We start from the raw sequence: 56,711 nt of genomic DNA on the forward strand, positions 1-56,711 counted from the left end.
GCAGGTCGCCCTCGTGCGCCACCGGCTCGACCAGGACGACGAACTCGTCGCCGCCCAGCCGGCACACGACGTCACCGGCGCGGACCACGTCCCGCAGCCGGGTCGCGACCACCCGCAGCACCTCGTCACCGACGGCGTGGCCGTGGTTGTCGTTGACCGCCTTGAAGCCGTCCAGGTCGAGGTACAGCAGCCCGGTCATCGAGCCCGACCGCTGCCCCCTCGACAGCGCCGCCGCGGTCAGCCGCAGCGCCTGGCCCCGGTTGGGCAGCTCGGTCAGCTGGTCGTGGGTGGCCTGGTGGGCCAGCGCCGACTGCAGCTCCTCGCGCTGGCGCACCGACCGGACGATCTGCCGGACCGAGGCGTGCACGACCTCGCCCAGCGGGCCGGGCAGCGGCTCGTCCAGCAGCGCGTTCGACAGGTCCCCGCGGGCGACCGCCCGGGCCTGGTCCTGGATCCGCCGGAGGCTGGCCACCGCCGAGCCGAGGGCGGCGGAGACGGTGCGCACCTCCCACGGGCCGTCGACCTGGACGTCGACCAAGGAGCCCCGGCTGACCTGCTCGGCCTGCCCGGCCAGCAGGCCCAGCGAGCGGGAGACGGTGCGGCCGAGCAGGAACGCCCCGGCCACCGACAGCAGCAGCAGCCCGGCCCCCACGGCCAGCGCGGTGACCCGGCTGGCGTCGGCGGCCCGGCGGTCGGCCGCGGCCAGCGCCTGGGCGTCGTGGACGGCGACGTCCAGCACGTCGGCGAGCAGCGTGCTGCGGGCGACGTGGGCGCGGACCAGCGACAGCACCTGGTCGACCGTCATGGCCGCGCTGGTGACGCCGTCGGCGTAGGCGGCCAGGACGTCGTCCACGGCGGTGAAGGTGGTGGAGTCGCGGCCGTCCGCCCAGGCCACCCGCAGGTCGCTCTGGGACAGCTCCTCCATCTGGCGGTACGCGCTGGTGTAGTCGACCCAGGCGTTCTCCCAGGACAGCGCCGCGTAGCCCTCGGGGTTGCCCCCGGAGAGCTGCTCGCTGAGGAAGAGCGGCACGACCTGCCCGGCGCGCTGGGTCAGCGCCGCGACCAGCTCGACGTCGCGGGTGGCCTGCGCCGTGGCGAGCGGGGCCTCCTCCGCGTTGGCGGCGGCCGCGGCCGCGCGCTCGGCGTTCATCAGGCCCTTGGTGACGTCGAGGTAGGCGACGTAGACGTCGACGACGTCGAGCCCGGCCGCCTCGACCTCGGCGCGCACGGCCTCGAGGTGGTCGGCTGCCCGGTCCGCGGCCGCGGCGCCGACCTGTCCCACCGGCAGGAGCGCGAGGGCGCGGTCGGTGGTCCGTTGCGCCCGGTCGAAGGTGATCTGGTCCTGCTGCCGCTCGGCGGCGGCCACGACCTCGGTGCGCCCGGTCGACGTCGTGCCGGCCGAGGCGTCCATGACCGCCAGCGACAGCGCGGGGACGACCTCCTCTTCCACGCTGCTGCGGACGGCGTCCAGCAGCGCGACGGCGTGCACGGCGGCCTCGGCGCGGGCGGCGCTGGCCGCCTCGACCGTCCGCTGGCGGGCGATGCCCCAGGTCAGGGCGCCGACGCCGAGCAGCGGGACGAGGACGAGCGCGGTCAGGTACGCCCACAGCGGCGCCCGGCGCCTGCTGCGGACGCGAGCCGCACCGGTCGACGTCATAGCAGCGGCATCGACCGCCCGGACCGGGACGTTGAGGCCGGCACCCCCTTCGGGTGAGCCCCGCCGGCTACTCCCGCACGTCGGCGGGGCCGTCGGACATGGGCATCCCGGCTGCCCGCCAGGCCTGGACGCCGCCGGCCAGGTCGGTGGCGCGGTGCAGCCCGACGGCACGCAGCGAGGCGGCGGCCAGGCTGGAGCTGTAGCCGTGCCGGCACACCACGACCACCTCGAGGTCCGGCCCGGTCGCCTCCGGGATGCGCCAGGGGCTGGTCGGGTCCAGCCGCCACTCGAGCACCGTCCGGTCGATCACCAGCGCGCCCGGGAACTCCCCCTGCACCCGCCGGTGCTGCTCGGTCCGGGTGTCGACCACCAGCGCCCCGCGGGCGGCCGCGGCCACCAGCTCGGCCAGGGTCAGCCGGTGCACGCCGACGCGGCTGGCGGCCAGCACGTCCTCGATGCCCACGGCGGCAGCGTGCCCGACGCCGGGCGCGGCGAGAGCAGCGGGTCAGCCGGCGACCGGTGCCCCGTCCAGCAGGGCGCCGGCGTCGGCGGCCGAGAGCGGCCGGTGCAGCAGGTAGCCCTGCGCCCGGTCGCACCCGTCGGCCAGCAGCCGTGCCAGCTGGGCCGGCTCCTCCACGCCCTCGGCGACCACCGTCAGGCCGAAGGTGTGCGCCACCCGGATCATGAGCGCGACGAGCTCCTCGTGCCCCGGCTCGGCGGAGCCGATGAAGCTCCGGTCGATCTTCAGCGTGTCCACCGGCATGTGCCGCAGCTGGCCGATCGAGGTGTAGCCCGTGCCGAAGTCGTCGATGGCCACGGTGGTGCCCATCCCGCGCAGCGCGGCCAGGTTGTCGATGGCCGAGGGGTCGTCGACCAGCACGGTCTCCGTCACCTCGAGCACCAGCAGCCGGGCGGGCAGGCCCGAGGCGGCGAGCGCGTCGGCGACGTCCTGCACGACCTGCCGGTCGGCCAGGTGCCGCCCGGAGATGTTCACCGCGACGGTCGGCTCGGGGGCACCCGGGTCGACCGGACGGGTCCGGCGCCACTCCGCCAGCTGCCGGGTCGCCTCCAGCAGCACCCAGCGGTCCAGCTCGCAGATCAGCCGGGAGCCCTCGGCCACCGGGATGAACGAGTCCGGTGGCACCAGGCCGTGCCCGGGGCGCTGCCACCGGATCAGCGCCTCGTACCCGGTGAGTCGGCCGGAGGAGACGTCGACGACCGGCTGGTACGCCAGCTCCATCTCCCCGTGGGTCAGCCCGTGGGCGATCGCGTCCTCCAGCTCCGCGCGGGTGGCCAGCTGGGCACGCAGCGCCTCGTCGAAGACCTCGGCGCGACCCCGCCCCTGCCGCTTGGCGCGGTAGGTCGCGGCGTCGGCCTCGGCGAAGAGGACGTCGGCGACGGTGGACGCGTCCCGGCTCACCGCGATCCCGACGCTGGCGCCGATCCGCACGACGTGGCCGCCGGCCGTGATCGGCTCCCGCGCGGCCGCGATCAGCCGCTCGGCCAGGTCCAGCAGGTCGCCCTCGGCCTCGACCGGCTCGACCAGGACGACGAACTCGTCCCCGCCCAGCCGGCAGACGACGTCCCCGGCGCGCACGGTGTCCCGCAGCCGGCCGGCGACCTCGCGCAGGACGGCGTCGCCGCACGCGTGCCCGTGGGTGTCGTTGACGCCCTTGAAGCCGTCGAGGTCGACGAACAGCAGCCCGGTCATCGACCCCGACCGCTGCCCGCGGAACAGCGCCGAGGCGGTGAGCTGCAGTGCCTGGGCCCGGTTGGGCAGCTCGGTCAGCGGGTCGTGCGCCGCCTGGTGGGCCAGTGCCGACTGGAGCTCCTCTCGCTGCCGCACGGAGCTGACGATCTGCCGCACCGAGGCGTGCACGACCTCGCCCAGCGGGCCGGGCAGCGGCTCGTCCAGCAGCGCGTTCGAGAGGTCGCCGCGGGCGACCGCCCGGGCCTGGTCCTGGATCCGCCGCAGGCTGGCCACCGCCGAGCCCAGCGCGGTGGAGACGGTCCGCACCTCCCGCGGGCCGCCGACCTCCACCTCCACCAGCTCGCCGCGGCTGACCTGGCCGGCCTGGTCGGCGAGCAGCCCGAGCGACCGGGAGACCGTGCGCCCCAGGTACAGGGCGCCCAGCGCGGCGGCCAGCAGCACACCGAGGCCGAGCAGCAGGGTCGCGGTGCGGCGCTCGGTGGCGTGCTCGCGGTCCGCGGCGGCCGAGGACTGCGCGCGACCGGCCGCGTCGTCCACCAGGCCGGTGTACAGCGCGTCCCGGGCGGCGCTCTGGAACATCAGCGGCACCATCTCGGGCACCGAGAGGACCGGCAGCTCGGCGTCGGTCGGGGTGAGCACCGCGTCCAGGCTGGCCACCACCGAGGAGTCGCGCGCCGACGCCCACTGCCGGCGCAGCGCCGGTTGGGACAGGTCGTCCATCTGGTCCAGCGCATCGGTGTAGGCCAGCCAGCCGGTCTCCCGGGCCAGCCGGGACCCGATCATCGAGTCGCCTCCGCCGTCGCCCAGCAGGGCACCGAGGAACAGCGGCATCTGCCGGCTGGCCGTGGTGGCCAGCTCGGCGACCAGGCCGACGTCCTGGATGGCGCGGAGGGTGGAGGCGGACACGCCCTCGGCGCTCGCCGCGGAGGCAGCACCGCGCTGGGCGTGCATGAGCTCGGTGGAGACCCCGAGGTACTGCAGGTAGATGGCCTCGAGCTCGAGGGTGAGGTCGTCGGCGCTGCGGCGGACCTCCGCCACCCGGTCGGCCGCCGCGACCGCCGCGTCGGCGCCGTAGCTGCTCCGCCCGGCGCTGACCAGCGCCTCGTCGGTCACCCCCCGCGCGATCGCCTGGGTCGCCTCGGCCTGCTGCCGCTGCGCGTCGAGCACGCTCGCCGGCAGGCCGAGGGCGGAGGCGACGGCGGGGTCCTCGATGACGGCGAGGGCCAGGGTCGGCAGGATCTCCTGCTCGACGCCGCTGCGGGCGGTGTCCAGCTCCGCGAGGGCGCGGACGGCCGCCTCGGCCCGTGCCGCGCTGGCCGCTTCGGCCACCCGGGACCGGGTCACCACCACGGTGAGGACCACGACACCGACCAGCGGCACCAGCACCAGAGCGGTCAGGTAGGTCCACAACGGCGTGCCCCGGCTGCGTCGCCGGCCACGCTCCCCCGTCCATCGCATGGAGCGGGCATCGGCACGGCCGCCCGCTGCACCAAGCGGATCCGGGCCGGACGGGTCTCGAAAGGGTGAGGTGCGGAGGTGGGCGCGGAGGGTCTCGAACCCCCGACCACTCGCTTGTAAGGCGAGCGCTCTACCGCTGAGCTACGCGCCCGCGGATGCGACCGGCTGACCGGCCGCCTCCTTCATCAGGCGGCCGCGGAGAGCTCCGCGACCGCGTCCTTCCAGCCCGACTGCGCCCGCGCGTCGCCCGGGCCGTTGATCTCGGCGAAGGTGATCGTGCCCTCGGCGTCGACCAGGAAGGTGCCGCGCAGCGCCATGCCGGCCTTGTCGTTGAAGACGCCGTAGGCCTGGGCGGTGGCGCCGTGCGGCCAGAAGTCCGACAGCAGCGGGAAGCCGAAGCCCTCCTTCTCGCGGAAGGCCTTCAGCGCGAACGTCGGGTCGGTGGAGATCGCCACGACCCGCACGCCGGCGTCGGTGTAGGTGGCCAGCTCGTCGCGCAGCTGGCACAGCTCACCGGTGCAGGTGCCGGAGAACGCGAAGGGGTAGAAGACGACGAGCACGGGGGCACCCCGCAGCTCGGCGAGGGAGACGACCTGCTTGTCCTGGTCGGGCAGGCTGAACTCAGGGGCGGTGTCACCGACGGAGAGGCTCATGCGCCCGATCGTGCCCCACGAGGTGACGGGCTGGAACGGCCACCCCTCAGGGGCCCGCGCCGAGCTCGCGAGGCGTGGGGGGAGGGGTGGTCCTTCTTCAGCGACGGGAGCGGGCGGCCTTCGGGGTGACCAGCCGGATGCCGGACCAGTCCTTGGCCGCGGAGATGCTCGACGTCTGCTGCAGCCCGGCGGTGGGGGCGGCCTCGGTGACGTCACCGGGCTCGACGTGGCCGGGGCGCCCGGACTTGGGCACCAGCAGCCAGACGACGCCGTCCTCGGCCAGCGAGGCGATGGAGTCGACGAGCGCGTCGATCAGGTCGCCGTCCTCCTCCCGCCACCACAGCAGGACGACGTCGGCCACCTCGTCGGAGTCCTCGTCGACCATCTCACCGCCGGACAGCTCCACGACGGAGTCGCGCAGGTCCTCGTCGGCGTCCTCGTCCCAGCCGAGCTCTTGCACGACCATGCCCGGCTTGATCCCCAGCCGGGCAGCCATGCTGGTGCTGCCCGAGTCGACGCTCATCCCTGCTCGTCCTCCATGTAGCTCAGTCAACCGAATCTGCCGCGCGAGTGCACGGCCACGTGCCGCACGTGTCCTGGTGCGGACCGACAGTGTGCTGGTTGGACCGGCTCCTGCGATACCCGGCCTCTCAGTCCGGGCACGCGGCCTCCAGCGCGTCGGACGCCGGGACCAGCCCGGCGTCGGTGCCGCGGCCCCCGGCCCGGAGGTCGGCCGACATCGCCGTGGCGGCGGCCAGCAGCGCCTCGGCGGCGTCCCGCACGGCGCCCGGCGGCGCGGCGGAGACCAGCGGCCGGCCCTCGGCGACCGCGGCGTCGTACTCCGCGGCGACCTGCTCGGCCGACTGGGCCGGCTGCTGGCCGGCCTCGGTCGCCGCCCACCAGTCCAGCCAGGCGGCGTTGGCCGTGATGAGCCCGAAGCCCAGGCCGGCGCAGACCTCCGCCTCGCTGACGACCGGCGGCGCGGGCGCCGACGAGGTGGGGGCGGCCGACGAGGTGCGGGCGGCCGACGGTGACGGTGACGGGGAGGGCGACCGCGAGGACGACGACGAGGAGGACGAGCTGGTCGGCCCGGTGTCCGCGGCGCTGGCCTCGCCGGGCACCGTGCTCGAGCACGCTCCCAGCGTCAGCACGACCGCGGCCGCCGCGAGCAGCCGAGCGGTCGCGCCCATGCCCCACCCCCGGCCCGGTGGCCCGCCCCCGGGGCCCGTCGGCGCGGAGCGTAGGGCATCCGGGAGCCCTCGCACGAGGGCCCGACGAGGTCCGCGGCGGGGTCGCCCGGGACGTCCCGCAGGACGTCGAGCGCGGGTCGCGTGACGCCGACGACCCGGACAGGAGACGATGGGGGCATGAGCGCACCGCAGCAGTCGGACGGAGACCCCGCCCGCACCACCGGCACCCCTCGCGCGGTCATCACCGACGGGCGGCCCAGCCAACTCCCGGACACCGATCCGGACGAGACCCAGGAGTGGCTCGAGTCCCTCGACGCGGTCGTCGACCACGCCGGCCGCAACCGCGCCCGCTACCTGATGCTCCGGATGCTGGAGCGCAGCCGCGAGCAGCAGGTCGGCGTCCCCGCGCTCCGCAGCACCGACTACATCAACACGATCCCGCCGGAGCAGGAGCCGTGGTTCCCCGGCGACGAGGACGCCGAGCGGAAGATCCGCCACGCGATCCGCTGGAACGCCGCGATCATGGTGCACCGCGCGCAGCGGCCGGGGATCGGCGTCGGCGGGCACATCTCCTCCTACGCCTCCTCGGCGATGCTCTACGAGGTCGGCTTCAACCACTTCTTCAAGGGCAAGGACCACCCGGGCGGCGGCGACCAGATCTACTTCCAGGGCCACGCCTCCCCCGGCATCTACGCCCGCGCCTTCCTCGAGGGCCGGCTCGACGAGCACCAGCTCGACGGGTTCCGCCAGGAGGTCAGCCACCCCGGTGGCGGGCTGTCGTCCTACCCGCACCCCCGGCTGATGCCGGACTTCTGGGAGTTCCCCACCGTCTCGATGGGCCTCGGCCCGATGAACGCGATCTACCAGGCGCGGTTCAACCGCTACCTGCACAACCGCGGCATCGCCGACACCTCCGACCAGCACGTGTGGGCCTTCCTCGGCGACGGCGAGACCGACGAGCCCGAGTCGCTCGGCCCGATCGGGCTGGCCGCCCGCGAGGAGCTGGACAACCTCACCTTCGTCATCAACTGCAACCTGCAGCGGCTCGACGGCCCGGTGCGCGGCAACGGCAAGGTCATCCAGGAGCTGGAGTCCTTCTTCCGCGGCGCCGGCTGGAACGTCGTCAAGGTGATCTGGGGCCACGGCTGGGACAAGCTGCTGGCCGCCGACCGCGACGGTGCGCTGGTCAACCTGATGAACAGCACGCCCGACGGCGACTACCAGACCTACAAGGCCGAGGACGGCGCCTTCGTGCGCGAGCACTTCTTCGGCCGCGACCCGCGCACCCGCAAGCTGGTCGAGGGCATGACCGACGACGAGGTCTGGCAGCTCGCCCGCGGCGGCCACGACTACCGGAAGGTCTACGCCGCCTACAAGGCCGCGATGGACCACAAGGGCCAGCCGACGGTCATCCTGGCCAAGACCATCAAGGGCTGGACGCTGGGCAGCCACTTCGAGGGCCGCAACTCCACGCACCAGATGAAGAAGCTCACCGCCGAGGACCTGGTGGGCTTCCGCGACCGGCTGCAGATCCCGATCCCGGACGAGCAGCTCGACAAGACCATGCCGCCGTACTACAAGCCCGCGCCGGACTCCCCCGAGATGCAGTACATGCTCGAGCGGCGTCGCGCGCTGGGTGGGTCGATCCCCCGGCGGCGGTCGGAGCACAAGCCGCTGAAGACCCCGGAGGACAAGGCGTTCGACGTCCTCCGGCGCGGCTCGGGCAAGCAGGAGGTGGCCACCACCATGGCCTTCGTCCGGCTGCTCAAGGAGCTGATCAAGGACAAGGAGCTCGGCCCGCGCTTCGTACCGGTCATCCCCGACGAGGCCCGCACGTTCGGGATGGACTCGCTCTTCCCGACGCAGAAGATCTACAACCCGCACGGCCAGAACTACACGTCGGTCGACCGCGAGCTGATGCTGGCCTACAAGGAGTCCGAGCTGGGCCAGATCCTGCACGAGGGCATCAACGAGGCCGGTTCGACGGCGTCGTTCACCGCGGCCGGCACGTCCTACGCCACCCACGGCGAGGCGATGATCCCGATCTACATCTTCTACTCGATGTTCGGGTTCCAGCGCACCGCCGACTCCATCTGGGCGGCTGCCGACCAGATGACCCGCGGCTTCCTGCTGGGCGCGACCGCCGGCCGGACGACGCTGAACGGCGAGGGGCTGCAGCACGAGGACGGGCACTCGCTGCTGATGGCCGCGACCAACCCCGCCGTCGTCACCTACGACCCCGCGTTCTCCTACGAGGTCGGGGCGATCACCAAGGACGCCCTGGCCCGGATGTACGGCGAGGACCCGGGCGCCCCGCTCGGCGAGCACCGCGACCCGAACGTCATGTACTACCTGACGATCTACAACGAGCCCTACGTGCAGCCGGCCCAGCCGGAGGACCTCGACCTCGCCGCCCTGCTCGCCGGCATGTACCGCTACGCCGAGGGCCCGCAGACCGAGGGCCCCAAGGCGCAGGTCCTCGCCTCGGGCGTGGCCGTGCCGTGGGCGCTGCGCGCCCAGGAGCTGCTGGCGAACGACTGGGGCGTCTCGGCCGACGTGTGGTCGGTGACCTCGTGGACCGAGCTGCGCCGGGAGGCGCTCGAGGCCGACGAGTGGAACATGCTCAACCCGGCCGAGGAGCCGAAGGTCCCCTTCGTCACCCGGCAGCTGGAGGGCACCCAGGGCCCGATCGTGGCGGTGTCGGACTGGATGAAGGCCGTCCCCGACCTCATCGCGCCGTTCGTCCCCGGCGGGCTGGCCAGCCTCGGCACCGACGGGTTCGGCCTCTCCGACACCCGCCCGGCGCTGCGGCGGCACTTCCACGTCGACGCCGAGGCGATCGTCGTCCGCACGCTGGCCTCGCTGGCCTCGCGCGGTGAGGTCGACCGCGACCTGGTCCGCCAGGCCCTGGAGAAGTACCAGGAGCGCGACGAGCAGGCCGCTCCCGAGGAGCGCCGGACGGACGACCACCCGGCCACCTGAGGCAGCACGGCAGCGGCCCGTCTCCCCCACCGGGGAGGCGGGCCGCTGCCGCGTTCAGCGCCCGGCGCGCGCCGCCGCGGCGGTGGCGACCGCGCCGGCGCCCAGCAGCACCCGGCGGATCTCGTGGCCGCCCTCCCACCGCGCCCGCTGGGTCTGCCAGTCCACCGCCTCCTGCTCGACCTGCCAGCTGCGCAGCTCGTGGTTGACCGGGGCGTTCACGGCCCGCGTGACCCGCACGGCGGCCACGTCGGCGACGGCCGCCGCGGCCCGGCCCGCACCGGCGACCGGCCGGCCGGCGAGCAGCGACAGCACCGCCGCGACCGCGCCGCTGCCGATGGCGCCGAGCAGCACCGGCGGGGCGAGCCGGCGCATCACCCGGTCCCGGCGCTGCTGCGCCGGCAGCCAGTGCGCCCAGTCGGCCCGCAGACGGCGGCGGCGGAGCGGGTCGGCCACCAGCAGCGCGACCAGGACGGCGGTCAGGACGTCGTGCAGCCGGCACACCCGGCGGGTCGTCGTGCCCATGCCGCACGAGCGTGGCCCGACCGCCGCCGTACCGGAACCCCCTCCGGCACGGCGCCCGCGGTCAGCCGGCCAGCGCCTGCAGGGCCATCCGCGCGTAGAGGGCGACACCGTTGGGCAGCGCGTCCTCGTCGAAGACCACCAGGTTCGAGTGGTTGCCCGGTGCGGTGGCCGGGTCGAGCTCCGGCGGGCAGGCACCGAGGAACGCCATCGCGCCCGGCACCCGCTCCAGCACGTAGGAGAAGTCCTCGGCCCCCATCAGCGGCACGGGCATCACGGCGCTGTGCTGCTCGCCCAGCAGGGCCGCCGCCGTGTCGGTGACCTGCGCGGCGACCCCGGCGTCGTTGACGGTCACCGGGTAGCCCTCGACGTGCACGAACTCCGCGGTCATGTCGTGGGCCAGGGCCACGTGCTCGCCCACCCGCTGCACCGAGGCCAGCACGTCGGCCCGCCGCTCCGGCGAGAGCGTGCGGATCGTGCCGTGCAGCAGCGCGGACGCCGGGATGATGTTGTCGGTGGTGCCCGCCTCCAGGTGGCCCACGGTGACCACGGCGGGGTCGAAGACGTCGACCCGGCGGGTGATCATCGACTGCAGCGCCAGCACGATCTCGGCGGCGACCGGCACCGGGTCGGCCGACAGGTGCGGGGTGGAGGCGTGCCCGCCGCGGCCGCGCACGGTGATCGTCCACTGGTCGGCCGAGGCCATCATCGCCCCGCCCCGGACGTTGATCGTGCCGCTGCGCCACATGGTCGAGATGTGCAGCGCGAAGGCCCCGCTGACCGGCGCCTCCGGGACGACGTCGAGCAGGCCCTCCTCCAGCATGAAGCGGGCGCCGTGGTGCCCCTCCTCCCCTGGCTGGACCATGAAGACGACCTGCCCGGCGAGGGAGTCCCGGCGCTCGGCGAGCAGCCGCGCGGCGCCGAGCAGCATCGCGACGTGCGTGTCGTGACCGCAGGCGTGCATGACGCCGGGCACCTCGGAGGCGAAGTCCAGGCCGGTGTCCTCGTGCACGGGGAGGGCGTCCATGTCGCCGCGGAGCAGGTAGGTCGGGCCGGGCCGCGCCCCGCGGAGCACGCCGACGACCGAGCTGGTGCTGCGCCCGGTGGTCAGCTCGACGGGGAGGTCGGCGAAGGCCTCCAGCACGGTCGCCTGGGTCTTCGGCAGGTGGTTGCCGATCTCCGGCTGCCGGTGCAGCCGCCGGCGCAGGTCGACGGTGCGGTCGGCGTCGGCACGGGCGGCGGCGAGGAGGTCAGCGGCACTCATGCGCACAGTCTGTAGCAGTGCTCAGGATCGCGGGAGGTCAGTCGGCCCAGGCCGGCCGGGCGACGTCGAACTGCCAGACGCAGACGGTGGCCGGACCCTCGACCCGGCCGTCCCCCACGCCGGCGGTCACCGTGCCGTCCCGGACGACCACCCGCAGCCCGGCCGGGACGTCGTCGTCGGCCGCCCCCAGCCACAGCCGGGCGTCGGGGCGGCCGAGGTCGACCCAGCCGGTGGGCCGCAGCAGGACGTCGTGCGCCGGGGTGCCGCCCGGTTCCGCCGCCCGCAGGTAGGCCTGGACGACGTGGGCGCCCCCGCTGCCGGCGACCTCGTCGTGCTCGAGCCCGCGGCCGGCGCGGAGCACCGCCACGTCGCCGGCACCCAGCACGGCCTCCCGCCCCCACGTGTGCCGCAGCGAGCCGTCGAGCAGCACCGCCACCACGTCGACGTCGGCGTGCGCGTGCCGCCCGTACCCGGTGCCCGGCGGCAGCCGGTCGTCGGCCAGCCGCAGCAGCGGTCCCAGGGAGCCGTCGTCGGGCGCGAGCAGCACCCGCTGCTCCAGCCCGCTCACGTGGCCGGGCCCGGTCGCAGCGCCGCCCGGCCGCCGGGCAGCGCACCGAAGGCCAGCGCCACCAGCAGCGTCCAGCCCAGCCCCAGCGCCCAGCCGCCGAGCACGTCGGAGAGGAAGTGCACGCCCAGCCACATCCGGGTGAGGCCGACCAGCAGCACCAGGGCGGCACCCGCGGCCAGCCACCAGCGCCGGGCAGCCGGCGCCAGCAGCGGCCAGGCCAGCACCAGCGCGACCGTCACCAGCGCCGCGACCCCCGAGGAGTGCCCGCTGGGGAAGCTCAGCGAGTCGTAGCGCGCCCCGCCGTCGGCGAACTGCGGGCGCTGTCGGCCGACGAGCTCCTTGAGCGCCCCGGTGAGCGGGGACACCAGCCCGGCCGCGCCGAGCACCCAGGTCGCCGTCCACCACGACCGGCGCAGCACCAGCCAGACCAGCACGGGCAGCAGCACGACCCCGCGGGACACCGACAGCCCGGGCGCGGTGGCCACCTGCAGCACGCTCTCGACCAGCCCGGAGCGGTCGTCGCCGGCGTAGAGGGCGTCGCGCACAGCGCCGTCGACGCGCAGCAGCGGCGCCCAGCCGGCGGCGACCGCCCCGCCCAGCACGACGAGCAGCAGCGCCGCCCCGGCGACCGCCGTCAGCACCCGGGCCGTCGACCGCGCGGCCGGGACGGCGAGGGTGTCCGGCTGACCCGGATGGGCGGTGTGCACGCCACCAGGGTCCCCGACGCGGCCCGCCGTGACACGCTGGAGCCGTGCAGCGAGCGAGGAAGCCCAGGTGAGCGTCGCGCCGTCGGAGGCGACGCTGCGCCGGCTCGAGCGCAGCTCCGGGGCCCTCGCCACCCAGGCCGTCGCGCGGATGGACGAGGAGCTGCCCTGGTTCCGCGCCATGCCCGCGGCCCAGCGCTCCTGGGTCACCCTCGTCGCGCAGGCCGGCATCGCCTCGCTCGTCGAGTGGTGCCGCAACCCCGGCCGCCCGCCGCGGCTCACCGGCGAGGTGTTCGGCGCCGCCCCCCGCGAGCTGATGAACGCCGTCCCGCTCAAGCGCTCGGTCGACCTGATCAAGGTCACCGTCGAGGTGGTCGAGGACCGGGTGGAGCAGGTCGCCGAGCCCGGCGACGCCGACCGGCTGCGGCTGACCGTGCTGCAGTTCAGCCGGGAGATCGCCTTCGCCGCCGCGCACGTCTACGCCAGCTTCGCCGAGAACCGCGGCGCCTGGGACGCCCGGCTGGAGGCCCTCGTCGTCGACGCGCTGGTCCGCGGCGACCGCTCCGAGGAGCTGCCCGGCCGCGCGGCGGCGCTCGGCTGGGCCGAGACCGCGCCGGTGGTGGTGCTGGTCGGCTCCGCGCCACCCGACGACTCCGACTCCCGCGCCGCCGTCCGCCGGGCCGCTCGGTCGATGGGCTGCGAGGTGCTGGTCGGGGTGCACGCCGACGAGCTGGTCGTCGTCCTCGGCGGCGCGCAGGACCTCACCCAGGTGACCGCGCGGGTCTGCCGCGAGTTCGGCCCGGGCCCGGTCGTGCTGGGCCCGCAGGTCGACTCCCTCGCCCACGCCGGGGAGTCCGCCACCGCCGCGCTCGCCGGGCTGCACGCCGCCGCGGCCTGGCCGGACGCCCCGCGCCCGGTGGACGCCGAGGACCTGCTGCCCGAGCGCGCGCTGGACGGCGACCCGCTCGCCCGCGCCGCGCTGGCCGAGCGGGTGGCGGTGCCGCTGCAGGACGCCGGCGGCGAGGTGCTGGAGACCGTGCGCACCGTGCTGGGCAACGGCGGCAACCTCGAGGCCACCGCGCGGGCCATGTTCGTGCACACCAACACCGTCCGGTACCGGCTCAAGCGGGCCGCCGAGCTCACCGGCTACTCGGCCACCGACCCCCGCGGGGCCTGGACGCTCCAGCTCGCGCTGGCCCTCGCCCAGCTGGACGGCGCCCGCTCCCTCTGGCACTGAGCCGACGCCCCGGGATTGTGGCCTTGTCCACCGACACGCGGCCTCCGCCGCGGTTGACGAGCCGCCGGTTGTAGGGATCCTCCAAAGATCCGCCCATGTTGTTCGTGGGCGCTGGCCGCACGGGAAACGCCCGGGCCTGGCACGGTGAACACGTGCTGGCCGTCCTCGCTCCCGGACAGGGTGCCCAGAAGCCCGGGATGCTCACCGAGTGGCTCGACCTCCCCGGAGCCGAGTCCTTCTTCCGCTGGGCCGGTGCCATCGCCGACGCCGACCTGCTGACCCTGGGCACGACCGGTGACGCCGAGGCCATCAAGGACACCGCGGTCACCCAGCCGCTGGTGGTCGCGATGAGCCTGTTCATCGCCCGCGAGCTGGGTGGGATGCCCGGCCCGGTGCTGCACACGCCGCACGCCGGCCGCGACGTCGTCATCACCGGCCACAGCGTCGGTGAGCTGACCGCCGCCGCCCTCGCCGGGGTGCTGACGGTCGAGGCCGCGATCGCGCTGACCGCCGTCCGCGGCCGGGCGATGGCCCGCTCCTGCGCGCAGACCCCGACCGGGATGTCCGCCGTCCTCGGCGGCGACCCCGACGAGGTGCTCGCCGCGATCGAGCGGCACGGGCTGGTGCCGGCCAACCGCAACGGCGGCGGCCAGGTCGTCGCCGCCGGCTCGCTGGACGGGCTGGCCGCGCTCAAGGCCGACCCGCCGGCCAAGGCCCGGATCATGCCGCTGTCGGTCGCCGGCGCCTTCCACACCCACTACATGGCCTCGGCCCGCGAGGAGCTCAAGGCGCTGGTCGGTGGCCTGCAGCCGGCCGACCCCAGCCGCCTGCTGCTGTCCAACGCCGACGGCGCGGCGGTCGACTCCGGCGCCGAGGTCGTCTCCCGGCTGGTCAGCCAGGTCACCAGCCCGGTCCGGTTCGACGCCTGCCTGGCCACCCTGCGCGACCTCGGGGTCAGCGCGGTCATCGAGCTGCCGCCGGCCGGCGCGCTGGCCGGCCTGGCCAAGCGCGAGTGGAAGGGCTCGGAGATCGAGGTGCTGGCGCTGACCGGCCCCGCCGACCTGGACCGCGCCCGCGAGCTGATCGCCGCCGAGCGGGGCCGCGCCGAGGCCGAGCACTCGCCGGACTGGCGGGTCGTCGTCTCCCCGGTGCGCGGCACCGTCAGCCCCGCCGCCGTCCCCGAGGGCACCCACCTCCCGGCCGGCAGCCCGCTCGGCTGCATCCGCAGCCGGCGCGAGGAGGTCAACGTCTCGGCCGGCTACGACGGCGTGCTCGCCGAGTGGCTGGTGCAGGACGGCGACCTCGTCGACGCCGGCGACCCGATCGCCCGTCTCTACCCGGAGGTCTCTGCATGAGCTCGATCCGACTGCGACAGGGCGCCCCCGGGGCGCAGCTGCTCGGCCTGGGCAGCTACCGGCCGCGCCGCCGGGTGACCAACGACGAGCTCGCGCAGGTGATGGACACCAACGACGAGTGGATCCAGAGCCGGGTCGGCATCGCCGAGCGCCGGTGGGCCTCCGAGGACGAGACGCTCGTGGAGATGGCGGTCGCCGCCGGCGGCAAGGCGCTGGCCGCCAGCGGGCTGGCCCCCGACCAGGTCGACATGGTCATCCTCGCCAGCGCCAGCCTCCAGGCCCCGATCCCGGGCATCGGCCCGCAGGTCGCGCACCGGCTGGGCATCCCCCGGCCCGGGGCCTTCGACCTCAACGCCGGCTGCGCCGGGTTCTGCTACGCCCTCGGGGTGGCCAACGACGCCATCCGCAGCGGCGACGCGACCAACGTGCTGGTCGTCGGGGTCGAGCGGCTGACCGACGTCACCGACCAGACCGACCGCACCACCGCGGTGATCTTCGCCGACGGCGCGGGCGCCGCCGTGATCGGCGCCTCCGACGAGCCGGGCATCGGCCCGGTCGCCTGGGGCAGCGACGGCGACCAGTACAACGCCATCGAGATCGCCGCCGGTCGCTCGACGATGACCATGGCCGGCCAGGCGGTCTACCGCTGGGCCACCACCAAGCTCACCGAGACGCTCGTCGAGGCGATGGAGAAGGCCGGCGTCACCGCCGCCGACATCGACGTCTTCGCCCCGCACCAGGCCAACCTGCGGATCGTCGAGTCGATGGCCAAGAAGCTCGGCTTCGGCGAGAACACGGTCATCGCGCGCGACATCGTCCAGTCCGGCAACACCTCCGCCGCCTCCATCCCGCTGGCGCTGACCGCGCTCATGGAGTCGGGCGAGGCGAAGTCCGGCGACCTCGCGCTGGTGCTCGGCTACGGCGCCGGGCTCACCTTCGCCGGTCAGGTGCTCCGACTGCCCTGACCCCACCCACTGCCGGGACACCCGTCCCGGACGACGGCGGCGGACCGTCCCCCGGCCCGCCGTCACCATCCGAGAGAGAGGACCCAGCGTGCCCAGCACCGCAGACATCCAGGCCGGTCTCGCCGAGATCCTGGAGGAGGTGGCCGGCGTGACCCCCGCCGACGCCACCCCGGAGAAGTCCTTCACCGACGACCTGGACGTCGACTCCCTGTCGATGGTCGAGATCGCCACCGCCGTCGAGGACAAGTTCGGCGTGGCCATCCCCGACGACGAGCTCGCCAACATCAAGACCGTCGGCGACGCCATGTCCTACATCGAGAAGAACCAGGGCTGACGAAGGACCCCGCTGCCCCCCACCGCTCGCACGCTCGCGGCGGGCCCCTGCAGCGGGGCTCGCACGCTCGCGGCGGGCCCCTGCAGCGGGGCCGTTCCAGCACCTCATCCCCGGCCGTCCGGCCAGTCAGTCAGGAAGGAACGTCCATGAGCACGCCCACCGCCGACATCGTCGTCACCGGGCTCGGTGCCACCACCCCCCTCGGTGGTGACGTCGCCTCCACCTGGGAGGCACTGCTGGCCGGTCGGTCCGGGGTCAGCCGGATCACCGACGACTGGGTCAAGGACTTCCCGGCCCAGCTGGTGGCCCGGCTGGCGACCGACCCGGCCGACCAGCTCGACCGGGTGCGGTCCCGCCGGCTCGACCGCAGCCAGCAGGTCGCCGTCATCGCCGCCGAGGAGGCCTGGCGCGACGCCGCCGGCGCCGACTCCGGCATCGACCCCGAGCGCCTCGCCGTCGTCTTCGGCACCGGCATCGGCGGCGCGCTCACCCTGCTCGGCCAGGACGACGTCCTGGAGGAGAAGGGCCCCAAGCGCGTCTCCCCCTTCACCATCCCGATGCTCATGCCCAACGGCCCCGCCGCCGCCGTCGGCCTGGCCGTCGGCGCCCGGGCCGGTGTGCACGCCCCGGTCAGCGCCTGCGCCTCCGGCGCCGAGGCGATCCGCTGGGGCCTGGACCTGCTCCGCCTCGGCCGGGCCGACATGGTCGTCGTCGGCGGGACCGAGGCCTGCGTCCACCCGCTGCCGATGGCCGGGTTCGCCGCGATGCGCGCGATGAGCACTCGCAACGACGAGCCCGAGCGCGCCTCCCGGCCCTTCGACAAGGGCCGCGACGGCTTCGTGCTCGGCGAGGGCGCCGCGGCGCTCGTGCTGGAGCGCGCCGACGCGGCCGCCGCCCGCGGCGCCACGGTCTACGCCCGGCTTGCCGGCGCCGGTGGCACCTCCGACGGCTACGACCTCGTGGCCCCGCACCCCGAGGGCGAGGGGGCCGCCCGGGCGATCGGCGCGGCCATCCGCGACGCCGGCCTGACCCCGGCCGACATCGGCCACGTCAACGCGCACGCCACCTCGACCCCGCTGGGCGACACCGCGGAGGCCACCGCGATCCACGACGCGATCGGCGACCACGTGCTGGTCACCGCCACCAAGAGCCAGACCGGCCACCTGCTCGGTGCCGCCGGCGCCCTGGAGTCGGTGTTCGCGATCCTGGCGCTGCGCGACCAGGTGGTGCCGGCGACCGCCAACCTCGAGGACGTCGACGACTCCCCCGCCGTCCAGGCCCTCGACATCGTCCGCCGCGAGCCGCGGAAGGCGAGCTTCACCGCCGCGCTGAACGACTCGTTCGGCTTCGGCGGCCACAACATGGCCCTGGTGTTCACGACGGCGTGACGGACCCGACCCGCTCCTCGAGGAGTCGCTCATGACCACCATCTCCGCCGCACCGCCGACCACGCCGACCGTCGACCCGCGGGACCCCGAGGACCGGCTCGCCCGGTTCTTCGACCCCGGGTCGATGCAGACGCTGGCCCCCCGGGACACCTCCGGGGTGCTCGCCGCCCGCGGCACGGTGTCCGGTTCGCCGGCGATCGCCTACTGCACCGACGCCACGATCATGGGCGGCGCGATGGGCGTCGACGGGTGCCGGCACATCGTCGACGCCATCGACGCCGCGCTCCGCGAGCGGGTGCCGGTCGTCGGCATCTGGCACTCCGGCGGTGCCCGGCTGGCCGAGGGCGTCACCGCCCTGCACGCCGTCGGTGAGGTCTTCGCCGCGATGGTGCGGGCCTCCGGGCGGGTGCCCCAGATCTCGGTCGTCCTGGGGGCCGCCGCCGGTGGCGCCGCCTACGGTCCGGCGCTCACCGACCTGGTGATCATGGGGCCGGCCGGCCGGGTCTTCGTGACCGGTCCGGACGTCGTCCGCTCGGTCACCGGCGAGGTCGTCGACCAGGAGCAGCTCGGCGGGCCGGACACCCACGGCCGGCGGTCCGGCGTCGTCCACGTGGTCACCGACACCGAGGCCGAGGCGCTGGAGACGGCGCGGACGGCGGTCGACCTGCTCGCCGCGCAGGGCACCTTCGCCCCCGCCGACGACTCCCCCGCCGTCGACCTGATGGCGCTGCTCCCCGAGCAGCGCAACCGGGCCTACGACGTGAAGCCGGTCGTCGCCGCGCTGCTGGACGGGCCCGGCCTGGAGCTGCACCCGCGGTTCGCGCCGAACATCATCACCACCCTGGGCCGGCTGTCCGGGCGCACGGTCGGCGTCATCGCCAACAACCCGCTGCGGCTGGGTGGCTGCCTGGACTCCGCCTCGGCGGAGAAGGCCGCCCGGTTCGTGCGGATGTGCGACGCCTTCGGGGTGCCGCTGGTCGTGCTGGTCGACGTCCCGGGCTACCTGCCCGGTGTCGGGCAGGAGTGGGACGGCGTCGTGCGCCGCGGCGCGAAGCTGCTGCACGCCTTCGCCGAGGCCGTGGTGCCTCGGGTGACGCTGGTGACCCGCAAGTCCTACGGCGGCGCCTACATCGCGATGAACGCCCGCTCGCTGGGCGCGACCGCGGTGTTCGCCTGGCCGGGCGCCGAGGTCGCCGTGATGGGCGCCAAGGCAGCGGTCGGGATCCTGCACCGCAAGAAGCTCGCCGCGGCCCAGCCCGGTGAGCGGGAGGCGCTGCACGCGCAGCTGGCCGCCGAGCACGAGCGGATCGCCGGTGGGGTCGCCCGGGCCCGGGAGATCGGGGTCGTGGACGACGTCGTCGACCCGGCGCAGACCAAGCGCCGGCTGGTGGCCGCGCTGGCCGAGGCGCCCTCGGGCCGCGGGGCGCACGGCAACATCCCGCTGTAGGGCAGACGCACGAACGGCCCGGCACCCCATGGGGTGCCGGGCCGTTCGTGCGTCGTCAGGCCGTGTCTTCGAGGACGGCGGCGGGCAGCGCACCGGCATCCTCGGCCCCGCTGCAGGGGCCCGCGCCGAGCCTGCGAGGCGTGGGGGGCAGCGGGGTCCTTCGTCAGACGACCTGGTGCAGCCAGGTGACCTGGGTGCCGTCGCCGGCGTGCCGGTAGGCCTCGAGGTCGGCGTCCCACGCGGCGCCGAGCAGGTCGTCCACGCCGTGCCGGAAGGCCTCGATCGAGGTGGCGGTGGCGGCGAGGTGGCGGAGCTGGTTCTCGTTGACGACCAGGTCGCCGCTCGCGCTGACCGCGGAGCGGTGGACGCCGTAGCCGGGCACGTAGGACATGCGCTCGCCGTCGTTGCCGTGGCTGGCTTCCTCGGTGACCTCGAAGCGCAGCATCGGCCACTGCTTCAGGGCAGCGACGAGGCGGGCCCCGGTGCCGGGCGCGCCCGTCCAGGCGACCTCGGCACGGTAGGACCCGTGCGTCACGGGCTGCTCACCCCATGACAGGGAGACCGGCGTGCCGACCACGCGCTCGAGCGCCCATTCGACATGCTGGCAGAGCGCCTTCGGGCACGCGTGCACGAAGACGACACCCTGGGTTGACCGTCGCTGCACGGCGCACCTCCATCGACTCGACTGGTTCGTCTTCCCCAACGGACCTGTCGCGCGATGACTGCGTTGCGTACCTCGGCGGCTCTCAGAGCAACCGGTGCAGAGTTTGCCGGATCGTGACCTGCTCGCGCCAGCCCGAGTTGGGTCGGATGAGACATCTGGGGCCCGAGTGGTCCAGTGTGGCGATCATCTTCGCAGGTCACGCCCGCTCCAGCGGCGACACGTGGACAGATCTGACGAGAACTGTCCAGATGTCGCGGGCGGCGGTCCCGGAGGCAGCGCGGGACCTCGGGAGCGGTGCGTGCACGGTAGCTCAGGCGGCGTCCCACCAGCGGGCTGCGGCCTGCTCGGGTGTCAGCCCCTCGCTCTCCACCGCGCGGTTGAGCCTGATCAGGTCGGCGGTGGTCAGCCGGGCACTGGCCGCGTTCAGCGCGTCCGCGAGCGGCGCACCCCAGCGGTCGAGCACCGCCGCACCGACCAGGGGCACGACGTTCTCCCGGGGCTGCAGCCCGCGGTCGTCGACCAGCAGGACGACGGAGGCCTGCGACAGCCGCGGGTCGGTCGTCTCCAGCAGGCCGACGTGGACGTGCCCGGTGAGCAGTGCCTCCACGGTCGCCGACCGCGACGGCATGTTGCGCACGTCGGCGAAGTCCAGGCCGTAGACCGCCTGCAGGCCGGGCAGGCAGAGCGGGCGCTGCCGGCACTCGGGCGGGCCGCCGAAGGTGAGCCCACGGGCGAGCGGAACGAGGTCGGACAGCGTCGTGACGCCGTGCCGGGCGGCGAAGGCGGTGCTGACGGCGAACCCGTTCTGGTCCTCGGCCTCCGCGGCGTCGAGCACCACGACACCGCGGCCGCGCAGGGCCTCGCGCAGCGCCGCGTGCAGGTCCGCCGGCGTCCCCGGCCCGGCGCCGGCACCGCGGTCGGCGAACTGCAGCGCCGTCCCGAGGTAGTCGATGACGACGTCCACCACGCCCTGCTCCAGGGCCGGCTGCACCACCTCGCGGGTGCCCACCCCGGACTGCAGCGAGACCGGCAGGCCCGCCCGGCGGACCGCCTCGGCGTACACCGCGGCCAGGATCTCGTTCTCGCTGAAGTCGTAGGAGGCGAACCGGATCGTCGCGGTGGGCTGCTCGCCCTCCGGCTCGTCGGCCGAGCAACCGGCGAGCACCCCGAGCAGCGCGACCAGGAGGGCGGCCCAGCTCCGGTGAGGTGACATGCTGCCCGCCTCCCCTGCCGCAGCGTCACCGCCGAGCGCGAGGCGCGCCCCGACGGTGCGGGAACGGCCCACGTTAGCGGCGCCGGGGCGCGCAGAGGGATGTCCTGGGCGGCCCGCGAGGAGCACGATCACGGGCCATGACCACGCTGCCGCGGGCGGTGTCCGTCGTGGGTCCCGCCGCCGGGCCCGGACCTCCGGCGATCCGTCGCGTGGGTCGCCGTCGGCGGCCGTCGGGCGAGCCGCCACCCCTCCCCCGGCACCTGAACGCGTCGGGAAAGTGGTGGCTCGCGCTCAGCGGCGGCGTCGTCGTCGTGTGGGTGGTGGTGTGGGCGACCGACAACGTCGGGTGGTTCGACGCCGCCGACACCGCGGTGCTGCAGGCGTTCGAACGGCTGCGCTCACCCGCCCTCACCGAGGTCGCCGAGGTCGCCGGTGTGCTCGCCACCCGGGAGGCCATCTACGTGCTGTGGCTGGCCAACCTGCTGCCGCTCATCGTGTTCCGCCGGTGGCGGCACCTGTTCGTGTCGATCGCGGTCGGACTGGTCGTGGTCAACACCGGGGCCGGCGTGGCCGCCACCCTGCAGCGGCCGCGCCCCTACGAGGTCGAGATCATCGGCCCGTGGGCCGGCTTCTCCATGCCCCCCCTGCCGGTCACCGTGCTCGCGGCCTTCCTGCTCGCCATCGTCTACTCGCTGGTGCCGGCCGGCCGGAAGCGGACCGTCTGCAAGTGGGTGGTCTGCGGGCTGCTGCTGGTCACCGCGCTGTCCCGGCTGTACCTGGGCCAGGACCACCCGACCGACGTGGCCGCCGGCGTCATCCTCGGCGTGGCCGTGCCCCTGGCGGCCTTCCGGCTGCTCACCCCCAACGACGTCTACCCGGTGCGCTACCACCGGGGCCGCCCGGCCCACCTGGACGTCACCGGCAGCCGGGGGGCGGCGATCGTGCGGGCGCTGGAGGACCAGCTGGGGTTGCTGGCCACCCAGGTGGAGCCCTTCGGCCTGGCCGGCTCGGGTGGCTCGACCCCGCTGCGGATCACCGTGAAGGCCGCCGGCGAGGGCGAGAGCTGCGTGTTCGGCAAGCTCTACGCGGCCACCCACGTGCACTCCGACCGCTGGTACAAGCTCGGCCGCACGCTGCTGTACGGGCGGCTGGAGGACGAGCAGCCGTTCCACAGCGTGCGCCGGCTGGTGCAGTACGAGGACTACGTGCTGCACCTGTTCACCTCCGCCGGCCTGCCCGCGCCGCGACCGCTCGGCATCGTCGAGATCACCCCCGAGCGCGAGTACCTGCTGGTCACCGAGTTCATCGCCGGCGCACGGGAGATCGGGGACGCCGAGGTCGACGACGACGTCATCGACCAGGGGCTGGCGGTGGTCCGCCGGATGTGGGAGATCGGCGTGGCCCACCGGGACATCAAGCCCGCGAACCTGCTGGTCCGCGACGGTCGGCTGGTGGTCATCGACACCGCGTTCGCCGAGGTGCGGCCCAGCCCGTGGCGGCAGGCGGTCGACCTGGCCAACATGATGCTGGTGCTGGGGCTCCGCACGGACGCCGAACGGGTGTACCGGCGCGCGCGGCGCCAGTTCTCCGACGAGGAGATCGCCGAGGCCCTCGCCGCGACCCGCGGGCTGACCATGCCCTCGCAGCTGCGCCGGCTGCTCCGCCAGCAGGGCCGCGACCTGCATGCGGACTTCGTCCGGCTGCTCCCCTACCAGCTGCCGCCGGTGCGGATCCAGCGCTGGAGCTGGCGGCGGACCGGGCTGACCATCGCCACGCTGGTCATGCTGCTGCTCTGCGCCGCGGTCACCGCCGACCTGCTCCGGTCGCCGCTGTGACCCGCCGCGGCGTCGTCCTGGCCGCCGTCCTGCTGGTGACCGGTGGCCTGGCCGGCTGCGGCAACGACTCCCCCGCCGCGATCACCTCACCGCCGACGTGCCCGGTCGGCGACGACGGAGCGGGCAACGGTGTGATCCTGATGGCCCAGTCGGTGCCGACGGCGGCCTGGGTGCCGTGCGTGCAGAGCTCCCTGCCGCTGGGCTGGGGCTTCTCCCACCTCGACGCCCGCGACGGCGAGGCCCGCTTCTGGCTGGACTCCGACCGCGACGGCGTGCACGCGGTGGAGGTCCGGCTCGAGGGGTCCTGCGACACCGAGGGCACCACCGAGATCGCCAGCGACCGGGACGACATGCGGCGCTACGAGCGGGTCCGGCAGGTGAGCCCCACCTACTCCGGCGAGCGGCACTACGTGTTCCCGGGCGGGTGCCTCACCGTCGCCTTCCGGCTGGACGGCGACAGCCCCGGCGAGGCGCTGGCCCTCGCCTCGCAGGCGGTGGACGCGGTCAGCCGGGCCGAGCTCCGCACCCAGGTGCACGTCGACAGCGGGGGCCGGGTCGACCTGGACCCCGGCAGAGGGGACGGCTGAGCCATGGCCACCGTCGAGCGCAGCCGACCCGCGGCGCAGCGGCCGCGACCGGCGTGGCGCCGGGTGCTCCCCCCGCTGCTGTCGTTGGTGCTGGTCGCGGCGGTCTTCGCCTGGTTCCTGCCGCAGTTCACCAGCCTCGGCGACGTGTGGGCGACGGTGCGCGCCATGTCGGGGCTGCAGATCGCCGTGCTCGCGCTGGCCACCGTGTGGAACCTGGCGACCTACCAGTTCGTGATGGTCACGACCACGCCCGGCATGACGCTGCGGCAGGCGACGGTGTCGACCCAGACGACGACGGCGGTGTCGAACACCGTGCTGGGTGGAGCCGCCATCGCACTCGGGCTGACGTACGCGATGAACAGCTCGTGGGGGTTCTCCCGCTCCCGGACGTCGGTCTCGCTGCTGACCTCGGGGCTGTGGAACAACTTCGCCAAGCTCGGCCTGCCGGTGGTCGCGCTGGCGCTGCTCGCCTTCTCCGCGCCACCGTCGGCGGCCCGGCTGACGGCCGGTGCGCTGGGCGTGATCGGGCTGGCGGCGTCGCTCGTCGGGCTGTGGCTGGTGCTGCGCAGCCGGAGCAGCGCGGCCCGGGTGGGGCTGGCGCTGGCGCGGGGGGCCTCCGGCGTGCTGCGGCTGGTGCACCGCCCGCCGGTGAGCGGCTGGGACCGGGCGTTCGTGACGTTCCGGGACCGCACGGTGCTGCTGCTGCGCGCCCGCTGGCACTGGCTGACCCTGGCGACGCTGGTCAGCCACCTGTCGCTGTTCCTGGTGCTGCTGCTGGCGCTGCGGTTCTCCGGGGTCACCGCCGAGCAGGTCGGGTGGGTCGAGGTGCTGGCGGTTTTCGCCTTCGCCCGGCTGCTGACCGCCGTGCCGTTCACCCCTGGGGGCCTCGGGGTGATCGAGGTGGCGATGATCAGCGGGCTGGCGGCCGCCGGTGGCGAGCGTGCCGAGGTCGCGGCGGGGGTGCTGGTGTTCCGGCTGCTGACGTACCTCCTGCCGATCCCGATCGGCGTCCTGACCCACCTCTTCTGGCGGCGCAACACGTCGTGGCGGCGGGCGCCCAACTCCGCGCCGCGCACCGACCTGGTGCCCGAGGCAGCATGAGCACCGCAGCGCGGCGGGCACCGGTGCCCGGGTACGCCGGCTGATGCTGGTCGACAGCGGGCGGGGGCTCCGGGTCAGCGGTGCGCTGCTGGCCGGGGCGGTCGTGGTGAGCGCGCTGGTGGTGTGGCCGGTCACCGAGCCCGCGGTCCAGGCGGTCGACGACTGGGTGTGGCGGCTGGCCGGGTCGGCGGAGAACGAGCCCACGACCGCCGTCGCGGTGGCGATGTCGTGGCTGGGCGGGGTGTGGGTGAACTGGCCGCTGCGGGTGGCCGCGCTGGCACTGCTGGCGTGGCGGCGGCACTGGCTGCGGCTGGCCGCGTTCAGCCTGTCGGTGCTGACGAGCGAGGCGCTGATCGGCCCGGTGAAGGCGGCGGTCGACCGGCCGCGGCCGTCGCTGGCGCTGATCGAGACCAGCGCGGCGTCGTTCCCGTCCGGGCACGCGATCGCCGGTGCGATCACCGCGGTCGGGCTGGTGCTGGCGGTGGTCGAACCCGGGCCGGCGCGCTGGCGGTGGGAGGTGCGGGCGGTGGTGTTCGCGGTGGTGATGGCGCTGTCGCGGGTGTACCTGCGGGCGCACTGGCTGTCCGACACGGTGGCCGGTGGGCTGCTCGGCGCGGGGCTGGCGCTGGGCTGGCCGGCGCTGCTGACGGCGCTGCGCGAGCGGGCCCAGGACTCCTCGCCGCCACCCGGCCGGCGCCGTCGCTGAGCGACCGGGGCGTGCCCGGCTCCGCAGCCGCCGCATGGCAGAGTTGCCGCCGGGGCGGTAGCTCAGCCGGTCAGAGCATGGGACTCATAATCCCTGGGTCGTGGGTTCGAGCCCCACCCGCCCCACCGGTCCTGATCTGCGGTTTCGCCCTCACGGTCGGACCACGGGCGCCCACACGGCCCGGGGGTGGGCACGAGGTGGGCACATCGGCGTCGGTGTGCGCCCGGTGGGCACGCGGGACAGCGCGGCAGCCGACTCCGCGGCCTCACGCTCCACGTCCTCGAACACCGACGTGTAGACCTGCTCGGTGATCGCCGTCGACGAATGCCCGAGCATCTGGCGGGTGAGCTTCAAGTCCTTCGTCGCTCGGTAGGCCAGGCTCGCGGCCAGGTGCCGCAGGTCGTGCAGCCGCACCGGCGGCAGTCCGGCCCGCACAACGAGGCGGTCGAACCGCTGCGAGACGCTGTCCGGGCACCAGCGCGGACCCGTCAGCTTTCGCGAACACCAGGCCGGTGTCGACGCACGCGGACCCCAGCAGCAGCCGGAGCTCGGCCAAGCGGCGCCGGTGGGCACGCAGCACCTCGACGGTGCCGGCGTCCCGGCTGACTGGGCGGGCGCTGGTGTCGATCTTGGTGTCACCGGCCACGACATCGCGGCCGACCTGGACTCGGGCCGCACGGATCGTGACGGTGCGCCGGTCGAGGTCGACATCGGACCAGGGCAGGCCCAGCGCCTCGGAGCGACAGAGGCCGCGGAAGGCGATGAGGTGCCACAGGCCGCACCCAGCCGACGGGTGCGTCAGAAGGGCTCCCTCCTGCACGCAACTGGACACGGGCGCCCGACAGCGGCAGTGGATCCCCAGCGCAACGCCCTTCGGCTCTGCGAGCAGCGGCGTGCCCGACGAGCAGGCTCAGAAACCGGTCGAGCGTCGAGTGGCATCCGGCGCAGCCCTGCCACCGTGTCTCCGACACCTGACGCCCGGAACCAAGAGCCGTTACCCCGCGGAGAGGGCAGCACCGGACACCTCGCGTCAGTGGTGAGGAGCCCGGTGCAGCGCCCACGTAGTAGCCGAGCGCTGAGAACTACGTGACGCCCCCTGCGGCCTGCTCAGCGGGCGTCCGGTCGCCGACGCCGTCATCTTCTTCGTCCTTGACACTGTCGCCACCGGCGGGTGCCTCGATCGACACGTGCGGAAGGACTCTGTCCAGCCAGGAAGGCAGGTACCAGTTCGCCTGTCCGAACCGGTGCATCAGCGCAGGCACGAGAACGGTGCGCACGACGAACGCGTCGAGGAGGACCGCTGACCCCAGGCCGATGCCGAACAGCTTGATGATTCGGTCGTCGCCGAGCACGAATCCGCCGAAGACAGCGATCATGATCAGCCCGGCCGCAGTGATGATGCCGCCGGTCTCGCCCTGGCCGACGGTGACGGCGCGGGCGGTGTCGCCGGTCCGCCGCCACTCCTCGTGGATGCGGCTCACCAGGAACACCTGGTAGTCCATGGACAGTCCGAAGAGGATCGCGAAGAACATCACCGGCAGAAAGGCCCCGATTGGTCCGCCGCCGCCGATCCCCAGCGGCTCGGCCAGCCAGCCCCACTGGAAGATCGCGACCACCACGCCGAACGACGCCCCGGCGGCGAGCAGGTTCATGGCCGCGGCGGTGACCGGGATGAGCAGACTCCGGAACGCCACGAGCAGCAGCAGGCAGGACAAGCCGATGACCGCGGTGAAGAACAGCGCCATCCTGGCTGACAGGATCTCCGCGAAGTCCACGAAGACCGCGGTGCTACCGGAGACGTAGATGCGGCTGTCCGTGCTCTCGTACAACGGCGGCAGTACGTCGGCGCGCAACCGCTCGATCAGCTCGGTGGTCGCCGCGTCCTGGGGAGAGGTCACGGACTTGAACGTGATCAGCGAGACACCTTGTCCGGCGGGCACGGTCTGGATGCTGTCGGGGGCGACGTCGGGGACGGTGCCGAGGCGGTCGGCGATTCGCCCCAGGAACGCCTCGTCTGCGGACCCCGGTCCGCTGACGACGAGCTGGAGTCCGGAGTTGTAGCCAGGCCCGAACCCCTCGGCGATCAAGTCGTATCCACGGCGGGTGGTCTGGTCCAGCGGGTCGGTGCCCTGGTCGGGGGCGCCGAGGCGCATCGAGAAGAACGGCACCGACAGCGCAGCCAACAGGACGGCGGCAAGCATCCCGAGCGCGATCGGGCGTCGTTGGACGAGGTCCGCCCAGCGGAACCACGGTCCATGGTGGTCACCGACCTCGACGGTTCCGGCTCGCACCGCTGCCCGCTGGCGACGGGGCAGCACTCGCAGGCCGAGAAGGCGCAGCAGTGCAGGCAGCAGGGTCAGGGAGGCGACCATCGTGATCGCGACGCCGATCGCGGTGCCCAGCGACACCCCGTAGAGAAAGCTCACTCCCAGGGCCCACATGCCCATCAAGGCGATGCAGACGGTGATGCCCGCGAAGAGCACGGCTCGACCTGCTGTGTCGACCGCGAGGATGATCGACTCCTCCACTCCCAGCCCACGCAGGAGGTTGCGGCGGTGCCGGGTCACGATGAACAGGGCGTAGTCCACCCCGACCCCGAGGATCATCAGCAGCGCCAGCTGATCGGCGAACGATGCCACCGACATGGTGTGCGACAGCAGGCCGATGAGCGGGAGCCCGGTCAGGATCGCAGCGACGGCGCTGATGAGCGGCAGCACCGTGGCGCTGAGGCTGCGGAAGACCAGCAGCAAGATGACGAAGGCTGCGAGGAAGCCGATGAGCTCAGGTGAGAGCGCGCTCTCTGTGGGCGTGAGGCCACGGAAGACCTCCCCGGTGAACTCGACCTGCAGCGGACCGCCTTGAAGCTGCTCGAGCGCGGCAGTGGGGTCGTCTGCCACAGGGCGGCCGGAGAAGGCCGAGCCGAACCGCTCGACGGTGCCGTCGAGGTGCTCGGTCGTCGGCTGCGCGGCCGAGTAGTTCACGATGATGAGTCCGATCGATCCGTCGGGGCTCACGAGCGCGTCTTGTGCCGTGGCGTCGGTCGAGCCCGCACCCGTCGCACAGTCGGTGCTGCCGTACGGCGACTGAACCGAGGACAGGCCCACGTCAGCTGCGCACAGGGACTCCAGCGCGGGCTGCACCCGGTCGGCGAACTCTGAGATGTCCGCCTCGCCGGCGTTGAGCACGATCTGGCCCGACGCGCCGTTGCGCTCAGCCAACCCGGCTTCGGTCAAGAGCTCGGAGACAGCTTCGGACTCCGTGCCGGGCAGCGAGAAGTCGTCCTCGTACTGCGCCCCGCCCATCGCCGAGAGCACTGCTTGCAACGCAAGGATGGCGATGACCCAAGCGGTGACGACGACCCAACGTCGTCGGATGGCGAACCGAGCGAGCGCTCTCACGCCGACCCCTCGAGCGCTCGTTCGTCGCCGGTCGTGCCACGCCTGGAGGGTGAGGCGGGCACCAGATCAGACGACGGCGTCAGCGTCGATGCGGGCGCCAATGCGGGCGCCGGGTCGGGGGCTTGTGTGTTCAGGCGCCCGGCCGAAGCGAAGACCGCCCCGATGCCCGAGCTGGCCCCGGTCATCACGGTGGTCTGGGGACGATGGTCAAGGGCTGTCATGGGGGGTCCCTTCCTCGGAGGATGGAACCGTAACCCATCTTGGTACTTGGTACCAGGAAGGACCGAAGTCTCACCTGCGATAGGGTCGTCTCATGACCTCGCACGGGACGCCAACCCCCGGCTTGTGGAGCCGCACCCGGCGCGCGGTGCACGACGAGGTCGTGGGGACCGCACTGGACCTGTTCACGAACCAGGGGTTCGAAGCAACCACGGTCGACCAGATCGTTGCTGCCACCGGACTGTCACGGACCTCGTTCTTCCGCTACTTCGGGTCCAAGGAGGACCTGGTCCTGGGCGACACCACGCAGACCAGGCTCGACTTCAGTGCTGCCCTCCGAGCCCGCCCGCAGGAGGAGGGTCCCTGGGAAGCGCTACGCGCCGCAGCCCTCACGCTCCCAGGGGCCGACCTCGCACCGGATCGGGCACTGACCGTCGCGAAACTGATCCGCACCTCCCCCGCCCTTCGCGCCCGCAGCCTGGAGAAGCACCAGCAGTGGCAGGACTCGCTCGTGCCGGTGCTACAGGAGCGCCTCGCCGGGGAGCCCAACGCTGCCGCCAGCAGCGATCTGGCCGCACGCGCCGTCGTCGCAGCGGCACTGTCCTGCCTGCAGACCGCCACCGAGGTGTGGGCCGAGCGCGACGGCAGAGGGACGCTCGGCGAGCTCTATGACCAGGCGATCGCAGCAGTCCGCCGCTGAGGCGAGGACGCTCGCGCATGGGGCCACCTCAACGACGCCCGAGCGGCGTCCAGGCGTGTCGAGGATCCTTGCCCTTGTGGGGAAACGCTGTCCGAGCAGGTCGAACGTTGGAGAGCTGCTTCATGAGCTTGGCTGAGAAGCTCTTCGAGGGCAGCGGTTTCACGTACTCACACAAGACCCGGTACATCGCGACCTGGGCTGCGATGGCACCTTCCTCGTTCGTGGTGGTAGCCGCGTGGTTCGTCCCCGTGGAATCGCCACCGGCTGGCAATTGGGCCATCTCCCTCATCGGTGTGGCTGTCTTGGCCTTCTGCATCTACGCCAACCGCTACTTCAGATGGCGCCTGGATCATGAGCGGTCGCAGACCGCCCCGCACTGAGACCGCGCCGACTCAAGCCCTGCCCATCACCTGATGGTTCGAAGGGCTTCTGAGGCGATCGCCGTGAGGCGGTAGATGGGTGGGACCGCCGTTCCGTCCGACCCACTGGTCGCCGGTGCGTGACGACGGTGACCAGCGCCCCGTGCTCAGGACTCCGGGTCGTACATGATCTCCCGGACCTCCTGCGCGCACCGGCAGCCGCGGGCGATGCGGGCAGCCCACTCCAGCGCCTCCGCCCGCGACGGCACCTCGATGATCGCGAAGCCCCCGATGACCGCCTTCGTCTCCGGGACCGGGCCGTCGGTCACCTGCCCGTCGGTGCCCACGATCGCCGCCTGCTGGCGCTGGACGCCGCCGCCGAAGATCCAGACACCGGCGTCCTTCGCCTTCTGCACCACGGCGTGCGAGGCCTCGCCCACCTCGGGCCAGTCCTCGGCCGGGATGTGGTCCATCGAGCCGTCGTCGAACGAGATGAGGTAGCGCGGCATCAGCGAACTCCCTGCGTCGGAGGCCTGCGGGTGGGGCCGAACGTAGGTGCCGCGTCGAGCCCCGTGCCAGGGTGACGCCGTGGCTCGCGTGCTGAAGGTGTCCGTCCCGCTCGACTTCGCCGCGATCCGGGCGGAGGCCGGGGTCCCCGACGAGTTCCCCGCTGACGTGCTGGCCGAGGCCGACCGGGTGGTCGCCGACCCACCGCTCCCCGAGCACGACGCGACCGACCTGCCGCTGGTGACCATCGACCCGCCCGGTGCCCGTGACCTGGACCAGGCCGTGCACCTCACCCGCACCGCCGGCGGCTACCGGGTGTCCTACGCGATCGCCGACGTCGGTGCCTTCGTGCCACTCGGCAGCGCCATCGACGCCGAGGCCCGCCGCCGCGGCCAGACCGTCTACTGCCCCGACGGCCGGACTCCGCTGCACCCGCCGCAGCTGTCCGAGGGGGCGGCCAGCCTGTTGCCCGGCGAGCTCCGGCCGGCCGCGCTGTGGACCATCGACCTGGACGCCGACGGCGAGGTCACCGCCGTCGACCTGCGCCGGGCCCGGGTCCGCAGCCGCGCCCAGCTGGACTACGAGTCCGTGGGCGCGCAGGTGCCCCCGGAGCTCGAGCTGCTGCCCGAGATCGGCCGGCTGCTGCAGGCCCGGGCCCGCGACCGCGGCGCCATCGAGCTGGGCACGCCATCCCAGGAGGTGGAGCCCGGACCGGACGGCGGCTGGACGATCGCCTTCCGCGGGCAGTCGGACGTCGAGGGCTGGAACGCGCAGATCTCGCTGCTCACCGGCCGGTGCGCCGCCCGGCTGATGCTGGACGGCGGGGTCGGGGTGCTGCGCACGCTGCCGCCGGCCGACCCGAGGGCGGTCGCCACGCTCCGCCGGCTCGCCCCCGGGCTTGGCGTCGACTGGCCCGACGGCGCGGGGCCCGGCGACGTCATCGCCGACCTGGACCCCGCCCGGCCGCGCGACGCCGCGTTCCTGGACGCCGCCGCCGCGCTGCTCCGCGGCGCGGCCTACACCGCGTTCGACGGCCCGCCGCCGGCCCAGCCCGGGCACGGCGGCGTCGGCGCGCCCTACGCGCACGTCACCGCACCGCTGCGCCGGCTGGTCGACCGGTTCGGCACCGAGGTCTGCCTGGCGCTGGCCGCCGGCGAGCAGCCCTCCGCCGAGCTGCGCGCCGCACTGCCGGAGCTGCCCGCGCTGATGGCCACCTCCGACCGGCGCACGCACGAGGTGGAACGCGCCGTCATCGACCTGGTCGAGGCAACGGTCCTGGCCGGCCGGGTCGGCGAGGTGTTCGACGCCGTGGTGCTCGATGCGGAGGAAAAGCGGTCGACCGTGGTGCTCAGCGAGCTGGCGGTCCAGGCCCGCTGCGACGGCCGGCTCACCCCGGGCGAGCAGGTCGAGGTCCGGCTGACGACGGCGGACCCGGCCACCCGCACGGTGCGGTTCGCGCCCGCCGCGGACTGAACTGCAGAGCCCCTTGCAGGAGGGGGGAGCGCCGTCAGACGTCGCCAGCGGCGGCAGGACCGCACCTGATCGAACCAGCTCGTTGTGGCGGCATCGTCCACGAGCCGCAATGACACGCTGCGCGCCGAGCGCCTCCCATGCCCGGGACACACCTGAGTGATCACCAGCGGCTCCCCGCCATTCACCACGGTGGGCTCGTGGCCGGCGAAGGGTTGCTCGTCAGAACTGGCTTTCGTACTCCGGGCAGTAAGCACCTACAGCGGATACAGCGAGAACGACTAGTTCGTCCGACGTCAACCCGCTGCCGCCAGCGGCTGCGCCGACGGCGGCGATGTCGGCGCCAGTGTCGAGGAGATCGCATATGGCGTGACCGGCTTCGATCAGCTGAGCGTCAGGGACGCTCGAGAAATTAGGGTGTACTGAGATCGTCGAGAGGAACGAGTCGTCGGCGTTCGTTGCATCCGACGGAGTCCCTGGAGCAAGGGGTTTCGTCGGCACCGGGGCATAGGAGCCGGTTGCTGGCGGCGGGGTGTAGGCCGACGGCCGCGCATGGCCAGCGGACGGCGTAGGACGTTCGAGGAATGGATTGGACGTAGGGGCGGCGTCCATTGAAACGCCATCCTTTTCCTCGCCATTGGTCGCCACGATCACAGCCATGCCGACGCAGGTGAAGATCAAGAGTGCCGCGATGCCGACGACTGCTCGCCACCTGCTAGCAGTGCGCGCTTGCCGCGCGATCAGGTTGGCGTTGTCGCCATCAACACCGCCTGGTCGAGCGGGCTCCACGCCCTCATCGTCCGACGGTTCAGTCTCCGATATCGACACGGCGTGGACCGTATCCATCAATGACGACGACCACAGGCCTGTGACACGCCAATCACACCTTGGAGGCATCCGCGGAACTCGCCCGTTTGACGTGGCGTGCAGGACCGACGCACCTGCCGCATGGACCACTGCCCCGCGTCTATGTGAGCCCCTGCCTCAGGACCGCGTGGACGTCAGGTCCACCAACGCGTGAGCCGCCGCCTGCCAGCCGCGACGATGATGGCCCCGTGGCCATCGACTCCTCGCACACCTACCCCGCCGCGCCCGACGCCGTCCTCGCCCTGCTCACCGACGAGGCCTTCCTCCGCGAGCGGGCCACCGCGCTCGGCGCGCAGGCGCAGGAGGTGACCGTCGACGGCCGCAGCACCTCCGTCCGGTTCGCCGCCCCCACCGCCGGCATCCCGCCGGTCTTCGCGCGGTTCGTCGGCTCGTCGGTGTCGGTCGTCGAGCGCACGTCGTGGACTCCGGACGGCGACGGGTACCGCACCGCCCTGGACATCCGCGCCGAGGTGTTCGGGCGCACCGTCGAGGTCACCGGCGAGCGGCGGCTGACCGCAGCCGGCGCAGGCACCACCTCCACCGTCACCGGCGACGCGCGGGTCGACGCACCGCTGATCGGCCGCCAGGCCGAGGGCGCCGTCCGGGAGCTGGTCGGCGTGGTGCTGAAGCGGGAGGACGAGCTGCTCCGCCGGAAGCTGTCGTAGCCACCAGGCAGGATCGGCCCGTGGTCGCCTTCTTCCTGCCCCGAGCCAGCGACGACGAGCAGGCGGAGCGGCTCTACGACGCCCTGGCCGAGTTCGCCGGCTGCGAGCCCGCTCCCCCGGGGCAGCGGGTCCGGTCGATCGTCTTCACCCAGGACGGCGCACGGTGGACGGCTGCTGTCGGCGAGGCGCTCGCCGGTGTCCGCACGACGCAGCAGCTGCGCCGCGGCGAGCTGATCGAGCGCACCGAGCACCTGTCGTCGCCGTCCCGGGTGCTCGCGGTCTACCCGGGCTCGCCCTACGTCGTGGTCACCGACGCCCAGCCGATCACCGGCACCCCGTCGGAGTGGGCCAACCCGTTCACCGCCCAGCCGGACGAGGTCACGCTCTTCGACAAGGTCTAGCGGCCCTGGCGCTCCCGGTAGCGGGCTGCCCGCTTGGCCGCCGCCGCCTGCAGCTTCGCCGTCCGCTCGGCGCTGCGCGAGCGCTGCGCCTCCTCGCGCACCGCCTGGGCGGTGCCGGCCGGGTACCCGGCCTTCTTCACCCGGTTCTCGGTGGTCTCGCTCATGTAGGCGATGGAGAAGATCAGCCCGAGCAGCAGGCCGCCGAGCGCCGTCATGCCGCGGATCCAGAACGGGCCGGGGACGAACAGCAGCACCAGCGCGACCGGCACGGCCATCTGCACCACGGCCCGCAGCACGTGCCGGGCACCCCAGTTGTCGGCTGTCGTGTCGCGCAGCACCCAGGTGCGGTGCCGCTCGGGCAGGCCGCCGCCCATCGCGTACCAGAGCCACCGGAGGACACCGGGACGCTGCAGCAGCTCGGCCGGCGGCTGGTCGGCGGACGACATGTCTCCTTGTCTACCCCATCTCCCAGCGACTCAGCGTGAAAGCTCGATCACCCAGGGGGTGGATCGCGGCAGTACCGGATCTGACGCGTACGGAGCGGTTGACGGCCGAACCACACCGACGTAAGCAGTGTCATGGCCGCGCTCGTCGTGGACGACGTCGTCCCCTTCGCCGACTGGCCCGCTGCTGCCCGTGCCGCGCTGGCGTTCCTGCACCGCACCGTCGGGCTCGACGTCTGGCTGGTCACGCGGCTGGAGCAGCCTCGCCAGGTGGTGCTCTACGCCCATCCTGAGGAGGTGCTGCCGCCGGGCACCTGGATCTCCTGGGACCGTAGTTTCTGCCACTCCATGGTCAGCGGCGTCGGGCCCCGGGTCGCCACCGTCGCCGCCGCGACCCCGGCCTACCGCGACCTGGAGACCGGGCTCCCCCAACGGGTCGCCGCCTACATGGGTGTCCCGCTCGTGACTGCGGACGGGGTGCTCTTCGGCACCCTCTGCGGCCTGTCCGTCCGCGCCCAGCCGCGCGCGTTGTCCCGGCACCTGCCGCTGGTCGAGATGACGGCCAGGATGCTCAGCACCCTGCTGTCCGAGGAGGAGGCGGCTCAGCGGGCGGCGAGCAGCTCCGCCGAGCCGATGCGCGACCGGCCGACGTAGTACAGCGTCGTCCCCTCCGGGACCGGGGTGTCCCACGGCGGGTTGACGCGCAGCCCGTCGGGACCGCGGAGCGCGAGCACCGTCGCGCAGAAGGTGCGCCCGAGGTGCACCTGGCAGTCGCCGAAGGTGGTGAAGCCGTGTCCGGCCGGCAGCTGGAGGGAGTAGGTGTTCCCGTGCCCACCCGCGCTCATCAGGTCGGTGTAGACCTCGGTCAGACCGGGGTCGGCGGCCTCCTCGGTGATCAACGAGGGCATGTGCCACTGCACGCAGGCGATCCGCGGGTTGACGTAGCGCAGGTTCTCCCGGCGGCCGAGGTCGCGCAGCGCCGCGACCATGTGCACGCCGGGGTTGGCGTGGTCGACCGCCACGGCCATCGCCAGCGTCTCGTTGTCGTCGCGCCCGTCGAGGACGACCGTACGGGCGCGGCCCACCGAAGCCCGGGTCATCACGTCGACGTTGGTCAGGTCGCCCCGGACGAAGGAGACCGCCGGGTTCTCCGGCACCGGGTTCTGCGGCACCTCGTCCCAGGCGCACAGGGCGATCCGGGTGCCCGGCTCGACGGCCAGCTCGGCCAGCAGCCGCTCGGTCCGGCCGGGCGCGTACCCCAGCACGACGACGTGATCGGCCAGCTCCAGTGCGACCACTCCTCTCAGGCGCTTCCCGCGGACCGACTGCAGGTAGTCGGCCAGCCGCGAGAACAGCAGGGTCAGCGTGACGATCCCGCCGACGATGACGTAGGTGCCGACCACGTGCCCGGCGGTCGAGACAGGGAAGAAGTCGCCGTAGCCGACCGTCGCGGCGGTGACGACGAAGTACCACCAGTAGTTGCCCGGCGCGGCGATCTCGCTGCCGGCCGGCTCGACCAGCGCCATCGCCAGCCAGCTGGTCAGGAAGACCAGCACGATGACGGCGAGCGGCAGCCGCCAGCCGTGCAGCCGGGTGCCCAGCAGGCGGGTGAGCCGGGACAAGAAGAAGAACACGGGTCTCCTGCCGGGACGGACGGGTGGCGAACCTACCGCCCGCCCGGCCACCGGGTCACCACGCCTGTGGACGGTCGCTCCACGGCGTGTGCCGCACGCACCCGACGCCTACGCTCCCGATCATGACCTCCGTGCCCACCGAGGGTGAACGGCTCGTCGGCGGTCGCTACGAGCTCGCCGGCGAGCTGGGCCGCGGCGGCATGGGCGTCGTCTGGCTCGCCAACGACCGGGTGCTGCACCGCGAGGTGGCGCTCAAGGAGATCACCTACCCGGTCCACCTGACCGACGACGAGCGCGCCGTCCTCCGCGAGCGGACGCTGCGCGAGGCGCGGGCCGCCGCCCGGCTGGAGGACCCGCACGTCGTGGCGATCCACGACGTCGTCGAGGAGGACGGGCGCCCCTGGCTGGTGATGGAGCACGTCCGGTCGCGCAGCCTGCAGCGCATCCTCGAGGAGGACGGGCCCCTCACCCCCGTCCAGACCGCGCGGATCGGCCTGGACGTGCTGTCGGCCATCGAGGTCGCGCACGCCGCGGGCATCGTGCACCGCGACGTCAAGCCGGCCAACGTGCTGGTCGCCGACGACGGCCACGCCTGCCTCACCGACTTCGGCATCGCCACCACCACGAACGGTGACGCCACGCTCAGCGCCCCCGGCGCGGTGCTCGGCTCGCCGTCCTACATGGCGCCCGAGCGCGCGCAGGGCGAGCCACCCACGCCCGCCGTCGACCTGTGGTCGCTCGGCGCGACGCTGTACACGGCCGTGGAGGGCCGCACCCCCTTCGACCGGGCCGAGTCGATGGCCATCCTGCTCGCCGTCGTCGGCGAGGACCCGGCGCCGATGCGGGCGGCCGGGCCGCTCGCCCCGGTGCTGCTCGGACTGCTCACCAAGGACCCGGCCCAGCGGCTGACGGCGGCCGAGGCCCGGCGCCAGCTGACCGCCGTGGCCGAGGGCGCCCAGCCCGCCGGCGCCGCCGAGCCCGAGCGGGCGCGGAAGACGCCCCGCGTCGTGCGGGGCGGGGACGTGCAGCGATTCGACCTGTCCGAGCTGCTGGCGCTCGCCTCGACGTCCAAGGCGGCGATCAGCACGGTGGTCCGCGAGGTCAGCGAGCGGCGGCACCAGCCGCCGATGAACCGGCGCGAACGCCGGGCGGCGGCCAAGCAGCGCCGCTTCCGGTTCAAGCGCCGGTGGGTGGTCGTGCCCACCGTGCTGCTGGTCCTGCTCGTGCTGCTGGTGCTCGGCGCGCTGGCCCTGCTCGTCACCGGGGCGATCGAGCTGTCCTGACCCGCCGGCTGGGGCAGGGTGAGCCCATGACGGCACCGACGGACGACGACCTGCCCGAGCCCCGCGACATCGCACTGGAGCAGGCCACCCCTGAGCAGGTCGAGGAGCTGGAGACCGCCAGCGACGAGGACGACGCACCACGCGGTTGACAGGCCGCGTCGCTCCGCCGGGTCGCCGATCACAGGTGCGACGATCCCGGCCGTGGTGAGCCTCCGCCCCTCGACAGACCGCGCCCGGCTCGGGACCCTGCGGACCGCCATCACCGACAGCGGTCTGGCCTGGCGACTGCTGACCGTGGCCCTGGCCGGCGCGATCGCACTGGTCCTGGCCGACGCCCACTGGCACTGGAGCCGGTCCGTGCCGGTGGTGGTGGCGGTGCTCACCGGCCTCCTGCAGCTCGCGCTCGTGGGCGCCGTCGTGGACGCCGCCATGAAGCACCGTGAACGCAAGCGGGTGGCCGAGGTCGGGCGGATCATGTTCCGTGCCCTGGCCCAGCTGGCGTTCGACGGGCAGCGGCGACTCGACGCACACCTCTGCGGCACGGCACTGCACGAGCGCGGCATCCCGGACTGGGACGACGCCCGGACCGAGGAGGTCCGTCGGCACCTGAGCCAGGCGGGCCTCCCCGTCGTCCCGTCGCTCACCCCCGCCGAGCGGGAGCACCGGTTGCGCGTACTGCTGCCCCGGCACGCGTTCACCTGCGCGCTCTACCGGGAGGTCTCGGCCCACAAGCGTCGGCTGCACGACACGGTCGGGCAGTGGGGCACGCTGCTCCTGGCCACCGATGCCTCCGCCGGGGACCTGCACCACATGCAGCGGCTCGCCGACGCCTACGGGCAGCTGCACCAGGACCTGTACCACGGTGCTGCCACGGTCCTGGCCGAGCACGAGTGGCGAGCACAGCAGCAGTGGGTGACGGAGGTGGTCGATGCGGCCGCCACCTACCTGTCCGTCGCCGAGCAGGCCCGCCGCTTCTACCACTCGCTGGCCGAGGAGCAGCGCCGACTGCGGGACGCCGACCTGGACGACGCTGTTGCCGTCACCGCGCAGCCGCCCGTCTACCTGGCGCACGCACGAGCCGCGGCGGAGCCCTCGGCCGGGGCGTTACCGCAGCGCCCGAGCCACGCGGTTGAGCCGCGGTGATCATGGGGTAGGCGGACGGCATGGAGAGCCGTGACGTGCTGCTGAGAGCGTTCGACGACATCGAGACCGCCGTCCGGGGAGCCCTCGACGGCATCGACCCAGGCCTGCTGACCGAGCGCCTCGACCCGGAGGCCAACACCATCGCCTGGCTGGTCTGGCACCTCACCCGGGTGCAGGACGACCACGTCGCCGAGGTCGCCGGCACCGAGCAGGCCTACACCGCCAACGGCTGGGCCGACCGCTTCGCCCTCCCCTTCAGCCCGGGCGCGATCGGCTACGGCTTCAGCAGCGAGGACGTCGGCAGGACGGAGATCACCGACCCGCAGCTGCTCCTCGGCTACCACTCCGACGTGCACGCGCGGACCGCAGACTTCGTCCGCACCCTGGAGCCCGCCGACCTCGACCGGGTCGTCGACGAGCGCTGGGACCCGCCGGTCACCCTCGGCGTCCGGCTGGTCAGCGTCATCGGCGACGACCTGCAGCACGCTGGGCAGGCAGCCCTGCTGCGGGGGTTCCTGGAGCGGCGCTGAGCACACGGCACCCGGTGCCACCCGGAGGTAGCTTCGGGCCGGTGAGCAACGGTGCTTCTGACTTCTACGCCCTGGACGACCTGCTGGAGCCCGACGAGGTCGAGGTCCGCGACCGCGTCCGCGACTTCTGCGCCCGCGAGGTCACCCCGGTCATCAACGACTACTGGGAGCGGGCCGAGTTCCCGTTCGAACTCGTGCCGAAGATCGCCGAGCTCGGGATCGCCGGCGGCACGGTGCAGGGCTACGGCTCGGCCGGGATGAGCGCCGTCGCCGCCGGTCTGGTCGCCGCCGAGTGGGCCCGCGCCGACGGCAGCCTCGGCACCTTCTACGGCGTGCACAGCTTCCTGGCCATGCAGTCGATCGCCCTGCTCGGCGACGAGGAGCAGCGCGAGCGCTGGCTGCCGGCGATGGCCCGGATGGAGACGATCGGCGCGTTCGGCCTCACCGAGCCCGAGCACGGCTCCGACGCCGTGGCGCTGTCGACCCAGGCCCGGCGGGACGGCGACGAGTACGTGCTCAACGGCCGGAAGAAGTGGATCGGCAACGGCACCATCGCCGACCTGGTGCTCATCTGGGCCCGCGGCGAGGACGGCAACGTCGGCGGCTACGTCGTCCCCAAGGGCTCCATCGGCTGGACGGCGACCCGGATGACCGGCAAGACGGCGCTGCGGGCGGTGTGGCAGGCCGAGATCACCCTGGCGGACGTCCGGGTGCCGGCGGAGAACAAGCTGGCCAACTGCCACAGCTTCAAAGACGTCTCGGTGGTGCTCGACCGCACCCGGTACACCGTCGCCTGGCGGGCGCTGGGCATCGCCGAGGCCGCCTACGACCTGGCGCTGCAGCACACCCTGCAGCGCGAGCAGTTCGGCCAGCCGATCGCCGGCTACCAGCTGGTGCAGGACAAGCTGGCCCGGATGCTCGCCGAGATCACCAGCATGCGGCTGCTCAGCTGGCGGCTGTCGAAGCTGGCCGACGAGGGCCGGATGACCGCGGCGATGGCCTCGATGGCGAAGATGAACAACTGCAAGAAAGCCCGCGCGATCGTGGCCGACGCCCGCGACCTGTTCGGCGGCGACGGCATCCTGCTCGAGCACCACATCGCCCGCCACCACGCCGACATCGAGGCGATCTACACCTTCGAGGGCACCGACCACGTGCAGGCGCTCATCGTCGGCCGGGACATCACCGGGCTGTCGGCGATCACCGGCCGCCGTCCCGCCCGCGCGCAGGAGAAGCCGGCGGACGCCCCGCAGTCGATCTGAGGGCGCCCGGGGCCGAGTTACGAGCGGACCGCCGGGGTGTCGCGGGCGGCGCCGGTCTGCTGGCGGCACTCAGGGCACCCGGCGCGCCCGGCGCCGACCCGCTCCCAGAGCTGCGAACCCCAGACCTGCACGATCGCACCACAGACGGCCAGCTCGACCTCGCCGTCCAACTCGTCAGCAGGGCGGTGCGCCTCGACCGCGTGCCAGGAGGCTGCCTGCTCCTCGGGCGGCCCCCACCGTCGATCGGGCCGGGCGAAACCGACGGCATAGTCGCTCACGTCCGGGATGTGCCCCGCACCACATCGTCTCAATCATCTTCCTGGCACCTGGACGACGGATCCGCTGCACCGGAGCCGGCTCGCTCACCTGGACTTGTCCACCGCATCAGCAGCCGACTGGCGCGATCTGCCAACCCCTGTCGCAGACATTGGTGACCTGAACCACAGACTTTGCCCGAGCGACTGCCGATGGTGGTCACATGGCAACCCGGCTCGCAACGGTGCGGACCTCCAGCAGGCCGCAGGTCTCCCCCGGACAGGCGCCCGCGGAGTGGTGGCGCACGGCCGTCGTCTACCAGGTCTACCTGCGCTCGTTCGCCGACGGCAACGGCGACGGCATCGGTGACCTGGCCGGCCTGCGCTCCCGGCTGCCGTACCTGTCCTGGCTCGGCGTCGACGCGCTGTGGATCAACCCGCACTACCCCTCGGGCGGGGCCGACGGCGGCTACGACATCGTCGACTACCGCTCCGTCGACCCGGACTACGGCGACGTCGCCGACATCGAGGCCCTCGTCGCCGACGCCCGCCAGCTCGGGCTGCGGGTGATCCTGGACGTCGTCCCGAACCACTCCTCGGACCAGCACCCGTGGTTCCAGGCCGCGCTCGCCGACCCCGACTCCGCCGAGGCCGGCCGGTACCACTTCGCGCCGCCGTCGGAGGAGCCGCCGAACAACTGGCAGTCGCTGTTCGGTGGCCCGGCCTGGTCGCGGACGCCGGACGGCCGCTGGTACCTGCACCTGTTCGCCCCCGAGCAGCCCGACCTGAACTGGCGCGACCCCGCCGTCGCCGAGGACTTCGACCGGACCCTGCGCTTCTGGCTGGACCGCGGCGTCAGCGGCTTCCGGGTCGATGTCGCCTACGGCCTGTTCAAGGACGCCGAGCTGCGCGACAACCCGGGCGCCTACTCCCCCACCCTGTTCGGGCACGGCCCGGAGCAGGCGATGACCTGGAACCAGCCCGAGGTGCACGACGTCTGGCGCCGCTGGCGGTCGATCTGCGACGAGTATCCCGACACGATGCTCGTCGGCGAGGTCTGCCTGGCCGACCTGCAGGAGGTCGCGCTGTACTCCCGGCCCGACGAGATGCACCAGTCGTTCTCCTTCCGGCTGCTGAAGTCGTCGTGGTCCGTGGACGCCTTCGCCGACGGCGTGCAGTCCGCGCTGGACGCGTTCAGCTCGGTCGGCGCCCCGGTCTCCTGGGTGCTGGGCAACCACGACAAGGACCGGCAGGTCAGCCGGTTCGGCGGCGGCGAACTCGGTACCGCCCGGGCGCGGGCCGCGGCCCTGCTGATGCTGGCGCTGCCCGGGTCGCCGTACCTGTACGCCGGCGAGGAGCTCGGGCTGCCGCAGGCGGTCGTGCCCGACGAGGCCAAGCTCGACCCGATCTTCCACCGCAGCGGCGGTGCCCGGGCGGGCCGTGACGGCTGCCGGGTGCCGATGCCGTGGAACGACTCCGACGGCGTCGGCTTCTCCCCCGACGGTGCGGCCGAGCCGTGGCTCCCGATCCCCGCCGAGTGGGACCGGTTCGCGGTCTCCCGGCAGACCCGGGACGGCGGCTCGATGCTCACCCTCTACCGGCGGGCGCTGGCCCTGCGGTCGGCGCACCCGGCGCTGGGCTCGGCCGCGGCCACCGTGGGCACCCGCGGGGACGTGCTCACCGTGCGCTGCGCCACCGAGGAGGAGACGGTGCGCTGCGTGGTCAACATGGGCGCCGAGACGGTTCTGGTGCGCAACCCCGGGTCGGTGCTGCTCGCCTCGAGCACCTCGGTGAAGGCATCGGCCCGCAGCGTCGCCCTGCCGCCGAACACCGCTGTCTGGCTCCTCGAGGACTGAGCGGACGGCGGCTCAGTCGCGCGGGGGCAGCACCGGCACCCGCAGGTGCGAGTCGAAGCGGCCGCCGGTGTGCACGGTCGTGCGGCCCGAGTTCACCGTCTCGGCGTGCCGGGCGTAGGTGAGCGGCTCGCGGTAGCGCATGACGTCGGTGCCCTGCACGACCAGCAGCAGCCGCTCCCCCGCGTCGAACCGGGTGCCCGAGGGCAGCACCTCGATGTCGAGCCGGGTCGGCTCACCCGGCGTCACCGGCAGCAGCCGCCGATGGGCCAGCACCGGCAGGAAGTCCGTCGACCGCTCGTCGTCCCGCTCCCGGTGCGAGGCCCGCTGCCAGCCCACCGCGACCGGGCCGTCCTCGAACTGGCCGTAGTAGGGGAAGCCGACCTGCCGGCCGTCGGCGTCCAGCTTGAACAGCGCCACGAAGACGTCGACGTCCTCGGCGCCGTCGGTGGAGACCCACAGGGTGGCGGTGGTGTGCCCGACCAGCTCCACCCGCTCCGGAAAGGTGATCGAGAAGGTGGCCCGGCGGGGCGCCAGGCCGGAGCCCAGGCTGTCGTAGCCGACCTCGGCGACCGCCTGCACCGGCGCCCAGCCCAGCGAGCCGTTGGCCGCGTCCAGGTGCAGCGGCCGGTGCTCGACGTCCTCCAGCGGCCACTGCTCGCGGTCGCGCCAGGTGCCCTGGTAGTAGGACTCCCGCACCTCCGCGCGCACCCGCGGCCACGACTCCAGGCCGGTGTCCCGGCCGAGCAGGAAGTGGTCGAAGAACGCCCGCTGGCGCTCGACGTTCTCGGGCTCGTAGTAGTAGGCCCACTTCTTGCGGCCGTGGACGTCGAGCCACTTGTGCTCCGACGACATCCGCCGGAAGCCCTCCAGCGTGCCGCGGGTGTGCAGCCCCTGGTCGGCCCAGCTGGCGACGACGAACGTCGGCACCCGGATCGCCTCCAGGTCCGCGGACTTGCTGGCCCAGAAGTCGTCGAAGAACGGGTGCGCGGCGGTCTCCGCCTCAAGGTCCTCGATCTCGGTGGTGCTCGCCCCCCACCGCTCCCAGATGTAGGGCCAGAACGAGGTCTCCGGGATCCCGCCGTGCCGGGCCACCTCGCGGTAGGTGTCGTTCCACCCCTCCCACGGGTTGATCGCGGCCAGGTGCGGCGGGTTCAGCTCGGCGACCCGCCACTGCAGGCTCGTCAGGTACGACACCCCCGACAGCCCCACCTTGCCGGCGCTCCACGGCTGGGTGCCGGCCCACTCGACGACGTCAGCGAAGGCCCGCGCCTCCTCCGGCGAGTGGTAGGTGGCCCGGCCCTCCGAGTACCAGGTGCCCGGGACGTCGGCCAGCACGATCGCGTAACCGTGCGGCACCCAGTACTCGGGGTCGGGCGCCTCGAACGTCGTCAGGTCCGAGGTCCACTCCGGCCGCACGCCGCTGGCCGGGTAGATCTGCCCGATCGGCGCCGGGTTGTGCTTGCCGTAGGGCGACCAGCTCACCAGCGGCGCGGCCGGGACGTCGGTGTCCGGCCGGTACACGTCGACGTAGAGCACGTGCCCCTCGTCGCCGAACGGGACGGCGATGTCCTTCTCGACCACCATCCCCGGCCGGTTCTCGAACCGGTGCTCGGGCGGCCGCCCGGCGCGCGACTCGGGCGTGCTGCGCGGGCCGCGGAACAGGTACTCGGTCGTCGGCCGGTCCATGACGCCCTCCGGGGTCGGGTGCGGTGGGGAGGTGGTCACGCCTGGAGCTGCCCGCCGTCGATGATGATCGTCTGGCCGGTGACGAACCCGGACTCCGGGGCGGCGAGCCAGAGCAGGGCGCTGACCAGGTCACCCGGCACCATGCCGCGCTGGATGAACCGGCCCTGCGCGGCGCGCTGCAGGTACTCCGGCGGGTTCATCGCGATGGCGGCCGGGGTCTCGACCAGGCCGGGGGCCAGCGCGTTCACGGTGATGCCGTCCGGGCCGAGCTCGCGGGCGGCGACCCGGGTGATCCCGTCGACGGCGGCCTTGCTGGCCACGTAGTGCACGAAGCCGGCGACGCCGTTGTAGACGGTGCTGGAGGCCATGTTGACGATCCGCCCGCCGCCGCGGGCGCGCATGGCCGGCACCACCGCCTTGATCGCCTGCCAGGTGCCCCGCGCGTTCACGGTCATCACCTGGTCCCAGACGTCGTTGGTCACCTCGGTCATCGGCCGCTTGGCGCCCAGGTCCATGAAGATGCCGGCGTTGTTGACGAGCACGTCCACACCACCGGAGGTCGCCGTCGCGTGCTCGACGAGGGCGGCCAGGTCGTCGTCGGAGGTGATGTCCGCGGGCACGAAGCTGACCCGGCCACCGCCGACAGCGGTCACCTCGGCGGCCAGCTCCTCCCCCGCCGCGCTGCTCCGGTGCAGGTCGGAGGCGACGACGTCGGCGCCGGTGGCGGCGAAGGCGCGCACGAAGTCACCGCCCATGCCCCCGGTCGCGCCGGTGACGATGACGGAGCGGGACGACGGGGCGGGGGTGGTCATGAGAGCGGGGATCTCCTCGTGGGCGGTGGGACGAGGTGTCCCACGTCACGCGGGAACCGCAGCAAGTGAACGCCCGTCGCCGAGGCGGGCCAACGGCGGAATGACGTACGGCCCGGAGGTCGAACGCCTCGACCGCTTCCCGACCACCCGCTCAGCCGACCGGGCGTCGCCATCGGCGCGCTCTGCTCACCAGGTCGGCTGCTCGCCCAGCGTGTGGGCAGCCTCGGCGATGTCGCTCGCCGTCAGCGTCATCACCTCGGCCCGGTCGAGCGCATCCACGCTCCGGCCCGTGCCGCGCGCCAGCCGCAGCGCCTGGCGGTTGAGCGCCTGCTCGAACAGCGTGCGCGCGAAGCGCGCGTTGCCGGACTCCTGGTCGGAGTTCAGGTTCGCGAGGGTGCGGCGGAGCGTCGCCTCGGCGTCGGGTTCGAGCACGTACTCGTGCTGGGCCACGATGGTGGCGAAGATGGCCTGGAGCTCATCCGTCGAGTAGTCGGGGAACTGGATCTCACGGGCGAACCGCGAGCGGAGGCCGGGGTTCGAGAGCAGGAACTGCTCCATCAGGTCGGGATAGCCGGGCACGATCACCACCAGGCGGTGGCGGTTGTCCTCCATGCGCTTGAGCAGGACCTCGATGGCCTCGGGCCCGAAGTCCATCCGGCCGTCGCCCTCCGGGGACAGCGAGTAGGCCTCGTCGATGAACAGGACGCCGTCGAGTGCCCGGCGGATGACGCGGTCGGTCTTGATCGCGGTCGAGCCGACGTACTGCCCGACCAGCGCGGCCCGGTCGACCTCCACCAGGTGGCCCTTCTGCAGCAACCCGACCGCCCGGTACATCTCGGCCAGGAGCCGCGCCACCGTGGTCTTGCCCGTGCCGGGGTTGCCGAGGAACACGAGGTGCTGGGACGTCGCGACCTCGGGCAGGCCGTGCGACTTGCGACGGGCCTGCACCTGCAGGAAGGCCACGAGCCCCTGCACCTGCTCCTTGACCGCCGCCAGCCCGATGAGCTCATCGAGCTCCGCCTGCACCTCCGCCAGCGGCCGGGCGGGACCCGGGCGGCCGCCGAAGAGGTCGCTCACCAGGTCGTCGACGCGACCGGGCCGCGGGAGCTGATCGCTCAGGCGCCCGACGGTCTCCCGGAGGTCGTCCAGCGGCCTGCGGTTGGACGCCATGCCGCGAGCGTAGGCGCGCCAGGGGCAGGCCACCTGGTCGGCGGCGACATGGCGGTCTGGTCAGGCGAGCTCGATGAGCACTGGTGGCCGACGGTCACGTGCGGGTGACGGGTCCGGACGAGCCGGCACCCGTGCGGGCGGGCGCGAAGACGAAGCCGTCGTAGCCGTTCGCGGCCATCTCGTGGAGGTGCTGGTGGTACTGCGGTCCACCGATGTAGACGACGAACTCACGCGGCTTGCCCGGGATGTTCGCACCGGTGAACCACGAGTCGGTCTGCGGGTACAGCGTGCGGTTGGCGCGCGCCTGGACCTCGGCGCCCCATGCCGCCTCCGCCTCGGGCACCGGTTCGATGGTCGCCAGGCCGTGCTCCCGCATGTGGCCGATGCAGGTGGCGATCCAGTCGCCCTGGGACTCCGTGCCGAAGAACTGGTGGAACATCACCGAGGGCGACTCCGGGCCGTGGAACATGAACAGGTTCGGGAAGCCCACGACGCTCAGGCCGAGGTAGGTGCGGCTGCCCGTCGCCCACTTGTCCTCGAGCGCCAGCCCGTCCCGCCCGACCGGGTTGATCCGGCGCAGGGCCCCGGTGATCGCGTCGTAGCCCGTGGCCAGCACGAGGACGTCCAGCGGGTACTCGCCCGTCGCCGTCCGGACGCCGTCCGCGGTGAACGTCTCGATCGGCTCCGTCCGCAGGTCGACGAGGGTGACGTCGTCCCGGTTGTAGGTCTCGAAGTAGCCCTCGTCCATGACCTGGCGCTTGGTGGCGAAGTAGTAGTCGGGCATCAGCTTCGCGGCGACCTCCGGGTCCGTCACGGTCTCCCGGATCTTCGCCCGGACGAAGTCGGCGACGTAGCCGTTGGCCACCGGGTCGGTGAGCAGGTCGCGGTAGCACTCGCGCAGGGCCAGCCCGCCCTGCTGCCAGGCCTCCTCGAACACCTGCAGCCGCTCCTCCTCGGAGTCCTCGTGGACCGAACGGGTGGAGGGCACCATCGACAGCGGCCTGCCGTACTCCTTGATCTGGCGGCGCACCTCCGCCCAGTTCTCCTTGCTGTCGCGCACCAGGTCGGCGTCGAGGGGCTGGTTGCGGGCGGGTAGGGCGAACTGCGGGGTGCGCTGGAAGACGGTCAGGTGGTCGGCCTCGCGGGCGACGTGCGGGATGACCTGCACACCCGAGGAGCCGGTGCCGATGACGCCGACCCGCTTGCCGGCGAACTCGACCTGCTCCTCCTGCGGCCAGTTCCCGGTGTGGAAGACCTCGCCGGCGAACGCGTCGAGGCCCGGGATGTCCGGCTTGTTGGGGGCGGAGAGGGTGCCGACCGCGGCGATCAGGAACTGGGCGCTGATCCGCTCGCCGTCACTGGTCTCGACCGACCACCGCTGCGCCGCCTCGTCGAACCGGGCCGACTGCACGGTGGTGTGGAGCTGGATGTCGCGGCGGAGGTCGAACGTGTCCGCCACGTGGTTGAGGTAGCTCAGCACGGCCGGCTGGTCGGGCTGCCGCTCGACCCAGTCCCACGCGCGCACGAGCTCCTCGGAGAACGTGTAGCAGTAGAACGGACCCCCGGGGTAGTCGACCCGGGCACCGGGATAGCGGTTCCACCACCACGTGCCGCCGACCTCGCCCGCCCGGTCGTAGACCCGTACGGACAGGCCCATCCCCCGCAGCCGGTGCAGGGCGTACATGCCGCTGACCCCGGCACCGATGACCAGCGCGTCGAGTTCCCGGACCGGCGCGGACCCGTCGTGCTCCGGTCGGCTCTGACCGTCTGGCATGCACTGCTCCCTGTCGTGGCGCTGGGTGTTCTCTGGACCCTCAGCTCGAGCGGAAGCCCGCGTAGCCGCGTGCTGCGACGTCCTCGCAGCGCTGGCGGTAGTCGACGATCCCGCCCACGTACGGCATGAAGACCCGCGGTTTCCCCGGGACGTTGGCCCCGAGGTACCACGAGTTCGCCTCGGGGTAGAGGGTCCTCGCCGCGGTCGCGTTCACGTGCTCGACCCAGGCCTGCTCGGCGTCCGCGCACGCCTCGATGAGGGTGTGGCCTTCAGACCGCAGGTGCTGCAGGCACGCGACGATCCAGTCGACGTGCTGCTCGATCGACACCACCATGTTGCTCATCACCGACGGGCTGCCGGCGCCGGCGACCACGAACATGTTGGGGAAGCCCTCGGTCGCCAGCCCCAGGTAGGTCACCGGTCCGGCCGCCCACTTGTCGCGCAGCTCCCGGCCGCCGACGCCACGGATGTCCATCCGCAGCAGCGGGCCGGTCATCGCGTCGAAGCCGGTGGCCAGCACGAGGACGTCGAGGTCGTGGGACGCCGCACCGGTCCGCACGCCCGACGGGACGACCTCGACGATCGGGTCGGACCGGACGTCGACCAGCGTCACGTTGTCGCGGTTGAAGGACTCGTAGTAGTTCGTGTCGATGGGCGGCCGCTTGGTGCCGAACGGGTGGTCGACGGGGACCAGCAGCTCCGCCGTCCCCGGGTCGGTGACCGTCGCGCGGATCTTGGAGCGGATGAACTCCGCCGCCGTTTCGTTGGCCTGCCGGTCGGTGAGGATGTCGGCGAAGGCGCGCGTCATGCCCGCGCCACCGCGGTCCCAGCGAGCCTGGAACTCCCTGTCCCGGTCGGCGGCCGGCACCTCCAGCGCCGGCCGGCTGCTCAGCTCCGACAGCGGGAAGGCGAACCCGAAGAAGGTGTTCCGGGCCCGCCGGCGGTGCTCGGCGTACCCGGCCTTCACCTCGGCGAGCTCGTCCGGTGAGAGGGGGCGGTTGCCGGCGGGCACGCTGTAGTTCGGCGTCCGCTGGAACACCACCAGCTGCTCGGCCTGCTCGGCGATGACCGGGATGGCCTGGATGGCGGAGGAGCCGGTGCCGATGACCCCGACCCGTCGGCCGGCCAGGTCGACGCCCTCGGCGGGCCACTGCCCGGTGTGCAGGACCTCGCCGCGAAAGGTCTCCAGCCCGGGGAAATCGGGCACCTGCGCCGCGGACAGGCAGCCGACGGCCAGGACCAGGAACTGCGCCGTCGTCGTCCCGGCGTCGGTCTGCACGGTCCACCGGCCGGTCGCGGCGTCGAACGAGGCGGCGTCGACCCGCGTGCCGAAGGCGATGTGCCGGCGCAGGTCGAACCGGTCGGCGACGTGCTCGAGGTAGCGCAGGAGCTCCGGCTGGGCGGCGTACCGCTCGGTCCAGTCCCACTGCTGCTGGAGGTCGTCGTCGAAGGAGTAGGAGTAGTCGACGCTCTCGACGTCGCACCGCGCGCCGGGGTAGCGGTTCCAGTACCAGGTGCCGCCGACGCCGTCCCCGGCCTCGAACCCCTGGACGGTGAGACCGGCCTCGGTGAGGCGGTGCAGTGCGTAGAGGCCGGCGATCCCGGCACCGACGACGACGGCGTCGACGTGGCCTGGCTGCGTCATCGGGAACTCCCCGTTGCGTCTGCGGCTCTCTCCAACTCGGCGACGATCTGGTCCATGGCGACCGCGCTGCCCGGCAGGGCGAGCATCGTGACGAAGCCGTGCATCTGGTCGGGGTGCTCGAGGAGGTCGACCTCGACACCGGCGTCCCGGAGTCGCCGGGCGTAGGCCAGGCCCTCGTCGAGCAGCGGGTCGTAGCCGGCGGTGATCAGCACGGTCGGCGGCATGCCCGCGAGGTCCTCGGTCTGCAGCGGCGACACGTCCGGGAGCCGGCGCGCTGCCGCGTCGGGCACGTACTGGTCCCAGGCCCACTCCATCGCGCTCCGCGACACGAGCAGCTGGTTCGCCGGGTCGAGGTAGGAGGCGGTCGCGGTGTCGGCGTCCGCGACGGGGTAGACGAGGACCTGCATCGCGATGCCCGGGCCGCCCTGGTCCCGAGCCCGGCGGGCCGCGACCGTGGCGAGGTTGCCGCCGGCACTGTCGCCGAGCAGTACCAGCGGGGCATCGGCCTCCAGACCGTGGGCCTCCCGTTGCTCGGCGGCCCACCGGACGACGGCGTCGGTGTCGAGGACCGCGGCCGGGTGGGGGTGCTCGGGGGCGAGCCGGTAGTCGACAGCAACGACGACGTAACCGCTGGCCGCGGCCAGGCGACGGGCGAAGGTGTCGGACTCGGCGATCGACCCGACGACCCAGGCGCCGCCGTGCAGGTAGACGGCCGTCCCCCGCGGCGGCTGCTCGGGCACGAAGACGCGGACGGGGACGGCGTGGCCGTCGTCGGCGGGGACCGTGAGGTCACGGACGTCGGCCATCGCCGGGCCCTCGCCGTTGAGCGCGATGCGGGCCGGCGCCAGAGCCCGCGCGTCCTCGGCAGTCCCCTCCTCCAGCGGGCGGCGTCCGGAGGCGGCCAACAGGTCGAGCACCTGCCGGCTCGCCGGGTCCAGCGGGGGCCTCGTCGACGTGCTCGTGTCGAGTGCCATCGACGCTCCCTCGCTCGGCCGTTCTGGCAGACGCCGTTGTTCGCATGCGAACATGGCCACGGTACCGAGCTGTGTCAAGGGTCACAGCCACTCGACAGCCGGAAGGACGCGCCTCTCGTGCCCATTCACCACAACGCGATCCCTGGTGCGCTGCAGACGGACCAGTACGCGCCGGCGTACCTGGCGCTGGTCTCGAACGCGATGTCGTGGGGTACGTCGATGCTGCTCCGGGAGTCGTTCGGGATCGGGCTGAACGACTGGCGGGTGATCGCAGCCCTGGCCATGCGGCCGGGCCTGACCTCGGGTGGGCTGACCCAGCTGCTGGGGCTGACCAAGTCGGTCGTGAGCCGGAGCACGACGGCGCTGATCGACTCGGGCCTGGTCGGCAGCGAGGAGCCCGACGGCACGCGGTGCCTCTACCTGACCGACCAGGGGGCGGACGTGTACGAACGCGTGCTGCCGGCCGCGCGCGAGCGCCAGGAGACGCTCCTGGCCGGGTTCACTCCGCAGGAGCGCGCCGAGCTGATGGGCTACCTGATGCGCATGTACCGGAACCTGAAGCCCCCGACGTCTCCGGAGTGATCTCCGTCCGTCGCCCGAAGGGCCGGTGAGCCAGGGGCAGCGGCGGGAGTGGTCTGTCGTCGCCGACGAACGCCCAGCCGGAGGTTCTGGCCGGCCGACCACGACACGTCCCCGCCGCCCCGTCCAGAGTCGGGGTCGACCGGACGGGACGCCGTCATGACGGGCAGCTCCGCCGGCGACCGTTCCGCCCACCTCCGGAGGACCACCGTGACCGAGGACCTGCAGGCCGAGCTCGACGCGCTGTCGGCGGAACTGGGCGTCACCGGGGTGGCGGCGGGCATCTGGCACGAGGGGCGGGAGAGCTACGCCTTCACCGGCGTGACCAGCGTGACGAACCCGCTGCCGGTCGACGAGCGCACGCTGTTCCAGTTCGGCTCGACCGGGAAGACGTTCACCGCCACGGCGATCATGCTGCTGGTGCAGGACGGCCGCGTGGACCTGCATGCACCGGTGCGCACCTACGTGCCGGAGTTCAAGACCAAGCAACCCGACGTCGCCGAGCAGGTGACCGTCCTGCAGCTCCTTAACCACACCGCCGGCTGGGACGGCGACTTCTTCGCCGACACCGGTAACGGCGACGACGCCCTGGCGAACTACGTCGCCCGGATGGTCGAGCTGGACCAGGTGACCCCGCTCGGCGCGACGGTCAGCTACAACAACGCCTCGCTGGCCCTGGCCGGTCGCGTGATCGAGAGGGTCACCGGCAGCACCTTCGAGCAGGCGATGCGCGACCTCGTGCTCGATCCGCTGGGGCTGGCGGACACCCTCTCCTTCCCCGGCCAGATCATGACCCGCCGGTTCGCCGTCGGGCACACCCGTGCCGACGACGGCACCGTGACGGTCAACGAGCCGTGGGCGCTCCCCCGCGCCGTCACCGCCGCGGGCGGCATGTCCGCCACCGCCGCCGACCAGCTGGCCTGGGCCCGGTTCCACCTCAGCGGCGGCACGGCGCTCGACGGCTCCCGGGTGCTCTCCGAGGAGCTGGTGCGGCTGATGCAGCAGCCGACGGCCGATATGCGGGGCAGCGCGCTGGGCGACGCCGTCGGCATCAGCTGGCTGCTGCGCGAGGTCGACGGGGTGCAGCTGGTCGGCCACGGCGGCACGACCAACGGGCAGTACTCGGACTTCACGATGGTGCCGGCTCGGGACTTCGCGGTTCTCAGCATGACCAACAGCGGTCCGAACGGCTCCGAGCTCAACACCCGGCTCACCAGGTGGGCGCTCGAGCACCACCTCGGCGTCCGAGAGACCGATCCGCAGCCCCTGGTGCTCGGCGACGACGCCCTCACCGTCTACGCCGGTCGCTACGAGACCGTCGCCAGCATCGCCGAGGTCACCGTGGAGGCCGGGCAGCTGGTCGTCACCTCGTGGGCCAAGGCGGCGATGACCGCGGCCCTGGGCGACAAGGCCGAGGAGAAGAGGCGCATGCCGTTGACCCTCGTCGCCGGTGAGCGCGACCCCTTTGTCATCTCCGAGGGGCCGGGCAAGGGGATGCGGGGCTACTTCGCCCGGGACGACGCGGGACGGCTGCTGGGCATGCACTTCGGCGGACGGTTGGCGTCCCGTGTCGGTGCCGCGCAGGTACCGGCCTGACCGCTGCCTGCAGAGGGCCTTCTACGCCGGACCTCGGCGCGGACCAGGTCTGGTCGCCAGGAAGCCGGGCGCGCGCCGGGACGTCACCGCTGGGCAGCATGCCCGGACATGACGAAGGCCTCCGACCAGCATTTCTGCTGGCCAGAGGCCTGAGCTGCTCCCTCGATAGGACTTGAACCTATAACCCTGCGAATTGATCTTGGACCGGTGGCTCGCGTTTGCAGGAGTGTATTACCGCAGCTCAGCGGCTTGCTGATCTTTGCTTCGGCGAAAGAAAAACTGAAATTAACGACCATATTGGATGCCTAGGGAGTGCCTGCCGCCACCGCTGCGACGCCGAAGCACACGACGGCGCGTCGATCGACTGGGACTGCCGGGGCGTCCGCGATCGCGTCACGTTGAAACCCGCAGGGAACGGCTTAGGCACGGTGTGGGTCGCTCCGGCGAGGCTGCAGCGTCACGGGTAAGGGGTCAACCGAACCAGGGGCAGTCCCGACTGGTGCATCGATCAGTGGACCGTCTTGACGGTCTACTGAGAACGCAGAAGCGGGTCAATACTCGACCTCGCTGCCCTAGCGGGCGGCCAGGTCATCCAATAGGGCTGGGATGAGCGCCTCGAACCCGGCGACGTCCCCCTTGCCGGGCAGCAGGATCGGCTTGTCGATCCCCTTGTATGTAAGGGTAAGTACTGCGAGGCGAGGCCACGACCAGTCGTTGTCCCTCAAGCCCGCGCTCCACTCGTTCCCACCGTTGAGCACTTGACCGTCGGCGTCGGCGGATGGCAGCTCTAACGCCGCGAGTGCGCTGCGCGGGACGATCTGGACGCTCACCCGTGCGGCTTCGTGGTCCTCGAAGTCGCTCGGTTGCACGCCGGGTGCGAGGCAGACAACCTCGTCGAAGCGGACCACCGCCAAGTGACGTTCGGTCCAGACATGCAGGTCGCCGCTGGCGGCGAACCTTCGGGTGTACTCGGCTGCGATCTGGACGAAACGCAGTTTCTCCGATTGCAGTAGCAGCGCGAGGCGCGCGTACAGGTGCGGATAGATGTACTGCCCCTCCAGGTGCTTCTCCACCCGGTCTGCCAGCTGGCTGGCCCACACCATCCGGTGATCCTGTTCGTCGGTCACGACTGCTCCTTCTGTTGGGGCTCATAGAGTTATCAGCGGCCACCGACAGAACCGACCGTGAGGCGGCCATGGTCAGCGCCCGCGGTGGGAAGTACGGCTACGTTTCCGTCGGCTTCAGGATCTGCACCGGCGCTGCGCCGGCACGGCATGACGAAGCGGCAGGCCGCCGAGATCGCGAACGCCGGCACCAGCCACGCGAAGAAATGATCGTGGCCCGCCGTGCCACCCGCACCCGCTGGAGACCACCGGCCAGGAGCTTCGCGAGCTCGCCGAGGCACTGCCTTACACCCGTGACCCGCTGTGGCGGGAGATCCGCTACAGGCGCGCCGACGGGGCGCTCGGCGCCGACTGCTGATTGTCAAGGAGACCACCGGAGGGGCTGACCTGTGCCCATGCCCTCCTCCGGCGCATTGTGGCCCTCAAGCAGCTCGAGCACATTACTCCGGCGCTCGCCCAGTGGTCAGCTTGGTACGCTGGCGACACCGACTATGTCGACGAGGTGTACCGCCCCCGAGCCTCGACCGGCCGGCGCAGTACCGCGCCAGCATGCCACGAATTTCGCTGGCCTCCTAAGCACGACCGGCGACCGAATGCGCATCGGCGGCCGTGATCGCGGCGAGTTGCTCGACGGGGTCCAACGTCAGGCTGGGGAGGTAACAGCGGCCTTGATCCGCCTGAAAGTCACGCCCCGGTGCGGCCGGCGCTGTGCCTGACGGGTGACGCCCGACCCGCCAGGATTCAAGTGGCCTCCGGCGTTCTGCTCACCACGCCCGAGACCGTGACCCCGATTGTCACACTGCCCCGCCTGCTCGACATAGACGCCCTGGCCCGAATTGCCGATCTGCTCGCCGCCCCCCCCATTGAAAGGCCATGCCGGTCATTCTTGACCGAAGAATATACGCGGGCGGCCCCAGGGATGGGCGTCATCTAGCTTCTGCCGCAAGTGCTGAGCTGATGTCCGCTGCGAAGTTGTCGCGGTCCACATCGTCAAGCACATCGCGGACCCAGACGTCAATGATCGCGTCTTGCACTTGACTCGACCTCAGGCGGTCTCCCAGACCTTCAGCAGTGCGACGAATCCACGTGTGATGGTCGGGCAACTGCATCGCGTCATCTTTGGCATCCAGAAGCTGACCCAGCCTGACGCCCAGTCGCTCCGCGATCGCAGCCCAGTGATTGTCATCAAGCGCCGTAAACATCTCCTTTTCAGGCGCCTTTGCGCCAGGCAACCGAAGACAACCGGGCGCGACACTCTGGTCAGCATCGAGAATGCCCAGACCAGGGGCGGCCATTTTTCTGCTGCTCAAGAGCGCGCCCAGCGTCGTCACTGTGGACGCGGGACCTACAGGGATTATGGCGACCCGGCCAAGCAAGTCTTGATGCACTGACTGACGAATGATGGCGTCAGTCATCGCGACAGCGATATCATCTTCACAGTAGAGCGTCAACTCGGGATGCTCGTAGTCATCCATCATGGACATGGCGTACTCCGGTGTCACCCCGTAGATTATTTCCCGAGTACCGTCGCGTTGCGGTTGAATGAAGACCCGAGCCTCAATAGGCAGTTGCTCCAGTATGTATGGAGAGTGAGTCGACACTACAATTTGCAAGTTCCTGTCCGCCGCTAATGCGATCAGCTCGATCATCAGGCGGCGTTGTGATCGCGGATGCAGTGAGGCTTCGACCTCATCGATCAGGATCAGCGAGTAGTGGGGAACGCCTTCCAGGAGCGCGATGAGGTCAGTGGTGGCGTCCTCACCAGCGCCCTGATGGTAATTCGAGTAAGTCAGGCCATCGCGACTGACGATACCGACCTGCTTGCCTTGCTCGTCCTTGACAACGGATCCTGAATCATACTTCCGATGCAGGATTCGAGACAGGATCCCACGGAAGTTGTCGGATAAATGCGTTTCTCCAGCCCTCTCGGCTAGCTCCACTCTGGCGAGTCGGCCGTAACCAATCAACGTGTCGATTGGCTGCGTTCTGGAAACATCGAGAAAATAGACCGGCCGCTCTGGCCTTTCAGGCATGCCGCGCCAACGCTTCGTTGGCTTGCTTAGTTTGTGCCTGGTTGCGGGGGCGTCGCCCCGCCTAATCGCAAACTCCAACCAGACACCTTGAACCGTTTCCCACGGAGTTGTCGGGAAGAAGTCATCGGGCGAAAAGGTCTGTGCTCCCTTCACATGGGCGCTTTCGGGAGATCTGTAGGCAGTGGCGGCCGCCTTCAGAACCGTGCTTTTCCCAGACCCATTGGCCCCCGCGATGGCAACCACTGGGAACCTAAATTCGATCCAGTCTCCCTGCCATCCACGAAGCCCTTGGCCGCCGTCAGTTGGCCCCAGCCATACACCATCGAGGAATTGCACCCACCCTTTTTTCCCGTAAGGCGAGGTTGCCCACGCAGAGCGCAGCTGTTGGAGAGGTCCTGATTCCGGTCGCACCACCTCCCCAGTATCCCACCTCCGGAGGTGCATCACCTCCAGCTGTCCCGCTGCTTGAAGCGCCCCGGCACTGATTTGCTGCTCGTCGAGTGAGGCCAGCTCGAGGACCACTGAAGGCTTCCGCGCCTCTCCCGCCTACCGGCAGTGGCGCCAGCAGCTCCATCATTTTTACGACCGATTCCCCACCGTCGAGCACTTGCCAGTGGCTCCTGCATGCGACCCGGCTGAGCCTGACAGTGCTGAGGTTCGTCTCGGCGTGGCCGTCGGATGACATTCGAGGACCTTGCATTGGAGGTCGGCTCGGTCCCGCCCCGACCCGGCGGTGTGCCCGCACGCTCGTCGTCGTCTTTCGCCCCCCTGGAGCCTGCGCTCCGTCAT

51 protein-coding genes and 2 tRNA genes (1 of these 53 running past the window's edge) are annotated in these 56,711 nt (G+C 72.6%); 25 read left to right on the top strand and 28 right to left on the bottom strand.

Annotated features, from left to right (window positions below; genetic code table 11):
- The 7 genes from FHX36_RS07630 to FHX36_RS07660 form a co-directional block, all read right to left on the bottom strand.
- Window positions 1-1,657 carry the 5' portion of a putative bifunctional diguanylate cyclase/phosphodiesterase gene (locus tag FHX36_RS07630; RefSeq protein ID WP_110554032.1) on the bottom strand. The gene continues 1,010 nt to the left of window position 1, outside the view, so only the first 1,657 of its 2,667 coding nucleotides appear in the window; the start codon lies at window positions 1,655-1,657; the stop codon falls past the left edge of the window.
- A gap of 67 nt (window positions 1,658-1,724) precedes the next feature.
- Complete coding sequence (locus tag FHX36_RS07635; protein WP_183513654.1) at window positions 1,725-2,120, bottom strand: rhodanese-like domain-containing protein; 396 nt, start codon at window positions 2,118-2,120, stop codon at window positions 1,725-1,727.
- Window positions 2,121-2,162: 42 nt separating this feature from the next.
- On the bottom strand, window positions 2,163-4,826 hold the full coding sequence (locus FHX36_RS07640) for a putative bifunctional diguanylate cyclase/phosphodiesterase (protein ID WP_183513656.1): 2,664 nt from the start codon (window positions 4,824-4,826) through the stop codon (window positions 2,163-2,165).
- 79 nt (window positions 4,827-4,905) lie between these two features.
- Window positions 4,906-4,977 (bottom strand) — tRNA-Val (locus FHX36_RS07645).
- A gap of 34 nt (window positions 4,978-5,011) precedes the next feature.
- A complete protein-coding gene (locus tag FHX36_RS07650; RefSeq protein WP_110553309.1) occupies window positions 5,012-5,479 on the bottom strand; it encodes a peroxiredoxin in 468 nt (155 codons plus the stop codon).
- A gap of 97 nt (window positions 5,480-5,576) precedes the next feature.
- Window positions 5,577-6,002 carry a DUF3052 domain-containing protein gene (locus FHX36_RS07655; protein ID WP_026845370.1) on the bottom strand — a complete coding sequence of 142 codons (426 nt, stop codon included), beginning with the start codon at window positions 6,000-6,002 and terminating at the stop codon, window positions 5,577-5,579.
- A gap of 127 nt (window positions 6,003-6,129) precedes the next feature.
- Entirely contained in the window at window positions 6,130-6,669 is a 540-nt protein-coding gene (locus tag FHX36_RS07660; RefSeq protein WP_110553310.1) for a hypothetical protein, read from the bottom strand.
- Window positions 6,670-6,846: 177 nt separating this feature from the next.
- Between FHX36_RS07660 and aceE the strand changes: the two genes are divergently transcribed.
- A complete protein-coding gene (gene aceE / locus FHX36_RS07665; RefSeq protein WP_110553311.1) occupies window positions 6,847-9,651 on the top strand; it encodes a pyruvate dehydrogenase (acetyl-transferring), homodimeric type in 2,805 nt (934 codons plus the stop codon).
- A 54-nt stretch (window positions 9,652-9,705) separates the two neighbouring features.
- Here the strand turns inward: aceE and FHX36_RS07670 are convergent, their stop codons facing one another.
- The 4 genes from FHX36_RS07670 to FHX36_RS07685 all read right to left on the bottom strand — a co-directional run bounded on the left by FHX36_RS07670 (window position 9,706) and on the right by FHX36_RS07685 (window position 12,709).
- The gene (locus FHX36_RS07670) at window positions 9,706-10,173 is read right to left on the bottom strand and encodes an anthrone oxygenase family protein (RefSeq protein WP_183513657.1); all 468 of its coding nucleotides are present in this window, start codon (window positions 10,171-10,173) and stop codon (window positions 9,706-9,708) included.
- Window positions 10,174-10,234: 61 nt separating this feature from the next.
- Window positions 10,235-11,434 (bottom strand): M20 metallopeptidase family protein, encoded by a 1,200-nt coding sequence (locus FHX36_RS07675; protein WP_110551390.1) that lies wholly within the window; start codon window positions 11,432-11,434, stop codon window positions 10,235-10,237.
- Between the two features lie 37 nt (window positions 11,435-11,471).
- Entirely contained in the window at window positions 11,472-12,002 is a 531-nt protein-coding gene (locus FHX36_RS07680; RefSeq protein WP_110551391.1) for a pirin family protein, read from the bottom strand.
- Complete coding sequence (locus FHX36_RS07685; RefSeq protein ID WP_258372625.1) at window positions 11,999-12,709, bottom strand: phosphatase PAP2 family protein; 711 nt, start codon at window positions 12,707-12,709, stop codon at window positions 11,999-12,001. Before FHX36_RS07685 ends, FHX36_RS07680 begins: the two co-directional genes overlap by 4 nt.
- 67 nt (window positions 12,710-12,776) lie before the next feature.
- Here FHX36_RS07685 and FHX36_RS07690 point away from each other — a divergent pair, with 67 nt between their 5' ends.
- The 6 genes from FHX36_RS07690 to FHX36_RS07715 all read left to right on the top strand — a co-directional run bounded on the left by FHX36_RS07690 (window position 12,777) and on the right by FHX36_RS07715 (window position 19,432).
- Window positions 12,777-13,943 (top strand): PucR family transcriptional regulator, encoded by a 1,167-nt coding sequence (locus FHX36_RS07690; RefSeq protein ID WP_110551393.1) that lies wholly within the window; start codon window positions 12,777-12,779, stop codon window positions 13,941-13,943.
- A 152-nt stretch (window positions 13,944-14,095) separates the two neighbouring features.
- Window positions 14,096-15,298 carry an acyltransferase domain-containing protein gene (locus FHX36_RS07695; protein WP_110551394.1) on the top strand — a complete coding sequence of 401 codons (1,203 nt, stop codon included), beginning with the start codon at window positions 14,096-14,098 and terminating at the stop codon, window positions 15,296-15,298.
- Window positions 15,295-16,263 carry a beta-ketoacyl-ACP synthase III gene (locus FHX36_RS07700; protein ID WP_110551395.1) on the top strand — a complete coding sequence of 323 codons (969 nt, stop codon included), beginning with the start codon at window positions 15,295-15,297 and terminating at the stop codon, window positions 16,261-16,263. Before FHX36_RS07695 ends, FHX36_RS07700 begins: the two co-directional genes overlap by 4 nt.
- Before the next feature lie 88 nt (window positions 16,264-16,351).
- Window positions 16,352-16,597: an acyl carrier protein gene (locus tag FHX36_RS07705; RefSeq protein WP_110551396.1), complete on the top strand. Its 246-nt coding sequence runs from the start codon at window positions 16,352-16,354 to the stop codon at window positions 16,595-16,597.
- A 146-nt stretch (window positions 16,598-16,743) separates the two neighbouring features.
- Entirely contained in the window at window positions 16,744-17,985 is a 1,242-nt protein-coding gene (locus FHX36_RS07710) for a beta-ketoacyl-[acyl-carrier-protein] synthase family protein (RefSeq protein ID WP_110551397.1), read from the top strand.
- A gap of 31 nt (window positions 17,986-18,016) precedes the next feature.
- Window positions 18,017-19,432: an acyl-CoA carboxylase subunit beta gene (locus tag FHX36_RS07715; protein WP_110551398.1), complete on the top strand. Its 1,416-nt coding sequence runs from the start codon at window positions 18,017-18,019 to the stop codon at window positions 19,430-19,432.
- Between the two features lie 163 nt (window positions 19,433-19,595).
- On the opposite strand, the gene FHX36_RS07720 is transcribed toward FHX36_RS07715, so the two are convergent.
- A complete protein-coding gene (locus FHX36_RS07720) occupies window positions 19,596-20,096 on the bottom strand; it encodes a DUF3145 domain-containing protein (RefSeq protein ID WP_110551399.1) in 501 nt (166 codons plus the stop codon).
- A 310-nt stretch (window positions 20,097-20,406) separates the two neighbouring features.
- On the bottom strand, window positions 20,407-21,309 hold the full coding sequence (locus FHX36_RS07725; RefSeq protein WP_110551409.1) for an ABC transporter substrate-binding protein: 903 nt from the start codon (window positions 21,307-21,309) through the stop codon (window positions 20,407-20,409).
- A 137-nt stretch (window positions 21,310-21,446) separates the two neighbouring features.
- On the opposite strand from FHX36_RS07725, the gene FHX36_RS07730 reads away from it, so the two are divergent.
- From FHX36_RS07730 to FHX36_RS07750, 5 genes are all read left to right on the top strand, one after another.
- Entirely contained in the window at window positions 21,447-23,144 is a 1,698-nt protein-coding gene (locus tag FHX36_RS07730) for a phosphatase PAP2 family protein (RefSeq protein WP_110551400.1), read from the top strand.
- A complete protein-coding gene (locus FHX36_RS07735) occupies window positions 23,141-23,731 on the top strand; it encodes a hypothetical protein (RefSeq protein ID WP_110551401.1) in 591 nt (196 codons plus the stop codon). Before FHX36_RS07730 ends, FHX36_RS07735 begins: the two co-directional genes overlap by 4 nt.
- A 3-nt stretch (window positions 23,732-23,734) precedes the next feature.
- Window positions 23,735-24,832 carry a lysylphosphatidylglycerol synthase transmembrane domain-containing protein gene (locus FHX36_RS07740; RefSeq protein WP_110551402.1) on the top strand — a complete coding sequence of 366 codons (1,098 nt, stop codon included), beginning with the start codon at window positions 23,735-23,737 and terminating at the stop codon, window positions 24,830-24,832.
- A gap of 43 nt (window positions 24,833-24,875) precedes the next feature.
- Window positions 24,876-25,538 carry a phosphatase PAP2 family protein gene (locus tag FHX36_RS07745; RefSeq protein ID WP_110551403.1) on the top strand — a complete coding sequence of 221 codons (663 nt, stop codon included), beginning with the start codon at window positions 24,876-24,878 and terminating at the stop codon, window positions 25,536-25,538.
- Between the two features lie 51 nt (window positions 25,539-25,589).
- Window positions 25,590-25,663 (top strand) — tRNA-Ile (locus FHX36_RS07750).
- Window positions 25,664-25,688: 25 nt separating this feature from the next.
- On the opposite strand, the gene FHX36_RS07755 is transcribed toward FHX36_RS07750, so the two are convergent.
- Complete coding sequence (locus FHX36_RS07755; RefSeq protein ID WP_181428687.1) at window positions 25,689-26,111, bottom strand: tyrosine-type recombinase/integrase; 423 nt, start codon at window positions 26,109-26,111, stop codon at window positions 25,689-25,691.
- A gap of 509 nt (window positions 26,112-26,620) precedes the next feature.
- A complete protein-coding gene (locus tag FHX36_RS07760; protein WP_110551405.1) occupies window positions 26,621-28,936 on the bottom strand; it encodes an MMPL family transporter in 2,316 nt (771 codons plus the stop codon).
- A gap of 313 nt (window positions 28,937-29,249) precedes the next feature.
- Between FHX36_RS07760 and FHX36_RS07765 the strand changes: the two genes are divergently transcribed.
- Window positions 29,250-29,855, top strand: a complete 606-nt coding sequence (locus FHX36_RS07765) for a TetR/AcrR family transcriptional regulator (protein WP_110551406.1) — start codon at window positions 29,250-29,252, stop codon at window positions 29,853-29,855.
- 526 nt (window positions 29,856-30,381) lie between these two features.
- On the opposite strand, the gene FHX36_RS07770 is transcribed toward FHX36_RS07765, so the two are convergent.
- Window positions 30,382-30,723 carry a YciI family protein gene (locus FHX36_RS07770; protein WP_110551408.1) on the bottom strand — a complete coding sequence of 114 codons (342 nt, stop codon included), beginning with the start codon at window positions 30,721-30,723 and terminating at the stop codon, window positions 30,382-30,384.
- A 79-nt stretch (window positions 30,724-30,802) separates the two neighbouring features.
- Here FHX36_RS07770 and FHX36_RS07775 point away from each other — a divergent pair, with 79 nt between their 5' ends.
- Window positions 30,803-32,194, top strand: a complete 1,392-nt coding sequence (locus tag FHX36_RS07775; RefSeq protein WP_183513658.1) for an RNB domain-containing ribonuclease — start codon at window positions 30,803-30,805, stop codon at window positions 32,192-32,194.
- 219 nt (window positions 32,195-32,413) lie between these two features.
- Here FHX36_RS07775 and FHX36_RS23825 read toward each other — a convergent pair whose 3' ends face one another.
- Window positions 32,414-33,019 carry a DUF732 domain-containing protein gene (locus tag FHX36_RS23825; protein ID WP_181428639.1) on the bottom strand — a complete coding sequence of 202 codons (606 nt, stop codon included), beginning with the start codon at window positions 33,017-33,019 and terminating at the stop codon, window positions 32,414-32,416.
- Window positions 33,020-33,246: 227 nt separating this feature from the next.
- Here FHX36_RS23825 and FHX36_RS07785 point away from each other — a divergent pair, with 227 nt between their 5' ends.
- Both FHX36_RS07785 and FHX36_RS07790 read left to right on the top strand, forming a co-directional pair.
- The gene (locus FHX36_RS07785) at window positions 33,247-33,723 is read left to right on the top strand and encodes a DUF2505 domain-containing protein (RefSeq protein WP_181428638.1); all 477 of its coding nucleotides are present in this window, start codon (window positions 33,247-33,249) and stop codon (window positions 33,721-33,723) included.
- Window positions 33,724-33,743: 20 nt separating this feature from the next.
- Window positions 33,744-34,124: a hypothetical protein gene (locus FHX36_RS07790; RefSeq protein WP_110550875.1), complete on the top strand. Its 381-nt coding sequence runs from the start codon at window positions 33,744-33,746 to the stop codon at window positions 34,122-34,124.
- On the opposite strand, the gene FHX36_RS07795 is transcribed toward FHX36_RS07790, so the two are convergent.
- Entirely contained in the window at window positions 34,121-34,570 is a 450-nt protein-coding gene (locus tag FHX36_RS07795) for a DUF5313 family protein (RefSeq protein ID WP_110550874.1), read from the bottom strand. The two genes, FHX36_RS07790 and FHX36_RS07795, sit on opposite strands and share 4 nt — an antisense overlap.
- Window positions 34,571-34,702: 132 nt before the next feature.
- Between FHX36_RS07795 and FHX36_RS07800 the strand changes: the two genes are divergently transcribed.
- On the top strand, window positions 34,703-35,221 hold the full coding sequence (locus tag FHX36_RS07800; RefSeq protein ID WP_110550873.1) for a GAF domain-containing protein: 519 nt from the start codon (window positions 34,703-34,705) through the stop codon (window positions 35,219-35,221).
- Here the strand turns inward: FHX36_RS07800 and FHX36_RS07805 are convergent.
- A complete protein-coding gene (locus FHX36_RS07805; protein ID WP_110550872.1) occupies window positions 35,170-36,201 on the bottom strand; it encodes an ion channel in 1,032 nt (343 codons plus the stop codon). The two genes, FHX36_RS07800 and FHX36_RS07805, sit on opposite strands and share 52 nt — an antisense overlap.
- Before the next feature lie 122 nt (window positions 36,202-36,323).
- Between FHX36_RS07805 and FHX36_RS07810 the strand changes: the two genes are divergently transcribed.
- From FHX36_RS07810 to FHX36_RS07825, 5 genes are read left to right on the top strand one after another with little or no spacing between them, the layout of a single operon-like run.
- Window positions 36,324-37,484: a serine/threonine-protein kinase gene (locus FHX36_RS07810; RefSeq protein WP_110550871.1), complete on the top strand. Its 1,161-nt coding sequence runs from the start codon at window positions 36,324-36,326 to the stop codon at window positions 37,482-37,484.
- Between the two features lie 26 nt (window positions 37,485-37,510).
- On the top strand, window positions 37,511-37,633 hold the full coding sequence (locus tag FHX36_RS23430) for a hypothetical protein (protein WP_258372586.1): 123 nt from the start codon (window positions 37,511-37,513) through the stop codon (window positions 37,631-37,633).
- Window positions 37,634-37,685: 52 nt separating this feature from the next.
- Entirely contained in the window at window positions 37,686-38,627 is a 942-nt protein-coding gene (locus FHX36_RS07815; protein ID WP_110550870.1) for a hypothetical protein, read from the top strand.
- Window positions 38,628-38,647: 20 nt separating this feature from the next.
- Window positions 38,648-39,157 (top strand): mycothiol transferase, encoded by a 510-nt coding sequence (locus FHX36_RS07820; protein ID WP_110550869.1) that lies wholly within the window; start codon window positions 38,648-38,650, stop codon window positions 39,155-39,157.
- Window positions 39,158-39,198: 41 nt separating this feature from the next.
- On the top strand, window positions 39,199-40,419 hold the full coding sequence (locus FHX36_RS07825) for an acyl-CoA dehydrogenase family protein (RefSeq protein WP_110550868.1): 1,221 nt from the start codon (window positions 39,199-39,201) through the stop codon (window positions 40,417-40,419).
- A gap of 17 nt (window positions 40,420-40,436) precedes the next feature.
- On the opposite strand, the gene FHX36_RS07830 is transcribed toward FHX36_RS07825, so the two are convergent.
- Entirely contained in the window at window positions 40,437-40,697 is a 261-nt protein-coding gene (locus FHX36_RS07830; RefSeq protein ID WP_110550867.1) for a hypothetical protein, read from the bottom strand.
- Window positions 40,698-40,897: 200 nt separating this feature from the next.
- On the opposite strand from FHX36_RS07830, the gene FHX36_RS07835 reads away from it, so the two are divergent.
- The gene (locus FHX36_RS07835) at window positions 40,898-42,529 is read left to right on the top strand and encodes a glycoside hydrolase family 13 protein (protein ID WP_110550866.1); all 1,632 of its coding nucleotides are present in this window, start codon (window positions 40,898-40,900) and stop codon (window positions 42,527-42,529) included.
- 12 nt (window positions 42,530-42,541) lie between these two features.
- Here the strand turns inward: FHX36_RS07835 and FHX36_RS07840 are convergent, their stop codons facing one another.
- The 6 genes from FHX36_RS07840 to FHX36_RS07865 form a co-directional block, all read right to left on the bottom strand.
- Entirely contained in the window at window positions 42,542-44,254 is a 1,713-nt protein-coding gene (locus tag FHX36_RS07840; protein WP_110550865.1) for a CocE/NonD family hydrolase, read from the bottom strand.
- On the bottom strand, window positions 44,251-45,027 hold the full coding sequence (locus tag FHX36_RS07845; RefSeq protein WP_110550864.1) for an SDR family NAD(P)-dependent oxidoreductase: 777 nt from the start codon (window positions 45,025-45,027) through the stop codon (window positions 44,251-44,253). The genes FHX36_RS07840 and FHX36_RS07845 overlap by 4 nt, the downstream gene beginning before the upstream one ends.
- A 186-nt stretch (window positions 45,028-45,213) precedes the next feature.
- Window positions 45,214-46,197 carry an AAA family ATPase gene (locus FHX36_RS07850; RefSeq protein WP_110550863.1) on the bottom strand — a complete coding sequence of 328 codons (984 nt, stop codon included), beginning with the start codon at window positions 46,195-46,197 and terminating at the stop codon, window positions 45,214-45,216.
- A gap of 94 nt (window positions 46,198-46,291) precedes the next feature.
- Window positions 46,292-47,971 carry a flavin-containing monooxygenase gene (locus FHX36_RS07855; protein ID WP_110550862.1) on the bottom strand — a complete coding sequence of 560 codons (1,680 nt, stop codon included), beginning with the start codon at window positions 47,969-47,971 and terminating at the stop codon, window positions 46,292-46,294.
- Between the two features lie 40 nt (window positions 47,972-48,011).
- Complete coding sequence (locus FHX36_RS07860) at window positions 48,012-49,616, bottom strand: flavin-containing monooxygenase (RefSeq protein WP_110550861.1); 1,605 nt, start codon at window positions 49,614-49,616, stop codon at window positions 48,012-48,014.
- Window positions 49,613-50,590: an alpha/beta hydrolase gene (locus FHX36_RS07865; RefSeq protein WP_110550860.1), complete on the bottom strand. Its 978-nt coding sequence runs from the start codon at window positions 50,588-50,590 to the stop codon at window positions 49,613-49,615. The genes FHX36_RS07860 and FHX36_RS07865 overlap by 4 nt, the downstream gene beginning before the upstream one ends.
- A gap of 117 nt (window positions 50,591-50,707) precedes the next feature.
- Here FHX36_RS07865 and FHX36_RS22735 point away from each other — a divergent pair, with 117 nt between their 5' ends.
- On the top strand, window positions 50,708-51,172 hold the full coding sequence (locus FHX36_RS22735) for a MarR family winged helix-turn-helix transcriptional regulator (RefSeq protein WP_110550859.1): 465 nt from the start codon (window positions 50,708-50,710) through the stop codon (window positions 51,170-51,172).
- 207 nt (window positions 51,173-51,379) lie between these two features.
- Entirely contained in the window at window positions 51,380-52,765 is a 1,386-nt protein-coding gene (locus FHX36_RS07875) for a serine hydrolase domain-containing protein (protein ID WP_220035812.1), read from the top strand.
- 572 nt (window positions 52,766-53,337) lie between these two features.
- On the opposite strand, the gene FHX36_RS07880 is transcribed toward FHX36_RS07875, so the two are convergent.
- Both FHX36_RS07880 and FHX36_RS07885 read right to left on the bottom strand, forming a co-directional pair.
- Complete coding sequence (locus FHX36_RS07880; protein ID WP_110550857.1) at window positions 53,338-53,892, bottom strand: hypothetical protein; 555 nt, start codon at window positions 53,890-53,892, stop codon at window positions 53,338-53,340.
- Window positions 53,893-54,815: 923 nt separating this feature from the next.
- The gene (locus FHX36_RS07885) at window positions 54,816-56,444 is read right to left on the bottom strand and encodes an ATP-dependent nuclease (RefSeq protein ID WP_110550855.1); all 1,629 of its coding nucleotides are present in this window, start codon (window positions 56,442-56,444) and stop codon (window positions 54,816-54,818) included.
- Window positions 56,445-56,711 lie beyond the last annotated feature (267 nt).

Source organism: Modestobacter versicolor (genome assembly GCF_014195485.1).
GTDB lineage: Bacteria > Actinomycetota > Actinomycetes > Mycobacteriales > Geodermatophilaceae > Modestobacter > Modestobacter versicolor.

Excerpts from the sequence above, each read along its gene's own strand:
- FHX36_RS07740 (WP_110551402.1), top strand. The coding sequence starts at position 23,735 with ATGGCCACCGTCGAGCGCAGCCGACCCGCGGCGCAGCGGCCGCGACCG.
- FHX36_RS07855 (WP_110550862.1), bottom strand. The coding sequence starts at position 47,971 with ATGCCAGACGGTCAGAGCCGACCGGAGCACGACGGGTCCGCGCCGGTC.
- FHX36_RS07670 (WP_183513657.1), bottom strand. The coding sequence starts at position 10,173 with ATGGGCACGACGACCCGCCGGGTGTGCCGGCTGCACGACGTCCTGACC.
- FHX36_RS07660 (WP_110553310.1), bottom strand. The coding sequence starts at position 6,669 with ATGGGCGCGACCGCTCGGCTGCTCGCGGCGGCCGCGGTCGTGCTGACG.
- FHX36_RS07860 (WP_110550861.1), bottom strand. The coding sequence starts at position 49,616 with ATGACGCAGCCAGGCCACGTCGACGCCGTCGTCGTCGGTGCCGGGATC.
- FHX36_RS07730 (WP_110551400.1), top strand. The coding sequence starts at position 21,447 with ATGACCACGCTGCCGCGGGCGGTGTCCGTCGTGGGTCCCGCCGCCGGG.
- FHX36_RS07725 (WP_110551409.1), bottom strand. The coding sequence starts at position 21,309 with ATGTCACCTCACCGGAGCTGGGCCGCCCTCCTGGTCGCGCTGCTCGGG.
- FHX36_RS07810 (WP_110550871.1), top strand. The coding sequence starts at position 36,324 with ATGACCTCCGTGCCCACCGAGGGTGAACGGCTCGTCGGCGGTCGCTAC.
- FHX36_RS07820 (WP_110550869.1), top strand. The coding sequence starts at position 38,648 with ATGGAGAGCCGTGACGTGCTGCTGAGAGCGTTCGACGACATCGAGACC.
- FHX36_RS07765 (WP_110551406.1), top strand. The coding sequence starts at position 29,250 with ATGACCTCGCACGGGACGCCAACCCCCGGCTTGTGGAGCCGCACCCGG.
- FHX36_RS23430 (WP_258372586.1), top strand. The coding sequence starts at position 37,511 with ATGACGGCACCGACGGACGACGACCTGCCCGAGCCCCGCGACATCGCA.
- FHX36_RS07845 (WP_110550864.1), bottom strand. The coding sequence starts at position 45,027 with ATGACCACCCCCGCCCCGTCGTCCCGCTCCGTCATCGTCACCGGCGCG.
- FHX36_RS07835 (WP_110550866.1), top strand. The coding sequence starts at position 40,898 with ATGGCAACCCGGCTCGCAACGGTGCGGACCTCCAGCAGGCCGCAGGTC.
- FHX36_RS07795 (WP_110550874.1), bottom strand. The coding sequence starts at position 34,570 with ATGTCGTCCGCCGACCAGCCGCCGGCCGAGCTGCTGCAGCGTCCCGGT.
- FHX36_RS07850 (WP_110550863.1), bottom strand. The coding sequence starts at position 46,197 with ATGGCGTCCAACCGCAGGCCGCTGGACGACCTCCGGGAGACCGTCGGG.
- FHX36_RS07745 (WP_110551403.1), top strand. The coding sequence starts at position 24,876 with ATGCTGGTCGACAGCGGGCGGGGGCTCCGGGTCAGCGGTGCGCTGCTG.
- FHX36_RS07700 (WP_110551395.1), top strand. The coding sequence starts at position 15,295 with ATGAGCTCGATCCGACTGCGACAGGGCGCCCCCGGGGCGCAGCTGCTC.
- FHX36_RS07675 (WP_110551390.1), bottom strand. The coding sequence starts at position 11,434 with ATGAGTGCCGCTGACCTCCTCGCCGCCGCCCGTGCCGACGCCGACCGC.
- FHX36_RS07710 (WP_110551397.1), top strand. The coding sequence starts at position 16,744 with ATGAGCACGCCCACCGCCGACATCGTCGTCACCGGGCTCGGTGCCACC.
- FHX36_RS07800 (WP_110550873.1), top strand. The coding sequence starts at position 34,703 with ATGGCCGCGCTCGTCGTGGACGACGTCGTCCCCTTCGCCGACTGGCCC.
- aceE (WP_110553311.1), top strand. The coding sequence starts at position 6,847 with ATGAGCGCACCGCAGCAGTCGGACGGAGACCCCGCCCGCACCACCGGC.
- FHX36_RS07655 (WP_026845370.1), bottom strand. The coding sequence starts at position 6,002 with ATGAGCGTCGACTCGGGCAGCACCAGCATGGCTGCCCGGCTGGGGATC.
- FHX36_RS07715 (WP_110551398.1), top strand. The coding sequence starts at position 18,017 with ATGACCACCATCTCCGCCGCACCGCCGACCACGCCGACCGTCGACCCG.
- FHX36_RS07770 (WP_110551408.1), bottom strand. The coding sequence starts at position 30,723 with ATGCCGCGCTACCTCATCTCGTTCGACGACGGCTCGATGGACCACATC.
- FHX36_RS07650 (WP_110553309.1), bottom strand. The coding sequence starts at position 5,479 with ATGAGCCTCTCCGTCGGTGACACCGCCCCTGAGTTCAGCCTGCCCGAC.
- FHX36_RS07640 (WP_183513656.1), bottom strand. The coding sequence starts at position 4,826 with ATGCGATGGACGGGGGAGCGTGGCCGGCGACGCAGCCGGGGCACGCCG.
- FHX36_RS07865 (WP_110550860.1), bottom strand. The coding sequence starts at position 50,590 with ATGGCACTCGACACGAGCACGTCGACGAGGCCCCCGCTGGACCCGGCG.